Annotated in this window: 54 protein-coding genes and 1 tRNA gene (2 of these 55 cut by a window edge); 33 read left to right on the forward strand and 22 right to left on the reverse strand. The window is 65.3% G+C overall.

The genetic code is table 11. The features are described 5' to 3' along the window. Positions 1-1,865, forward strand: partial view of a bifunctional transcriptional regulator/glucokinase gene (locus QCE64_RS03765; RefSeq protein WP_310002715.1) — the 3' portion only. Its footprint begins 58 nt before the window's first position; only the last 1,865 of its 1,923 coding nucleotides appear in the window; the start codon falls outside the window, past its left edge; its stop codon occupies positions 1,863-1,865. 72 nt (positions 1,866-1,937) lie between these two features. On the opposite strand, the gene QCE64_RS03770 is transcribed toward QCE64_RS03765, so the two are convergent. From QCE64_RS03770 to QCE64_RS03790, 5 genes are all read right to left on the reverse strand, one after another. Next, positions 1,938-3,074, reverse strand: coding sequence for a porin (locus QCE64_RS03770; protein WP_309914625.1), 1,137 nt, complete (start codon positions 3,072-3,074; stop codon positions 1,938-1,940). Between the two features lie 274 nt (positions 3,075-3,348). After that, the gene (locus QCE64_RS03775) at positions 3,349-4,497 is read right to left on the reverse strand and encodes a porin (protein ID WP_309807653.1); all 1,149 of its coding nucleotides are present in this window, start codon (positions 4,495-4,497) and stop codon (positions 3,349-3,351) included. Between the two features lie 559 nt (positions 4,498-5,056). Next, positions 5,057-5,836, reverse strand: a complete 780-nt coding sequence (locus QCE64_RS03780) for an ABC transporter ATP-binding protein (protein WP_309914630.1) — start codon at positions 5,834-5,836, stop codon at positions 5,057-5,059. A 26-nt stretch (positions 5,837-5,862) separates the two neighbouring features. Beyond that, positions 5,863-6,576: an ABC transporter permease gene (locus QCE64_RS03785; protein ID WP_309807656.1), complete on the reverse strand. Its 714-nt coding sequence runs from the start codon at positions 6,574-6,576 to the stop codon at positions 5,863-5,865. 35 nt (positions 6,577-6,611) lie between these two features. Further along, positions 6,612-7,298: a histidine ABC transporter permease HisQ gene (locus tag QCE64_RS03790; RefSeq protein WP_309914633.1), complete on the reverse strand. Its 687-nt coding sequence runs from the start codon at positions 7,296-7,298 to the stop codon at positions 6,612-6,614. Between the two features lie 587 nt (positions 7,299-7,885). Between QCE64_RS03790 and QCE64_RS03795 the strand changes: the two genes are divergently transcribed. Further along, positions 7,886-8,584, forward strand: coding sequence for a pirin family protein (locus QCE64_RS03795; RefSeq protein ID WP_310002717.1), 699 nt, complete (start codon positions 7,886-7,888; stop codon positions 8,582-8,584). 90 nt (positions 8,585-8,674) lie between these two features. On the opposite strand, the gene QCE64_RS03800 is transcribed toward QCE64_RS03795, so the two are convergent. Further along, positions 8,675-9,286, reverse strand: coding sequence for a periplasmic heavy metal sensor (locus QCE64_RS03800; RefSeq protein ID WP_310002719.1), 612 nt, complete (start codon positions 9,284-9,286; stop codon positions 8,675-8,677). Positions 9,287-9,528: 242 nt separating this feature from the next. Between QCE64_RS03800 and QCE64_RS03805 the strand changes: the two genes are divergently transcribed. Both QCE64_RS03805 and QCE64_RS03810 read left to right on the forward strand, forming a co-directional pair. After that, positions 9,529-10,251: a response regulator gene (locus QCE64_RS03805; RefSeq protein ID WP_310002721.1), complete on the forward strand. Its 723-nt coding sequence runs from the start codon at positions 9,529-9,531 to the stop codon at positions 10,249-10,251. Then, complete coding sequence (locus tag QCE64_RS03810) at positions 10,235-11,575, forward strand: ATP-binding protein (protein WP_310002723.1); 1,341 nt, start codon at positions 10,235-10,237, stop codon at positions 11,573-11,575. The genes QCE64_RS03805 and QCE64_RS03810 overlap by 17 nt, the downstream gene beginning before the upstream one ends. A 39-nt stretch (positions 11,576-11,614) precedes the next feature. Here the strand turns inward: QCE64_RS03810 and QCE64_RS03815 are convergent, their stop codons facing one another. Beyond that, positions 11,615-11,878, reverse strand: coding sequence for a hypothetical protein (locus tag QCE64_RS03815; RefSeq protein ID WP_309807664.1), 264 nt, complete (start codon positions 11,876-11,878; stop codon positions 11,615-11,617). Positions 11,879-11,999: 121 nt separating this feature from the next. Further along, entirely contained in the window at positions 12,000-13,685 is a 1,686-nt protein-coding gene (locus QCE64_RS03820) for a diguanylate cyclase (RefSeq protein ID WP_309914646.1), read from the reverse strand. 758 nt (positions 13,686-14,443) lie between these two features. On the opposite strand from QCE64_RS03820, the gene QCE64_RS03825 reads away from it, so the two are divergent. Both QCE64_RS03825 and QCE64_RS03830 read left to right on the forward strand, forming a co-directional pair. Beyond that, entirely contained in the window at positions 14,444-16,207 is a 1,764-nt protein-coding gene (locus tag QCE64_RS03825; RefSeq protein WP_309914649.1) for an ABC transporter permease subunit, read from the forward strand. Between the two features lie 12 nt (positions 16,208-16,219). After that, complete coding sequence (locus QCE64_RS03830; RefSeq protein ID WP_404987289.1) at positions 16,220-17,575, forward strand: AAA-associated domain-containing protein; 1,356 nt, start codon at positions 16,220-16,222, stop codon at positions 17,573-17,575. Between the two features lie 85 nt (positions 17,576-17,660). Here QCE64_RS03830 and QCE64_RS03835 read toward each other — a convergent pair whose 3' ends face one another. The 3 genes from QCE64_RS03835 to QCE64_RS03845 form a co-directional block, all read right to left on the reverse strand. After that, positions 17,661-18,185 carry a hypothetical protein gene (locus QCE64_RS03835; protein WP_310004139.1) on the reverse strand — a complete coding sequence of 175 codons (525 nt, stop codon included), beginning with the start codon at positions 18,183-18,185 and terminating at the stop codon, positions 17,661-17,663. Continuing rightward, a complete protein-coding gene (locus QCE64_RS03840) occupies positions 18,182-18,736 on the reverse strand; it encodes a hypothetical protein (protein WP_309914655.1) in 555 nt (184 codons plus the stop codon). Before QCE64_RS03840 ends, QCE64_RS03835 begins: the two co-directional genes overlap by 4 nt. A 305-nt stretch (positions 18,737-19,041) precedes the next feature. Continuing rightward, positions 19,042-20,109: a sigma-54 dependent transcriptional regulator gene (locus tag QCE64_RS03845; protein ID WP_309929516.1), complete on the reverse strand. Its 1,068-nt coding sequence runs from the start codon at positions 20,107-20,109 to the stop codon at positions 19,042-19,044. Positions 20,110-20,710: 601 nt separating this feature from the next. On the opposite strand from QCE64_RS03845, the gene QCE64_RS03850 reads away from it, so the two are divergent. The 9 genes from QCE64_RS03850 (at position 20,711) to QCE64_RS03890 (ending at position 27,654) form a co-directional block, all read left to right on the forward strand. Continuing rightward, positions 20,711-21,040: a hypothetical protein gene (locus QCE64_RS03850; protein WP_309914661.1), complete on the forward strand. Its 330-nt coding sequence runs from the start codon at positions 20,711-20,713 to the stop codon at positions 21,038-21,040. A gap of 94 nt (positions 21,041-21,134) precedes the next feature. Then, positions 21,135-21,452 (forward strand): DUF883 family protein, encoded by a 318-nt coding sequence (locus QCE64_RS03855; RefSeq protein ID WP_309807673.1) that lies wholly within the window; start codon positions 21,135-21,137, stop codon positions 21,450-21,452. Between the two features lie 91 nt (positions 21,453-21,543). Beyond that, positions 21,544-21,768, forward strand: a complete 225-nt coding sequence (locus tag QCE64_RS03860) for a hypothetical protein (RefSeq protein WP_309831260.1) — start codon at positions 21,544-21,546, stop codon at positions 21,766-21,768. A gap of 354 nt (positions 21,769-22,122) precedes the next feature. Next, positions 22,123-23,526, forward strand: a complete 1,404-nt coding sequence (locus QCE64_RS03865; protein WP_310002725.1) for a sigma-54 dependent transcriptional regulator — start codon at positions 22,123-22,125, stop codon at positions 23,524-23,526. 226 nt (positions 23,527-23,752) lie between these two features. Next, positions 23,753-23,971 (forward strand): hypothetical protein, encoded by a 219-nt coding sequence (locus QCE64_RS03870; RefSeq protein WP_310002728.1) that lies wholly within the window; start codon positions 23,753-23,755, stop codon positions 23,969-23,971. A gap of 237 nt (positions 23,972-24,208) precedes the next feature. Further along, positions 24,209-24,445 (forward strand): hypothetical protein, encoded by a 237-nt coding sequence (locus QCE64_RS03875; protein ID WP_309811440.1) that lies wholly within the window; start codon positions 24,209-24,211, stop codon positions 24,443-24,445. 192 nt (positions 24,446-24,637) lie between these two features. After that, entirely contained in the window at positions 24,638-26,116 is a 1,479-nt protein-coding gene (gene otsA, locus QCE64_RS03880) for an alpha,alpha-trehalose-phosphate synthase (UDP-forming) (RefSeq protein WP_309914669.1), read from the forward strand. A 136-nt stretch (positions 26,117-26,252) separates the two neighbouring features. Next, entirely contained in the window at positions 26,253-26,597 is a 345-nt protein-coding gene (locus QCE64_RS03885) for a chemotaxis protein (RefSeq protein ID WP_309807681.1), read from the forward strand. 139 nt (positions 26,598-26,736) lie between these two features. Beyond that, positions 26,737-27,654, forward strand: coding sequence for a YihY/virulence factor BrkB family protein (locus tag QCE64_RS03890; protein WP_309914671.1), 918 nt, complete (start codon positions 26,737-26,739; stop codon positions 27,652-27,654). 176 nt (positions 27,655-27,830) lie between these two features. On the opposite strand, the gene QCE64_RS03895 is transcribed toward QCE64_RS03890, so the two are convergent. Next, positions 27,831-29,318, reverse strand: a complete 1,488-nt coding sequence (locus tag QCE64_RS03895) for an RNA polymerase factor sigma-54 (protein WP_309914673.1) — start codon at positions 29,316-29,318, stop codon at positions 27,831-27,833. A 456-nt stretch (positions 29,319-29,774) separates the two neighbouring features. Here QCE64_RS03895 and QCE64_RS03900 point away from each other — a divergent pair, with 456 nt between their 5' ends. Both QCE64_RS03900 and QCE64_RS03905 read left to right on the forward strand, forming a co-directional pair. Next, positions 29,775-30,125: a BON domain-containing protein gene (locus QCE64_RS03900; RefSeq protein ID WP_309914674.1), complete on the forward strand. Its 351-nt coding sequence runs from the start codon at positions 29,775-29,777 to the stop codon at positions 30,123-30,125. 320 nt (positions 30,126-30,445) lie between these two features. Continuing rightward, entirely contained in the window at positions 30,446-30,667 is a 222-nt protein-coding gene (locus tag QCE64_RS03905) for a hypothetical protein (protein ID WP_309807685.1), read from the forward strand. A gap of 74 nt (positions 30,668-30,741) precedes the next feature. On the opposite strand, the gene QCE64_RS03910 is transcribed toward QCE64_RS03905, so the two are convergent. Further along, entirely contained in the window at positions 30,742-31,194 is a 453-nt protein-coding gene (locus QCE64_RS03910; protein ID WP_309914677.1) for a PA2169 family four-helix-bundle protein, read from the reverse strand. A 223-nt stretch (positions 31,195-31,417) separates the two neighbouring features. On the opposite strand from QCE64_RS03910, the gene QCE64_RS03915 reads away from it, so the two are divergent. Next, positions 31,418-31,669 carry a hypothetical protein gene (locus QCE64_RS03915; RefSeq protein ID WP_310002731.1) on the forward strand — a complete coding sequence of 84 codons (252 nt, stop codon included), beginning with the start codon at positions 31,418-31,420 and terminating at the stop codon, positions 31,667-31,669. Positions 31,670-31,741: 72 nt separating this feature from the next. On the opposite strand, the gene QCE64_RS03920 is transcribed toward QCE64_RS03915, so the two are convergent. From QCE64_RS03920 to QCE64_RS03940, 5 genes are all read right to left on the reverse strand, one after another. Next, a complete protein-coding gene (locus QCE64_RS03920; protein ID WP_310002733.1) occupies positions 31,742-32,314 on the reverse strand; it encodes a glycine zipper domain-containing protein in 573 nt (190 codons plus the stop codon). Positions 32,315-32,369: 55 nt separating this feature from the next. Beyond that, positions 32,370-32,657, reverse strand: coding sequence for a DUF1488 domain-containing protein (locus tag QCE64_RS03925; RefSeq protein WP_310002735.1), 288 nt, complete (start codon positions 32,655-32,657; stop codon positions 32,370-32,372). 220 nt (positions 32,658-32,877) lie between these two features. Continuing rightward, the gene (locus QCE64_RS03930; protein WP_309914689.1) at positions 32,878-33,429 is read right to left on the reverse strand and encodes a type 1 glutamine amidotransferase domain-containing protein; all 552 of its coding nucleotides are present in this window, start codon (positions 33,427-33,429) and stop codon (positions 32,878-32,880) included. 112 nt (positions 33,430-33,541) lie between these two features. Continuing rightward, positions 33,542-34,909: an MFS transporter gene (locus QCE64_RS03935; RefSeq protein ID WP_309929520.1), complete on the reverse strand. Its 1,368-nt coding sequence runs from the start codon at positions 34,907-34,909 to the stop codon at positions 33,542-33,544. 117 nt (positions 34,910-35,026) lie between these two features. Beyond that, entirely contained in the window at positions 35,027-35,530 is a 504-nt protein-coding gene (locus QCE64_RS03940) for a YbhB/YbcL family Raf kinase inhibitor-like protein (protein WP_309929521.1), read from the reverse strand. Positions 35,531-35,860: 330 nt separating this feature from the next. On the opposite strand from QCE64_RS03940, the gene QCE64_RS03945 reads away from it, so the two are divergent. Continuing rightward, positions 35,861-37,348, forward strand: coding sequence for a sensor domain-containing diguanylate cyclase (locus tag QCE64_RS03945; RefSeq protein WP_309914694.1), 1,488 nt, complete (start codon positions 35,861-35,863; stop codon positions 37,346-37,348). Positions 37,349-37,363: 15 nt separating this feature from the next. Here the strand turns inward: QCE64_RS03945 and QCE64_RS03950 are convergent, their stop codons facing one another. Next, entirely contained in the window at positions 37,364-37,774 is a 411-nt protein-coding gene (locus QCE64_RS03950) for a hypothetical protein (RefSeq protein ID WP_309914696.1), read from the reverse strand. A 135-nt stretch (positions 37,775-37,909) separates the two neighbouring features. Between QCE64_RS03950 and QCE64_RS03955 the strand changes: the two genes are divergently transcribed. Then, positions 37,910-38,590 (forward strand): TetR/AcrR family transcriptional regulator, encoded by a 681-nt coding sequence (locus QCE64_RS03955; RefSeq protein ID WP_309807699.1) that lies wholly within the window; start codon positions 37,910-37,912, stop codon positions 38,588-38,590. 79 nt (positions 38,591-38,669) lie between these two features. On the opposite strand, the gene QCE64_RS03960 is transcribed toward QCE64_RS03955, so the two are convergent. After that, the gene (locus QCE64_RS03960; RefSeq protein WP_310002737.1) at positions 38,670-39,527 is read right to left on the reverse strand and encodes a shikimate dehydrogenase; all 858 of its coding nucleotides are present in this window, start codon (positions 39,525-39,527) and stop codon (positions 38,670-38,672) included. 283 nt (positions 39,528-39,810) lie between these two features. Here QCE64_RS03960 and QCE64_RS03965 point away from each other — a divergent pair, with 283 nt between their 5' ends. Next, positions 39,811-41,709, forward strand: a complete 1,899-nt coding sequence (locus QCE64_RS03965) for a TIM barrel protein (protein ID WP_310004141.1) — start codon at positions 39,811-39,813, stop codon at positions 41,707-41,709. Between the two features lie 23 nt (positions 41,710-41,732). Here the strand turns inward: QCE64_RS03965 and QCE64_RS03970 are convergent, their stop codons facing one another. Next, positions 41,733-42,056, reverse strand: coding sequence for a hypothetical protein (locus QCE64_RS03970; RefSeq protein ID WP_309914702.1), 324 nt, complete (start codon positions 42,054-42,056; stop codon positions 41,733-41,735). A 174-nt stretch (positions 42,057-42,230) separates the two neighbouring features. Here QCE64_RS03970 and QCE64_RS03975 point away from each other — a divergent pair. From QCE64_RS03975 to QCE64_RS04010, 8 genes are all read left to right on the forward strand, one after another. Further along, a tRNA-Arg gene (locus QCE64_RS03975) sits at positions 42,231-42,305 on the forward strand. A 340-nt stretch (positions 42,306-42,645) separates the two neighbouring features. Next, positions 42,646-43,182 carry a fimbrial protein gene (locus tag QCE64_RS03980; RefSeq protein WP_310002739.1) on the forward strand — a complete coding sequence of 179 codons (537 nt, stop codon included), beginning with the start codon at positions 42,646-42,648 and terminating at the stop codon, positions 43,180-43,182. Between the two features lie 34 nt (positions 43,183-43,216). Beyond that, positions 43,217-43,972, forward strand: a complete 756-nt coding sequence (locus tag QCE64_RS03985; RefSeq protein ID WP_310002741.1) for a fimbria/pilus periplasmic chaperone — start codon at positions 43,217-43,219, stop codon at positions 43,970-43,972. 146 nt (positions 43,973-44,118) lie between these two features. Continuing rightward, positions 44,119-46,752 carry a fimbria/pilus outer membrane usher protein gene (locus QCE64_RS03990; RefSeq protein ID WP_310002743.1) on the forward strand — a complete coding sequence of 878 codons (2,634 nt, stop codon included), beginning with the start codon at positions 44,119-44,121 and terminating at the stop codon, positions 46,750-46,752. Positions 46,753-46,793: 41 nt separating this feature from the next. Next, the gene (locus QCE64_RS03995; RefSeq protein WP_309914716.1) at positions 46,794-47,894 is read left to right on the forward strand and encodes a fimbrial protein; all 1,101 of its coding nucleotides are present in this window, start codon (positions 46,794-46,796) and stop codon (positions 47,892-47,894) included. 61 nt (positions 47,895-47,955) lie between these two features. After that, on the forward strand, positions 47,956-48,459 hold the full coding sequence (locus QCE64_RS04000) for a fimbrial protein (RefSeq protein WP_309914719.1): 504 nt from the start codon (positions 47,956-47,958) through the stop codon (positions 48,457-48,459). Positions 48,460-48,551: 92 nt separating this feature from the next. Next, a complete protein-coding gene (locus QCE64_RS04005) occupies positions 48,552-49,361 on the forward strand; it encodes a hypothetical protein (protein ID WP_309914723.1) in 810 nt (269 codons plus the stop codon). Further along, entirely contained in the window at positions 49,361-50,116 is a 756-nt protein-coding gene (locus QCE64_RS04010; RefSeq protein WP_310002745.1) for a class I SAM-dependent methyltransferase, read from the forward strand. The genes QCE64_RS04005 and QCE64_RS04010 overlap by 1 nt, the downstream gene beginning before the upstream one ends. A 37-nt stretch (positions 50,117-50,153) precedes the next feature. Here the strand turns inward: QCE64_RS04010 and QCE64_RS04015 are convergent, their stop codons facing one another. Beyond that, complete coding sequence (locus tag QCE64_RS04015) at positions 50,154-50,336, reverse strand: rubredoxin (RefSeq protein ID WP_309914728.1); 183 nt, start codon at positions 50,334-50,336, stop codon at positions 50,154-50,156. A gap of 271 nt (positions 50,337-50,607) precedes the next feature. Between QCE64_RS04015 and QCE64_RS04020 the strand changes: the two genes are divergently transcribed. The 4 genes from QCE64_RS04020 to parC all read left to right on the forward strand — a co-directional run. Then, positions 50,608-51,015 (forward strand): DUF4399 domain-containing protein, encoded by a 408-nt coding sequence (locus QCE64_RS04020; protein ID WP_309807774.1) that lies wholly within the window; start codon positions 50,608-50,610, stop codon positions 51,013-51,015. A 149-nt stretch (positions 51,016-51,164) separates the two neighbouring features. Further along, positions 51,165-53,099, forward strand: coding sequence for an ATP-binding cassette domain-containing protein (locus QCE64_RS04025; RefSeq protein WP_310002747.1), 1,935 nt, complete (start codon positions 51,165-51,167; stop codon positions 53,097-53,099). Between the two features lie 321 nt (positions 53,100-53,420). Continuing rightward, positions 53,421-55,400, forward strand: coding sequence for a DNA topoisomerase IV subunit B (locus tag QCE64_RS04030; RefSeq protein WP_310002749.1), 1,980 nt, complete (start codon positions 53,421-53,423; stop codon positions 55,398-55,400). A gap of 54 nt (positions 55,401-55,454) precedes the next feature. Beyond that, positions 55,455-56,301: the start of a DNA topoisomerase IV subunit A gene (gene parC / locus QCE64_RS04035; RefSeq protein WP_309929533.1), read on the forward strand. It continues 1,472 nt past the right edge of the window; 847 of the gene's 2,319 nt are visible here — the first part of the coding sequence; its start codon is at positions 55,455-55,457; its stop codon lies off the right edge, out of view.

Below are 56,301 nucleotides of genomic sequence, written 5' to 3' on the forward strand. Positions count from 1 at the left end.
CGAGACTCCTGGCCGATGTCGGCGGCACCAATGCGCGCTTCGCGCTGGAGACGGCGCCGGGCGAGATCGGCCAGATCCGCGTCTATCCGGGCGCGGATTATCCCGGCATCGCCGAGGTGATGCAGCAGTATCTGAAGGACACGCAGGTCAGCCGCGTGAATCACGCGGCGATCGCCATTGCCAATCCGGTCGACGGCGATCACGTCAAGATGACCAATCACGACTGGAGCTTTTCCATCGAGGCGACGCGCCGCGCGCTCGGCTTCGACACGCTCCTGGTCGTGAACGACTTCACCGCGCTGGCCATGGCCGTGCCCGGCCTGACCGACGCGCAGCGCGTCCAGGTGGGCGGCGGCGCGCGCCGGCAGAACAGCGTGATCGGCCTGCTCGGGCCGGGTACGGGTCTGGGCGTGTCGGGCCTGATTCCCGCCGATGACCGCTGGATCGCGCTCGGCAGCGAAGGCGGTCACGCCACCTTCTCGCCGTTCGACGAACGCGAAGATCTCGTCATGCGCTTCGCGCGCCGCAGGTTTCCGCACGTATCGTTCGAGCGGGTCTGCGCGGGGCAGGGGCTGGAGCTGATCTACCGGGCGCTGGCTGAACGGGATGCCGTGAACGTCGCGGACTCCTTCAGCGCCGCCGACGTCACGCATCGCGCGCTGGACGGCGAAGCGCTCGCGCTGGAAACGGTCAACTGCTTCTGTGCCATTCTCGGCACCTTCGCGGGCAATATCGCGGTGACGCTCGGCGCGCTGGGCGGGATTTTCATCGGCGGCGGCATCGTGCTGAAGCTCGGCGAACTGTTCCACAAGTCGCCGTTCCGCGAGCGCTTCGAGGCCAAGGGACGCTTCCAGCAATATCTCGCTGGCATTCCCACCTTCATCATCACGGCCGAGTATCCGGCGTTCCTCGGCGTTTCGGCGATCCTGTCCGAGCAGTTGTCGAATCGCGCGAACAGCGGGTCATCGGCGGTGTTCGAGCGCATCCGCCAGATGCGCGATGCGTTGACGCCCGCCGAGCGGCGCGTGGCCGACCTCGCGCTGAACCATCCGCGCTCGATCATCAACGATCCGATCATCGACATCGCGCGCAAGGCCGACGTGAGCCAGCCCACCGTGATCCGCTTCTGCCGCTCGCTTGGCTGCCAGGGTCTGTCCGACTTCAAGCTGAAGCTCGCGACCGGGCTGACCGGCACGATTCCGGTGAGTCACAGCCAGGTGCATCTCGGCGACACGGCCACCGACTTCGGCGCGAAGGTGCTCGACAACACGGTGTCGGCCATCCTGCAACTGCGCGAGCATCTGAACTTCGACAACGTCGAGCGCGCGATCGACATCCTCAACGGTGCGCGGCGCATCGAGTTCTACGGGCTGGGGAATTCGAACATCGTCGCGCAGGACGCGCACTACAAGTTCTTCCGCTTCGGCATTCCGACCATCGCGTACGGCGACCTGTACATGCAGGCCGCGTCCGCCGCGCTGCTGGGCAAGGGCGATGTGATCGTCGCGGTATCGAAGTCGGGCAGGGCGCCGGAACTGCTGCGCGTGCTGGAAGTGGCGATGCAGCAGGGCGCGACGGTCATCGCCATCACGTCGAGCAACACGCCGCTCGCCAAGCGGGCCACGGTCGCGCTGGAAACCGATCACATCGAGATCCGCGAGTCGCAGTTGTCGATGATTTCGCGCATCCTGCACCTGCTGATCATCGACATCCTTGCGGTCGGCGTGGCGATCCGTCGCGCGGCGCCGCAGCCGGGCGCCAAGCTCACCGAGACGGTCGAGAAGGCGCGCGCATCCGGCGACGATGACGCGGCCGCGGTGCTCGACTGGTTGAGTCATGGCGCGTCGGGGTCGGCGCGGGAATAACGCCGACTTTGTTTCTGACGCGAAAGCCGCCGGCCTACACCGGCGGCTTTTTCACATGAGCCGAATGGCCGTTCAGAACGAGTGCTGGATGCCGGCGTATACGCCGGTCTGGCTTTGGCCGGGCAGCGGGTTGTCCGTCGCGGCCGTGTTGCCCACGTTGTTCGCATTCAGGCCGTAGTTCGCGCTGCCGCTGTTCTGCACTGTCGCCACCTGAAAATCCAGCAGGGTGCGCTTGGACAGCTTGTAGGTGCCGCCGACGGAATACAGGGTGGCGTTGCCCGCGCCGTTGTTGCCGTTGACGTGGTACACCGCGGCGATCAGCGCGGCGGCGGGTGTTGCCTGCCAGGTCACGCCGCCCCATTCCTGATCGAGCGCGGAAGGCTGGCCGGGTTGCAAACCGGTCATGCCCGAACTGCGGATGGCCTGGTAGCCGCCCTGAAGCTTGAACGCACCCAGGAACACGTTGAGCAGCGCCGTGTATTCGCGCGAATAAGCGTAGACGCCATTGCCGCCGTTGGCGTAAGCGCCGCCGAGCGAGCCGTTGGCCGGGTTGCGGATCTCGTCGTAGATGCCGCGCACCTGGAAGAGCGGTGCGGTGTAGGTGATCTGCGCGCCGGCTTCACGGCCTTGCGGGCTCGTGCCGTTGCCATTCCAGCTGCTGGCGTTCGAGAAGGCGTACTGGCCGTAGAAGTCGAAGCCCGCGACGTTCGGCGATTGCCAGGAGACGTTGTTGCTCGACTGCGGCCAGTTGCGCCCGCGCACCAGCGACGCCGACGACCATGCCGACTGGCCGAACGGATCGAAGTCCCACAGGCCGTTCGAGATGAACAGCTCGCGCCCGATCCGCAGCGTGCCGTAGCGGTCGTTGCTCAGGCCGACCGTGGCCCAGCGGTTGAAGATGCCGTTGTTGCCCGGGCCCTGGCCGTTCATCGTGTTGAAGCTGCCTTCCAGCTGGAACACGACGTGGTTGCCGTTGCCGACATCCTCGACGCCCTTCAGTCCCCACAGGCTCGTGCCCCAGTCGCCGCTCTCGGCGCGAAAGCGGTGCGAGCTGCCGGTGGCCGCGCCGTTCGGCGCGACGCCGGTGGGCACGCCCGTCATGTACTCGAGGCCGGCGTCCAGGCGTCCATACAACGTGATGCTGCCTTGAGCCTGCGCGAGCGCGCTGAACGTCCATAGCGCCGCCGACGCGAGCAAAGCCTTCTTCATGGTCTCCTCCACTATCCTTGATCGACGGCGATTCGATCGGACGCGACGCGCGCCCGGATGAACCGCCGACTCGAATTTTGGAGGAGAAAAGATGCTATTCGGCAGGATGCTTTTGTCGAATTTTGTCCGGCGGCATGGGACTGTCATGCCGGATGATGCAGACGCGGCGCTCCAATAAAAAACGGTGCGATACCCTTTCGGGCACCGCACCGATACGCGCCTCTCGCAGCAGCGTGAAAACCTGTTGAAGCTCTGTTCTTGTCCGCCTCGTGTTTTAGAACGAGTGCTGGATGCCTGCGTACACGCCGGTCTGGCTGTGGCCCGGGAACGGGTTGTCCGTCGAGGCCGCCGAACCGTAGTTGTTGGCGTTCAGACCGTAGTTGGCGGTCTTGCTGTTCTGCACGGTCGCAACCTGCAGATCGAGCAACGTGCGCTTGGACAGGTTGTACGAACCGCCGACCGTGTAGATGGTCGCGTTGCCCGCGCCGTTGTTGCCGTTCACGTGATACACCGCCGCGATCAGCGCCGCTGCCGGGGTGGCTTGCCACGTCACGCCGCCCCACTCGTGATCGAGTGCGGTCGGCTGGCCGGGCAGCTGGCCGGTCATGCCGGAACTGCGGATCGCCTGATAGGCGCCCTGGACCTTGAACTGGCCGAGGAACACGTTGAACATCGCCGTGTACTCACGCGAATAGCCGTACACGCCGTTGCCGCCGGAGCCGCCGTCGATCGGGTTGTACACGCCGCCGAGCGTACCGTTGGCCGGGTTGCGGATTTCATCGTACATGCCGCGAATCTGGAACAGCGGCGAGGTGTACGTGACATACGCGCCCGCTTCGCGGCCTTGCGGCGTCGTGCCGTTACCGTTCCAGTTGGTGGCGTTCGAGAGCGAGTACTGACCGTAGAAGTCGAAGCCCGCGATTTTCGGCGACTGGTACGAAATGTTGTTGCTCGATTGCGGCCAGTTGCGGCCACGCACCAGCGAAGCGGACGACCAGTTCGACTGGCCGAACGGATCGAAGTCCCACACGCCGTTGGCGATGAAGAGCTCACGACCCAGCAACAGGGTACCGAACTGGTTGTTCGCCATACCGACCGTCGCCCAGCGATTGAAGAGACCGCCGCCGCCCGGGCCCGCGCCCGTCATGGTGTTGAAGCTGCCTTCCAACTGGAACACGGCGCGATAGCCGCCGCCCAGATCTTCGACACCCTTCATGCCCCACAAGCTCGTGCCCCAGTCGCCGCTTTCCGCCTTGAAGCGGTGCGAGCTGCCGGTGGCGGGTGCGCCGGCCGGACCGGTCGGGACACCGTTCATATATTCGAGCCCCGCGTCCAGGCGGCCATACAACGTCACGCTGCTCTGAGCGTGCGCCACCGCGCTGAACGTCAGCAGTGCTGCCGACGCGAGCAAAGCTTTCTTCATCATCTCCTCCAACCCTGTCAAGAAATAGAACCCAAGTGCTGCGGTGTGGTTCGATGCAGGCGCACCCAACCGAAAATTGTTTTTCAGAGGAAGGACACGCGGGCTTGTAGTGCTTGCAGCGATTCGCGCGGGGTGGGCGCGAATCTGACGCCGATTCGTTGATCGGTGTCGTTCCTCAGTTTCTTTTGGACTTTTTGAAGTAAAACTACTTTTTGGGTACTTCGTTTTGGTACTTTCGTTACCAATTTAACAAATTACGTTATGCGCGCCAAAGAAAAATGATGAAGGCCGTTCGTTTGTGTCAAAAACGCAATGGTGATGTGTTATGGCGATGACCCACAGCATGGGAAACACCCCGCAAAGCCTTATGCCGTCAAGGCTTCAGCGCAATGTAAGTTTCGGGGTCAGGTTTGTCTCCTATTGACGCGGGCTTGGCGTGGCGCTAGTTCGAATTGCGACACGAAACGGTCGGACGCGACGGCGCGAAGACGCAAAAAAAGCGCCTCGCGGGCGCTCTTTCTGGAGTGGGTGGTTGCTGCGACGCAGCCGGACAAGCCGCTTACTTGAGGCTGCCCGACAGGAACTGCTTCAGGCGCTCGCTCTTCGGGTTGCCGAAGACGGCATCGGGATGACCTTCTTCCTCGATGCGCCCCTGATGCAGAAACACCACGTGGTTCGAGACATTGCGGGCGAACGCCATCTCATGGGTCACGACGATCATCGTCCGGCCTTCCTCGGCGAGCGTCTGCATCACCTTCAGGACTTCGCCGACCAGTTCCGGATCGAGTGCGGAGGTCGGTTCGTCGAACAGCATGACGTCCGGATGCATCGCGAGCGCGCGGGCGATCGCCACCCGCTGCTGCTGTCCGCCCGACAGATGCGACGGATACTGCTTCTCCAGCCGCGGTGCGAGGCCTACCTTCTCCAGATACATGCGCGCGCGGTCCTCGGCTTCCTTCTTCGGCAGCCCGAGCACGTTGATGGGCGCCTCGGTCACGTTTTCCAGCACGTTCATGTGCGACCACAGGTTGAAGTGCTGGAACACCATCGACAGCTTCGAGCGCATCTGGCGCAGCTGCTTCGGGTCGGCGACCTTGAGCGCGCCGGCCTTGTCCTTCATCGTGCGGACTTCGTCGCCATCGACGAAGATGCGCCCCTGGTTCGGCTGCTCGAGGAAGTTGATACAGCGCAGCATCGTGCTCTTGCCCGAACCCGACGAGCCGATGACGCTGATCACATCGCCGGCCTTCGCCTTGAGGGAGACGCCCTTGAGGACCTCGTTGCTGCCGTACTGCTTGTGGATGTCGTCGACGAAAAGCTTGTGCATCTGGGAGTTCATGAACGGTCCTTGACTGACTCGACTACTTATTTGCCTTGCGGCCGCAAATAAGCGAGCCAGCGATGCTCGGCACGGCGGAACAGCCACACGAGCGCGAACGAAATGCAGAGATAGAGCAGGGCAGCGATGCCGAACGCCTCGAACGACTGATAGGTCGCCGAGTTCACGTCGCGCGCGATCTTGAGGATGTCGGGCACGGTGGCGGTGAACGCCACCGTGGTGGCGTGCAGCATCAGGATCACTTCGTTGCTGTAGTAGGGCAGCGCGCGGCGCAGCGCCGACGGCAGGATCACCCGCCGATACAGCGTGAAGCCCGACATGCCGTAGGCGCGCGCCGCCTCGATCTCGCCGTAGGGCGTCGCCTTGATCGCGCCGGCGAAGATTTCGGTGGTGTACGCGCAAGTGTTCAGCGTGAACGCGAGCAGTGTGCAGTTCATGCCGCTGCGGAAGAATTCGGCGAGCAGCATGTGATCGCGCACGACCTGCAGGCTGTACAGGCCTGTGTAGCACAGCAGTAGCTGCACATACAGCGGCGTGCCGCGGAACACGTAGGTGTAGAGCCAGACGGCGCGCGACAGCAGCTTGTTCTTCGAGACCCGCGCCACCGCGAGCGGCACCGAGAGACAGAAGCCCAGGCCGATGGAAATGACCAGCAGCCACATCGTGATCGCGAGACCGGTGATGCGGTAGCCGTCGGTGAAGAGGTAGTTCTTCCAGTATTCCTGGATGATTTCGATCATGATCCCAGACGCTCGTGATTAGACCAGTACCAGTATTAGAGGTCGGCGCGGCGCACGCCGATGGAATAGCGCCGCTCGAGCCAGATCAGCACCAGATTCGAGATCGTGGTGATCGCGAGATAGATCGCGCCCGCGAGAAGCGTGAAGAAGAAGAACCGCAGCGTGCCCTTGCCCGCGTCCTGCGAGGCCTTGACGACGTCGGCGAGACCGATGATCGACACCAGCGCCGTCGCCTTGACCATCACCTGCCAGTTGTTGCCGATGCCCGGCAGCGCGAAGCGCATCATCTGCGGAAACATGATGCGCGAGAAGGTCTGCCAGGGCGTCATGCCGTAGGCCGCGCCGGCTTCGAGCTGGCCGCGCGGCACCGAGAGGAACGCGCCGCGGAAGGTTTCGGTGAAGTACGCCCCGTAGATGAAGCCGAGCACGAGAATGCCGGCGAGGAACGGGTCGATGTCGATCTGGTCCCAGCCGACCAGGTCGGTCAGCTGGTTCAGCCAGATCTGGATGCTGTAGAACAGCAGGAGCATCAGCACGAGGTCGGGCACGCCGCGGATCAGCGTCGTATAGATCGTGCCGACCCCGGACGCCAGGCGGTTCTTCGACAGTTTCGCCGCCGCGCCGATGAGACCGATCACGAAGGCGAACGCTAGCGACAGCACCGCCAGCTTGACGGTTTGCCAGGTGCCCGCGAGGATCAGCGGACCGTAGCCTTGCAACATGGTGATTCCTTGGTAAGGTGCCTGACGTGCATGCAGTGGGACGAGTCCGCCGCACGACGGTTCGCGCGAGGGCTTCGGACGGCGGCGGCCGTGGATGACGGCGCCGCGCGCATGGCGAATGGTCTCATCTTTCTCCCCGGCCGCCCGCGCCTTGTCCCGCGCGTTGCAGCTGTATTTCCCTGGCCCGCCTTGTTCCGCGCTTTTCGTCTCTCAACGAACAGGCCAGCGGTCGGTATTCTAGATGGTCAAAAATGCGCATTGCCTCGGGTTGCCCTTCTCGCTAACCCTTGCCGGCCAGCAACTCTTGAGCCGCCATCGTTTATCGTTGCGTGAAACGCCCGGGCGCGGTGTCCGGTTCACCTGTCAATTCGCGCCAGAGATGTCCCGCGCCGGGTTGCAAACCCTCGCCACCCCGGAAAAGCGCGGTATTTTACCCGAACCCGGCCCGCGCGCGGCCACGAAGCCGGAAGCGTCCGATTACCTGCATCAGCGGAACGATGTAGTGCCGTTGCACGCGTTGTTCGGCGGGGGCGGCGCCCTTACATTCTCTCCATCGCAAATCAACGCCTTGGGCGGGAGCAAACATCATGTTCGAGATTCGCCGCAGCAACGAACGGGGTCACGCCAACCACGGCTGGCTCGACTCGTATCACAGCTTCTCCTTCGCCGACTACTACGACACGCAGCACATGCACTTCGGCGCACTGCGCGTGATCAACGAAGACCGCGTGGCCGGCGGCCAGGGATTCGGCGCGCATGGTCATCGCGACATGGAGATCATCAGCTATGTGCTGGACGGCGCGCTGGCGCACAAGGACAGCATGGGCAACGGTTCGACCATCCGTCCCGGCGACGTCCAGCGCATGAGCGCCGGGACCGGCGTGCGGCACAGCGAGTTCAACGGCTCGCCGACCGAGACCGCGCACTTCCTGCAGATCTGGATCATTCCGGATGCGCCGGGCGGCGCGCCGGGCTACGAGGAAAAGCGTTTCGCCGATGAGGACAAGCGCGGCCGGCTGCGCGTGATCGCGTCGCCGGAAGGCGAGGACGGCTCGGTGCGCCTCGGGGCGGACGCGCGTATCTTCGCGGGGCTGTTCGACGGCGCCGAGCGCGCGGACTTCGACGTGCCGGCGGGCCGCCGTGTCTACGTGCACGTGGCGCGCGGCGCGGTGACGCTGAACGGCGAGGCGCTCGGCGCAGGCGATGCCGCGATGATCGAGGATATCGAGAAGGTCTCGGTGGAGCAGGGCGAGAACGCGGAAGTGCTGCTGTTCGATCTCGCGTAAGTCGGGCTCCGTTCATCTCGAAAAAAAGGCCGCGGAGCGTGATGCTCCGCGGCCTTTCTGCTTCAGGACTTCAGCACTTCGGGAACACGCTTACTGCGCCGCAGGAGCCGATGCGCCGGGCGCCGCGCCCGGCGTGGGACGTGCGCCGTCCGCGCGTTCGCGGTTCTTGTTCCAGCGCTCATGCATGCGCTGCTCGTGCGCGTGCATCCGGGCGAAATGCTTCTTGAGCGCCGTGCTGACGGTGGTCTTCTGCTGGTCGTTCAGCGCGTTGTAGAAGTTCAGCCACGTGGCGGCGGTCTGCTCGCGCAGCTGCGCATTCTGTTCATCCACCTTCTGATGCGCGGCGTGCATGGCGTTCAGGTCGAGGATCGGCTGGTTTTCCATCGACTTGAACTGCTCGCCCATCTGCTTGAAGTTCGCACGCATCGCCTGATGGTTCTGCTTCATCGTGGTGAGCGCCGTTTGCCAGAGCTTCTCCTGGTCCGCGTTCAGCTTCAGCTGGCCGTGCAGTTCATCCAGCTGCTTCTGCATGCGCTGTTCCATGTGATGCCCGCCATGACCGCCGGGGCCGCCAGGGCCGCCCATCATCGCCGCGCCGGCCGGAGGCGGCGGGGGCGCGTCAGTCGTGGCGGCATGCGCGGCGCCGAACGTCAGCGCGATGGCTGCTGCTGCTGCGGTCAGAATGCGATATTGCTTGCTCATCTCGATACTCCCTGGATTGTTTTGAAGCCGAGGCAGCAATGCCTGCATGACACGTCGGTCAGCGGTTGCGGCGTTGCCCTTGTCGGTGAGACACAGCGTAGGGGTTGATGGCGCGGGCCGTGTTACGGCAAGGTTCAGGCTTGTTACGCAGGTTTACGCCCTGCTTTCGTGGTAACACCCCGTAACCCTTATGGCGTGCCTGTCATCGATGGCCGCCTGACTCACGCGCTAAACTTCGAGCCATGACTACGCAAATACTTGTCGTCGACGACGACGCCGAACTGCGCGACCTTCTGCGCGACTATCTGGTCCGGCAGGGCATCGAGGTATCGGTGCTGCATGATGCCGGTGGCCTCGAACGCCGTATTGAACGCGAGCGGCCCGACCTGATCGTGCTCGACCTGATGATGCCGGGCGTCGACGGCCTGACCGCGCTCAAGTCACTGCGCGCGTCCGGCGACGACATCCCGGTCATCATGCTGACCGCGCGCGCCGACGACGTGGACCGCATCGTCGGTCTGGAACTCGGCGCGGACGATTACCTCGGCAAGCCGTTCAATCCACGCGAACTGCTCGCGCGCGTGCAGGCGGTGCTGCGCCGCCGCCGCACGGTGCCCTCCGCGGCGCCGGAGCAGCGCGAGCCGTATTCGTTCGGCCGCTTCAAACTGGACTTCCAGTCGCGTACGCTGCAGCAGGACGACAAGCCGCTCACGCTGTCCGGCAGCGAATACGCGCTGCTCAAGATCTTCGTCAACAACCCGATGCGCACGCTCACCCGCGAGCGCCTGCTCGAACTGCTGCACGGACCGGAATACGACGGCACCGACCGCGGCATCGACGTGCAGGTGTGGCGCCTGCGGCGCATCCTCGAAACCGATCCGTCGGCGCCGCGCTTCATCCAGACGGTGCGCGGACGCGGCTACGTGTTCGTGCCCGACGGCGAGCAAAATGCGCAGGGCAATTGACACGCTGTTCGGACGGCTGGTCGTCATCGTCATCGGCATGCTGGTGTTGTCGCATGTCGCGTGGTTCGCGATCATCCGCTTCGAGCGCGACAACGTGCAGACGCGCTTCGCGGTCGAGGAAGCCGTGTTTCTCGTCGAGGCGGTGCGTCAGCACATCACCAACACGCCGGACCAGCCGCTGCCGCCGCGCGTGCGCGTGGTCCCGCTGGGCAATGCCGAAGTGCCGAGGCCGCCCGATGAAGACCTGCCGCCGCCTTTGCAGCGCTTCATCGAGGATCTGAGAGACCGTCTGCCGGAGGGCACCGAAGTGCGCCTGAACGAGCCCGGCGGGCCGCCGAGCGTCTGGGTACACGGCGCCAAGGATGCCGGCTGGATCGTCGTGCCGGTGCAGCCGCTGCGGCCGCCGCGCTCGCGCGACCGCATGGTCGTGTGGCTCCTGATCATTTTCTCGGCGGCGGTGCTCGCGGCCTTGTTCGGCGCATGGCAGCTGCAGCATCCGCTGCGTGGACTGGCGCAGGCCGTGCAGCGTTTCGGCCGGGGCCAGCCGACGCCGGTCGTGCCCGAGCGCGGGCCGCGTGAACTGCGCCAGCTGACGCACGGCTTCAACCAGATGGTGCGCGAGGTGTCGCAGGCCGAAAACGACCGCGCGGTGATGCTGGCAGGCGTCGCGCACGATCTCAAGACGCCGCTTGCGCGCCTGCGTCTGCGTGCCGAGATGATGGACGACGAGAAGATGCGCGACGGCGTGGTGCGCGACGTGGATTCCATGGCGCATATCGTCGACCAGTTCCTGGTGTTCGCGCACGACCGTCCGGACGGCAGCGAGCCGGTTCCGGTGGACCAGCAGTGCGAGCGCATCGTGCGGGCGTACCGCGCGGTCTCCCCGGGCGCCGAGCCGGTGCAACTGAGTCTGGAGGCGGGTCCGACCTTCGCGCTGCCGGCGGCCACGCTCGACCGGCTGCTGTCGAACCTGCTCGACAACGCTCATGCCTACGGCGCGCCGCCGGTCGTCATCGGGACGCAGCGCGGCGCGCGCGGCTGGATTCTGCAGGTCAAGGATCACGGCAAGGGCATTGCGCCCGACGATCTCATCAATGCCAGCCGGCCGTTCGTGCGGCTCGATCCGGCGCGCGGCGGCAGCGGCCATAGCGGGCTGGGACTGGCGATCGTCGAGCGGCTGGTGCGGCGCGCGGGCGGCGAATGTGAAGTCGCCAATTGCGCGGAAGGCGGCTTGCAAGTCCGGATAACGTTCCCGTTCGATCTTGCGACCCTGCCGGCCGACGAGCGCCGCACGGGTTCGCAACCGGAAGAGCGCGTGCTGTAGAAAGCGGCGGGTGCGGCGTGAGGGTCGCGCCGGCGGCGCTCAGTCGAACAGCGTTTCGAGCGCCGAGGCCGCCTCGCTGTCCACCGTGTTATAGGTCACCGTGGACGCCTCGAAGATGTAGTGCGTCGTGTACTTGCCGAGCCGCGACAGGATCTCGTCCTGGATCGCTTCCGGGGCGAGGTCGATCTTCAGGAACCAGGCCGTCGACGAGAGCCGCGTCTGATACGAACCGTATTCGGCGAGCAGGTGGTCGAACGTTTCCGCGTCCTGATCCCGGCACACGATCACCAGATTTCCCTTCATGCAATCCTCCGATTGAGGCCAGCGTCATTCGATATCGAATGACGATGATACCTGCGCGCTGCCCGGGCGTCGCGCCGGGCGCATGACCGTGCCATGACCGGACATTACCGCGGCGCGCGGCTCACTTGCCCGCGAGCGAGTCTTCGGGATGGCGGGCGGGCGGCGCGGCGTCGGCGGGCCGCACTTCACTGCGGTCGCGGCCACGCGACTTGGCCTCGTAGAGCGCCAGGTCGGCGCGGGAGAGAATCCATTCGAGCGCGTCGTCGGGCGCCAGTTCGGTGATGCCGATGGACACCGACAGCACCGCGTCGTCCGGCAAGTGGGCGCAATGCTCGTGATGGAAGCGCTTGCGCAGCCGTTCGAGCACGGCCTGGGCGTCGGCCAGCGCGGTCTGCGGCAGCAGGATGCCGAATTCCTCGCCGCCCAGACGTCCGATTGCGTCGCTCGGCCGCAGCTGGGTCCGGCATACCTCGACGAAATGCTCGAGCGCCCGGTCGCCGGACGCATGGCCGAAGCGGTCGTTGATCTGCTTGAAGTGATCCAGATCCGCGATTGCCACCGAGAGCGGCGTGCCGACCGAACGCGCCAGTTCCACTTCGTGCCGCAGCGTGTCGAGGAAGTAGCGCCGCGACAGCGCGCCGGTGAGCGCGTCGTGCCGCGCTTCAGCGGAGAGCAGGGTATTGGCGGCCTGCAACTGCTCGGCGAGATCGCGCGTGGCGCGGTGCAGGCGGCGCTCGCGCGAGTACGACGTGGCGATCACGATGGCGAGCGTCACCACGCCGAGCATCGTCAGGAAGACGAGAAAGCGGTCGCGGCTGTGATTGCGGCTGATTTCCGGCCAGCTCGTCAGCGGATGCACGATATGCGCCGAAAGTCCGGAGTTCAGGCCGGTGCGCTCGTCGTACAGCGAGGGCACGTTGCTGCCGTTGGCGGCATAGAAGGTCTCTGCGAGCGCGGGCGCGAGCCAGTGTTCGGAGGTGCGCATCTGCTCGCCGACGTGTGTCAGGCGCAGTTCGGCAAAGGCGTCGCGCCGGTAATGCTCGATCCGCTCGCGCGCGGTCATGCGGCTGACGGGCGCCTGGGGCATGGCTTCGTATTCGAGCCGGCCGTCGTGCGCCATCACGATGACGCCGTTTTCGTCGGTGACGAAGGTGCCCGCGCGCGACACCCAGTGGCGCAACCGGTCGATGCTCACCTTCGCGATCACCGCGCCGACCAGGATGCCGTCCTGATAGGACGGCGCCGCGATGAAGATGCCCGGCTCGCCGGACAGCCGGCCCACGCCGTACATCTCGACGAAGCCGCCGAGCAGCGCCCGCGCGACATAGCCGCGCGCGCTCATGTCGAAGCCGATGAAGCTGTTCTCGTCGCCGGCATTGCTGGAGGCGATGCAGTAGCCGTGTTCGTTGACGAGCCAGATCGTATCGAGTCCGGAGAAGCCCTGGGCGTCGTGCAGGAACAGATTGACCTTCTCGAGCCCGGGACGCGCGGCCCATTTGTTGCGCCGCTCGAGTTCCGTCTCGCCCGGGTTCGAGGCATAATTCCGCGACTCCGCCAGGGCGCGCTGGGTCAGGTCCATTTGGGCGAGCGTCGCGGGAATGGCGCGCGACAGCGCGAGATCGCTCGCGATGATCTGCGCCATGTTGTCGACGATCGACGCCGCCATGTTGCGCTCGGTGCGCACTGTCGACGTCATCTCCTGCTGTACCATGCGGTCCGACAGCAAGCCCGCGGCAATCCAGCATGCGAACGCCAGCACGGCCAGGCCGAGCGTCGCGATCACACGGTGCAGGATGAGCTTGTTCATCGAAGTGGTGCGCAAGGGTGGTTCACGCGGCCTGCATGCGTGGCGCGCCGCCCGGCCGATGCGTATCCGCCAGCCTGGAGTGCGTGCGTCCTGCAAACCGGGCGCGCGGCTTGCAAGGCGCCTCGTTCGCAGCAGCGTGAATCAGGCTCACGCCGTGACGGCGGGCAGGGGACAGGCGGGCTTTCGGCTCGGATCGGGCGTCTCGCATCGCATCGGCGCTCATTTTATTCTTTGTAACCAGCCCAGATTGGACGATGTTTTTTGCCGCCTATCAAGCGCCTCGTGACGGTCTGCGACGTGCGCCCAACACAGGCATCGCGCAGGGGTTCGCCCACTTGACCACGCCGCTCTCCGCGTGGTCCGGCGCGCCGCTCGCCGCACTGCCCGGCCGGGACGGATTGCAGCCCGTCTGAAAGGAAGCAAAAGCACGCGGGAGGCGTTCACGGAACGCCCGCCGACCCCATCATTGTGCCCTTGCCGCGCCGAAGAGCAACAGAAACATCGCATGAATGACGGGTGCGGGCGTGGTTACGGTTGTGTGTGTCATGTTGCTTGGTGTAGTGTCGCTCGGTTCGGCTCGGGCGATCCTTGCAACGATGGGCAGCGCGCAGGGCGTTGATGTCGTCCATTTCGCCGCGGCGTGCGTTGAGCATGGGACTGCCGGCAACCGCTTCGCCTGCAGAACGATCGATGGGCCGTCTCAAGTACTATCCCGCGCCTCGCGCGGTCGCATCACAGCCTTACGGGGAGGGCCTTGCATGGAATTTGGTTTCAATCTGAAGCGCACGGCGAATGCATCGGCCTGGCGGATCCTGCCCAACCGCTGGGATTTCGTCGCCTTCCCGATGATCATCTGCCTGATCGCGCTGGCCGCCGTCGGCTTTCACGAAACCCTGGCGCCGATCTCGACGCTGCAATCGCAGGCCATTTCGCTCGATCCCGCGAATCTCCCCGAATACGCGCTGCGCACGACCCTGCGCATGCTGATCGCGATGGTCGCCTCGCTCATCTTCACGCTGGTCTACGGCACGCTCGCGGCCAAGAGCCGGCGCGCGTCCATCGTGCTGGTGCCGATCCTCGACATTCTCCAGTCGGTGCCCGTGCTGGGCTACATCTCGTTTACGGTCACCTTCTTTCTCGCGCTGTTCCCCGGGCGCGTGATCGGCGCCGAATGCGCGGCGATCTTCGCCATCTTCACGAGCCAGGCGTGGAACATGACCTTCAGCTTCTACCAGTCGCTGCGCACGGTGCCGCGCGATCTGGACGAAGTCTCGCGCGGCTTCCATCTCACCAACTGGCAGCGCTTCTGGAAGCTCGAAGTGCCGTTCTCGATGCCCGGCCTCATCTGGAACATGATGATGTCGATGTCGGGCGGCTGGTTCTTCGTGGTGGCGTCGGAGGCGATTACCGTCGGCAACCGGACGATCGTGCTGCCGGGCATCGGCGCCTATCTGGCGGCGGCCATCGGCGAGCGCAATCTCGCCGCCATCGGCTGGGTCATCCTCGCGATGACGGTCGTGATCCTTGCCTATGATCAGCTGATGTTCCGCCCGCTGGTGGCATGGGCCGACAAGTTCCGCATGGAGAACACCAGTTCCGGCGACGAGCCCAGTTCCTGGCTGCTCGACCTGATCCGCCGCACGCGCCTGATCCACCGTCTGCTCGTGCCGGCAGGCTGGATTCTCGCCAAGGTCGCCCGGGTGCCGATCAAGCTGCCGTCGCTGCAGGGCGCGCTCGAGAACGTCGGGCTGCCGCTGCGCGCGAAGGTGCCGTCCACGCGCACGGGCGACATCGCATGGGGCGCGGCGGTGCTGCTGATCACCGTGTTCGTCGTGTGGAAGGTGGTGTCGTTCGTCTCGACGGGCGTCACCTGGGGCGAAGTGGGCCACGTGTTCGTGCTCGGCTTCATCACGCTGCTGCGTGTGGTCGTGCTGATCGCGCTGGCGTCGGTGGTGTGGGTGCCTATCGGCGTATTGATCGGACTGCGTCCAGCGCTCGCCGAAAAGGTCCAGCCGCTCGCGCAGTTCCTCGCGGCGTTCCCGGCCAACCTGCTGTTCCCGGTGTTCGTCGTCGTGATCGTGCGCTGGCACCTGAACCCGGACATCTGGCTGTCGCCGCTGATCGTGCTCGGCACGCAGTGGTATATCCTCTTCAACGTGGTCGCGGGGGCGTCGTCCTATCCGAACGACTATCGCGAAGCCGCGACCAACTTTCAGATTCGCGGCTGGCAGTGGTGGAAGAAGTGCATGCTGCCGGGCATCTTCCCGTACTACATCACCGGCGCGATCACCGCGTCGGGCGGCGCGTGGAACGCGAGCATCGTCGCGGAAGCGGTGTCGTGGGGCAAGACCGAGGTCGTTGCGCACGGCCTGGGTGCCTATATCGCACAGACCACCGCCGCCGGCGACTACCCGAAGATCATTCTCGGCATCGCCGTGATGTCGCTGTTCGTCACGCTGTTCAACCGCCTGTTGTGGCGCCCGCTATACGCCTACGCCGAAGCACGGCTCCGGCTGGATTAAGGACGACTTCCGATGCAGAACCCAAAAAACCCGCAGACGTCCGCTGCACCGGGCTTCCAGCGCCCGCAAGGCACGCCGCCGCGGCTCGGCGCGGAAATCATGCGCGTGCAGAACGTCAGCCGCGGCTTCAACAAGACCCAGGGCGAGCTCCTGGTGCTCGACGATGCGAACCTCGCGCTGCGGGAGGGCGAGATCGTCGGGCTGCTCGGGCGCTCGGGCTCCGGCAAGTCCACGCTGTTGCGCATCATCGCCGGGCTGATCGAGCCGACGGCCGGCGAAGTCACCTATCTGAACGAGCCGTTGCGCGGTCCGGCGAAGGGCGTTGCGATGGTGTTCCAGACCTTCGCGCTGTTCCCGTGGCTGACCGTGCTGCAGAACGTGGAAGCGGGGCTGGAGGCGCAGGGCGTCGGCGCGCGCGAGCGGCGCGAGCGCGCACTGGCCGCGATCGATCTGATCGGTCTCGACGGCTTCGAGAACGCTTATCCGCGCGAGTTGTCGGGCGGCATGCGGCAGCGGGTCGGCTTCGCGCGGGCGCTGGTCGTCGACCCGACCTTGCTGCTGATGGACGAGCCGTTCTCCGCGCTCGACGTGCTCACCGCCGAGAACCTGCGTACCGACCTGCTGGACCTGTGGACGCAGGGCCGCATGCCGATCAAGTCGGTGCTGATCGTCACGCACAACATCGAGGAAGCGGTGTTCATGTGCGACCGGATCCTGGTGCTGTCCTCGAATCCGGGGCGCGTGATGGCCGAGATCAAGGTGCCGTTCAAGCATCCGCGTAACCGGCTGGATCCGGCGTTCCGGCGGCTCGTCGACGACATCTACGCGAAGATGACCGCGCGGCCGATGGACGAGGCGAAGAAGAAGGGGCTGGAGCTGGGCACCTGGCTGCCGTCGGTGTCGACCAACCTGATGGCGGGTCTCATCGAAACGCTCGCGGCCGCGCCGTATCACGGCCGCGCGGACATGCCGGAGATCGCGCGTACGCTGCATCTGGAAGTGGACGACCTGTTCCCGGTCGCGGAAGTGCTGCAGCATCTGGGGTTCGCGGACGTCCGCGAGGGCGATATTTTCCTGACGCCGCAGGCGCGCGTGTTCGCGGAATTCGGCACGCAGGAGCGCAAGATGATGTTTGCCGAGCATCTGCTGCGGCACGTGCCGCTGGCGGCGCGGATCAAGAAGGTGCTGAATGAGCGGCCGGGGCACCGGGCGCCGCGCGTGCGCTTCGAGCAGGAACTGGAGGACTTCCTCTCCGACAAGGCCGCGCAGGAATCGCTCGATGCGGTGATCGACTGGGGACGTTACGGCGAAATCTTCTCGTACAACGACCAGACCGAGATGCTGAGTCTGGAAGACGTGGAAGCCTGAACGTCTTGCTGCGCAGTGCGCGCGGCTCAGGATAAGAAAGCGCGGCGCGCCGGTGACGGCGGCCGCGCTTTTGCATGAAAAGGCCTTATTGCAGGTTGCCCCAGCGTTCCACCGCCGGTTCCGCCGACGCCCACTTCCAGCCGCTCGACTGCTGGCAGGCGGTAGCGACGAACCACTCGGCGGGCGCTTTGGCATCGTCGCCGTCGACGACCGAGAAGGCGAACTCCTTGCAGGTCGCGAGCGCGCTGCCGAATTCGCGCAGCACGCGCACTTCGCCGTGGCCGTTCTCGACCGGCAGCGTGTGCTTGACCTTCCACGGCCGCGTCTCGCCGACCGACGCCGTGCCCGCGGTCACCGCGATCATGACCTGCTGATCCTGATGCAGCGACTTCATCGTGCGCTTGACGAGCTCGTCGGTGGCGCTCTGCACCGCGACGCCCACGCCGAAGCCAATCGCCGGATTGGTCGTGAAGGCGCCCGTCGCAATGCCGGCCGCGGCGCCGGTGGCCGCGCCGATCGACGCACAGCCGTTCAGGCTCAGGCAGGCCGCGGCGCTGGCGGCGAGCAGGCCGACGCGCAAGGCAATCGGCAAGCTGATGGGACGCGTCATTGCAGCGAGCCCCAGCGCGGCGTCGCCGGTTCGGCGGACGCCCATTTCCACTTGTTGCCGTCGCGGCAGACCGAGGCGACGTAGAAGGCGCTGTCGGCGGGACGGTCTTGCGTGGCGTCGCGATCGACGGAGAACACCACTTCCTTGCACTCCAGCGCACCGCTGCTGATGATGCGGCTCACGGTGACGCGGCCTTTTTCGTCGTCCTCGATCGGCACCGAATGCACGATCTTCCACGGCGCCACCGCGCCGACGTCGAGCGGCCCGGCTACCGACGCGATCTGATCCTGGGTGTTCGTGTGCACCACGCGCTGGGTGTACTGCACGCCCGTCTTGGCCGCGGCGACCGCGCCCAGGCCAATGCCGGTGGCCACGGCCGCGTTGTTGGTCACGCTGCTGGCGATGGCCGCACCGCCGATGCCGGCGCCGGCCGTCGCGCCTTCGCTGTAGAGGGAATTGCATCCTGTCAGGCTCGCGCAGGCCATGACCCCCGTGATGAGCGCAGCCAGTGCGGCCGCGTGCCGGCTATGCCGGTCTACCCTGTTTTGCATGTTGCTTTCCTTCTTTCTCCGATGTCCGGCAAGGCTGACCGGGTGCTCGAATCAACTTGAACTTTCGCCGCCGGAGCGAGGTCCGGCAAAGCGGGGCGGCTCTCGTGAAAAGCACGACGCTGAGGTTTCACGAGCTTCGCGCATTCTGAAGCAAGCCTCTAATTACCGGGCTGTGAAAATTGCAAGCAAATGCAAACGGGCGGAACACGGTCCGCGCGATGTCCTGCTTGCGGGCAAAAAAAAGCGAACGCTGGAGGGCGTTCGCTTCGTCTCGATTGCGTCCCGGCAAGGAGGTCAAGCGCGCGTCAACCTTCGTGTTTCGAGGCGGACTCGCTGGAATCGGAGTCTTCGTTCTCGTAAGCGCCGAGCCGGTTGTACAAGGTCTTCAGGCTGACCCCGAGCGCCTTGGCCGCACGCCGCTTGTCGCCGCCGCAGTGCTTGAGCGTGCCGAGGATGATCTGCTTCTGCGCGTCGGCGAGCGGCGTTCCGACCCAGACGTTCATCGCATCGCCCTGCGTCACCGGCTTCTTCACCCGCGACGCAAGATGCGGATGCGCGATTTCCACCGTCTTCTCGGCGAGGATGAACGCGCGATATACCGTGTTCTTCAGCTCCCGCACGTTGCCGGGCCAGGAATAGGTGCGCAGGACATCGAGCGCGCGCTTGCTGAAGGCCTTGCTGGTGCCTTCCTGGGCGTTCATTTCGGCCAGGAAATGCTGGGCGAGCAATTCGCGGTCGGCGTCGCGTTCGCGCAGCGGCGGCGCGCGCAGCGGAAACACGGCGAGGCGATACATCAGGTCTTCGCGCAAGCCGTTTTCCTTGACGGCCGCGACGGGATCGCGGTTGGTCGCGGCGATCACGCGCACGTCCGAACTGATCAGGTCGTTGCCGCCGACCCGAAAGAACGTGCCGGTCTCGAGCGCACGCAACAGCTTGACTTGCCGCACGGGCGACATCTCGGTGACTTCGTCGAGGAACAGCGTGCCGCCGTTGGCGTGCTCGAAGTAACCGATGCGACCCTGAACCGCGCCGGTGAAACTGCCCTTCTCGTGACCGAACAGCTCGGCTTCGATGAGATTGTCGGGAATCGCGCCGCAGTTCACCGCGATGAACGGCGCATCCTTGCGGGCGCTGTGGTCGTGGATGGTTCGCGCGACGAGCTCCTTGCCGGTGCCCGACTCGCCGATGATGAGCGCGGTCGCGTCGGTGGCGGCGACGCGCTCGATCTGCGCATACAGCTCCTGCATCACGGGCGACGAGCCGAACATCAGTCCATAGGACTTCAGGCCGGGCACTTCTCCCGCGCTGCGCTTCTTTTGCGCTGGTGTATCGCCGACTGCAAGGGGCGGCTGATCGAGATCGGTTGACGCCATGTGTCCTGATGTGTCCTGAGTGCGTGCGAATAGGGTTGTCCGGGCGGCGTCCGGCGGCGCGCCTGCGCTGGGTCCGGAGCGGCCGGCGCGCGAGCAACGCGGGAGTGGAGTGCCGCGCGCGTCGGAAGGCGACGCGCGACGTCCGTTGCCAGATACGTCCCCGCGCTGCGCGGGCGTCGATTCTGGCCGTGCGTCGGTCGAGGAGCGTCTGTACAGCGAAGCGGCCTGGATTGCTCCAAGGCCGCCTGAACGCGGACGTTCCTGTCTCATAAACGCTATTTAACCATTCGCGACGACATTGCGGCAATGCGCGCTCGGGCCGATGCGGTGTTTTGTCCGAAGGCTTGGAGCGCGGACGCTCAATTCCGGAAAGGTTCGCCGGACGCGTCGCGAATTTACAAAGCCACGGCGTAATTGTTACCCGCTGCTGTCGCTTGCCTGTTCATGACAGCGTGGCCTGCGTACGCACGGCCTTTTGCTTTTGACGAAAACCGCTGCTGGCACGAAAGCTGCAACATCGCTATCGAACTTATTCGAAAGTGCCGCGATGACTCGATTCGGCGGCACAGATACGAGGATGGGCGAGAGAGGCAACCGCATCATGGACAACATTCAGCATTTCGACAGCATCGCGCACGAGCCCGTCCGGCCCGTGAAGATGCGCGGCACGCGCGGGAGCCGGCCGGAACTCGCGGCAAGCGAACCGATCGACATTTATCACTGGGCCGCGGTTGCGCTGGTTACCGCGCTCATGTGCGCGGTGTTAGGGTATGCGGCAGGAACGCCGGCGCTGGCGCGGGCGGCTAACGTGACGAGTTTCGTGTTCGGCACGATGGGCGGCGCGCTGGTGGCGAGCGGCCTGGTGCGGAGCCTGCGCGCGCGCGGCGCCGCCGGTCAGCGTCTCGGCGTTACCGTCGCCGAGACCCATTAGACGCCGCATCGATAAACGCAAGCACGCCCGCCCGCAGCAACGGCGATGCGTGCATGACCCCACTTGGGCCCCACTTGGGCAAGGACTTCATTCCATGAGTCAGACGACTGTCCAGCTTGCGTTGGGCAAGCAAAAGATCATCGAAGACATCAAGGTGCTGCTCAACGACTCGGAAGAGTTGCTGCGCCTTTCGGCGACGCTGCCGGGAGAAGGCGTGGACGCGCTGCGCTCGCGCTTGCGCGAGCATGTCGATTCGGCCCGCAGCGCCCTCGAGGACGCGCAGGCGAGCGCTCAGACGCGTTATCGCGCAGGCGTGGACTGCACGGAGAAATACGTGAAGGACAACCCCTGGCAGTCGCTCGGCATCGCGGCCGGCGTCGGCTTCCTGGTGGGGCTGCTCGTCTCGCGCTGACCGCTTGCGTCGAACGCCGGACGCGTGATCCCGTCAACCGTGATCCCGTCCACGATTCGGCGAATTTTCATGACATTGGGAGAGAACACTCATGGCACGTCCTTCGATCGGAATCTTCGGCGCGTTGTTCGCAGTGGGCAGCGTGCTCGCATGGAAATGGGTGCAATCGCAAGACGCCAGCAGGCGCACCGCGCGCGACGTCAGCCGCTGGGAAGACGAAGGCGGCAAGGTGCTGACGCCGGCTTCGGGCGGTGCGGTGAATGGCCACGGCGTGGTCGGCGGTACCGCTGACGCGTGGCATTTCCCGCGCAGCTAAGCCCGCGCGGACGAAGCGCGCCGCGCCCGGCGGGTTCGCCGGCGCGGAACGCGCAGCCGCCTCGGTCGATGAAACGCACGTCTGATCAGCGTGCGTTTTTGACTTGATAAACGCTTATAATCAGTGAAACTCTTTCATAAGTTGCGTAAATGGAAAAACTTACGATGAGTTGATTCCAAGCGTGCTGAATATCGGAAATTATTCTACTTTTGCGGGATCACACGGAGCGCGAATCGCTTGCAGATTCGGCGCCTTTGCTCCCCGCACCGGCCCGCGCGGCGCTGTCCGCACGGAGAAGACCACGCCGCATCGAGGCGTGTGACCTGAAAACGCTTTGGAAACATTCGAGACGCAATGCCACACGTATTGATTGTCGATGACGATCCCAGTACCCGCGAGGCGCTAGCCGCGATCATCGGCGAAGACGGACTGACAACGGCCGTTGCCAGCGATTTGCGCGAGGCGCGCATCCAGCTCGTGCGTCAGACGCCGGACGTCGTCTTTACGGATTTGAAGCTGCCCGACGGCACCGGTGTCGATCTCTTCGAAGATCTGGACCCGCGCTCGGGTGTCGAGGTGATCGTGATCACCGGGCATGCCACGGTCGAGTCCGCCGTCAGCGCGCTGAAGATGGGCGCCGCAGACTACCTCGTCAAGCCGATCAACATGCAGCGCGTGAAGGCGATCCTCGCGCGCCTGCCGCGTGCCGGTGACCTCAAGGCGGAAATCGGCACTTTGCGCGGCGAATTGCGCCGCATGGGCCGCTTCGGCCTGATGCTCGGCAATTCCCCGGCCATGCAGACCGTGTACGACCAGATTGGCCGCGTCGCGCCTACGGCCGCCTCGGTGCTGCTGATCGGTGAATCGGGCACGGGCAAGGAAGTGGCCGCGCAGACGCTGCACGAACTCTCGCTGCGGCGCAAGCATGCGTTCATCGCGGTGAACTGCGGCGCGATCTCGCCGAACCTGATCGAATCGGAGATGTTCGGCCACGAACGCGGCTCGTTCACCGGCGCGGACCGTCAGCACAAGGGCTATTTCGAGCGCGCGAACGGTGGCACGCTGTTCCTCGACGAAATCACCGAAATGCCCATCGAGCTCCAGGTCAAACTGCTGCGCGTGCTCGAAACCGGCATGTTCATGCGCGTGGGCACGACCAAGGAAATCGAGACGGACGTGCGCCTGATCGCCGCGACCAACCGCGATCCGGAACAGGCAGTGCTCGAAGGCAAGCTGCGCCTCGACCTCTATCACCGGCTGAACGTATTCCCGATCAACCTGCCGCCGTTGCGCGAGCGCGGCAAGGACGTCGAGTTGCTCGGACAGGCATTCCTCGACGAGCTCAACAACCGCTACAGCACGAAGAAGGATTTCCCGGTTGCCGTGCGCGAGATGCTGGACTCGTACAACTGGCCAGGCAACGTGCGCGAGCTGAAGAACTACGTGCAGCGCGCGTACATCATGTCCTCGTCGGATTCCGACAGCACCGCCACCGTGCCGCTGCAGATTTCGCTGTCGAAGCCCTCGGCGGGGACGTCGGTGACTATTCCGTTCGGCACGTCGCTGGCGCAGGCGGACCGGCAGCTGATTCTCGCCACGCTCGAACAGTGCGGCGGCGTGAAGACCCGGGCCGCGGAGATCCTCGGCATCAGCCTCAAGACGCTCTATAACCGGCTGGTCGAGTACGGCGAGGATGCCAGCAAGGCCACGGTCGGCGAGGGTGGCGAATCCGGCGAGTCGGATAGCGAAAATCCTTGAACGTCGGCTATCTTTAGACGAATCAGACGCCTGCTGCTGTTAAAAGCGCAGGCGTTTTTCATTGGCAGGCGGCTTTTCTACGCCGATAATGAGTCACTGGAGTGCGTGAAAACAGTATCTCGAAGGGCATGGCCCTTGCTGTCTTCTGATTGACATCCGCGCGCTGCGCAAAGGCGTCGGCGCCCGGATAGGGGAAGTACGATCACAAGACCGCAAGGAGCCCGTCATGTCACAGAGCGTTGCAACTCACGTCTTCCACGCTGTGGGTATCGAGGCGCAGACCCCGCAGCCGCCGGATCCGCCGGTGACGCCGCCCGATCAGCCGCCCCCGACTCCGATGCCGCCCGACACCAATCCGGATCCGACGCGCGAGCCGCCCGAGCCGCCGTCGCAGCCGATCGGCGACCCGCCGCCCGGGCCGAATGAAACGCCGCACGTGTGTTGATAGCTTGAAAAGGCGGTTGGACCGTTCGCAGGACCGCCGACGTTGGACCATGCCCAGACTTCGTGCACGGTTTGAATAAGTTTCCATCCCGTACGTAGGGATTACAAGCAAAGACGCAATAATGACCGGCGATCCGCTTTTTGCCGGTCGTTTTTTCTGAAGCTGCGCTCGTCCAAGGGCGCATCGGTCCGACGCCGCCGAGGTCCTATCGCGACGGCCTTCTACTCTGGAGGCATCATGAGGCATCCCGCACTTCGACGCTCCGCGCGTCATTCATCCAAGCGCGAAGCGCGCGCCGAAGCCGCCAAGGCGGCCGGCACGCAAGCCGGCCCGGCGTCCGCGACAGAGCACGATCCCGCCAGCCAGAACCGCGCCGCGCCTGGCGTTCCGCCCGATGGCGAGCACAATCAGGGTGGCGTTCGGCGCGAGGGAATAGACTATCAACGCGACCTTGGTTCCGAGCAGGATTCGTGATTCCAGGCGAGCCGCCCCGCTCGTTCCAAGAACAAAAATTTCTACGCGGCGCGTCGTCGCCGCGTGTTTTTGTTCGTCCGTAACATCTGCCTACAAATATTTGTTCACCAATAGCAACAAAAAGGCACAGTTTTTGCATCTTCATTGATCGCCAATTCGAGCATGCAACGACAACTGAGAGGTGAAGCTGTAATGAGCAGATTGATCGTGGTATCGAATCGCGTCGCCCCGATTCAGGAAGGCAAGCCCAGCGCGGGCGGCCTCGCTATCGGCGTGCTGGATGCGCTCAAGGAGACAGGGGGCGTGTGGTTCGGCTGGAGTGGCGAGATCGTCGGAGAAGCGGCGGCGCCGGTGGTCGAGAAGGGCGGCAAGGTGACCTATGCGACCGTCGGGCTCACGCGCCGTGACTATGACCAGTACTACCGTGGCTTCTCGAACGCCACGCTGTGGCCGACGTTCCACTATCGCAATGACCTGTCGCGCTTCGACCGCGAGGAATTTGCCGGCTACATGCGCGTCAATGCAAGCCTCGCGGCCAAGCTGAAGACGATGCTGAAGCCCGACGACATCATCTGGGTGCATGACTATCACATGCTTCCCTTCGCGCAGGAGCTGCGCAAGCTGGGCGTCAACAACCCGATCGGCTTCTTCCTGCATATCCCGTTTCCGGTGCCGGAAGTGATGCGCACCATTCCGCCGCACGAGGAACTGATGGCGGCGATGTGCCAGTACGACGTCGTCGGTTTCCAGACGGATAACGACAAGCAGTCGTTCATCGATTACATCGAGCGCACCGGGCGCGGTCACTACAGCGACGACGGCATGCTGCAGGCGTTCGGCCGGATGATGAAGGTCGGCGCCTATCCGATCGGCATCTATCCGGATGCCATCGCCAAGTCTGCCGAGCAATTCGCCAATCGCAAGCAGGTGAACAGCCTGCGCGACAGCATGCGCGGCCGCAAGCTCATCATGAGCGTGGACCGGCTCGATTATTCGAAAGGGCTGGTGGAACGCTTCCAGGCCTTCGAGCGCCTGCTGCTCAATGCGCCGGGCTGGCATGGCCGCGTGTCGCTGGTGCAGATCGCGCCGCCGACCCGCTCCGACGTGCAGACCTATCAGCGCATTCGCCAGAACCTGGAAGGCGAGGCGGGCCGCATCAACGGTCGCTTTGCGCAGCTCGACTGGACGCCCATTCAGTACCTGAACCGCAAGTACGAACGCAATCTGCTGATGGCCTTGTTCCGCCTCTCGCAGGTCGGCTATGTGACGCCGTTGCGCGACGGCATGAACCTGGTCGCGAAGGAATATGTCGCGTCGCAGGATCCGGCGGATCCGGGCGCGCTGGTGCTGTCGCAATTCGCGGGCGCGGCGGATCAGTTGCCGGGCGCACTGGTCGTCAATCCGTTCGATCTGTCGCAGATGTCGGAAGCGCTTGAGCGTGCATTGTCGATGCCGCTCGCCGAACGTCAGGCGCGCCACGCCGACATGATGGCGCCGTTGCGCGAGAACAATCTGTCGGTCTGGCGCGACTCGTTCCTGTCGGACCTGCGCAGTGTGGCGACCGCCGCCTCGGTGACGGAGAAGACCGTCAAGACGGTCAAGCAGAGCGCGACGTCCGCCGCCGGTTCCGCCGGCGCGGCCGCGAAGCCCTCGGCGGCGGCGAAGGCCTGAAGCCTGGACCCTTGCTGCAGCCGTGTTGCACACAACCCCGCGTTTCGCAAGAAGCGCGGGGTTTTTCTATGGGCGCGCGGAACGGCTTTTGCGGATCTCCATGGAACACGAACAGGAACCGACCATGGAGGTCACGATGAGTGGAAGCACATTGAACCCGCCTGAAGACGACGGCGCGGAATACGGCAAGGGTCACGGCACGGGCGCGCTGGGTCCCAGCGATTCATCGGACAGCGGCTCGGATGTGCAGGGCGAAAAGCGCTATCCGGGCGAGATCGAGGACGAGCTCGATGCCCACGCGCTCGGCCAGTCCGAAGCCGAGTTGAACAGCGATACCGATCGTTACGGCACAGGAGAAGCGGCATCCGCGGACGGCGACAATCATCTGACGCCGGACGGCGACATCCTGCCCGATGAAGTAGAGGACGAGACGCGCGGCATCGCCGAGGACGAAGCCGATCCGGACGCGGAACGCCCCTGAGCGCACCCAGGCGTGCATGTAGGCAAGCGGCACATTCCAGCCGGAACGTGCCGCTTTTCATTTGCGCCCCCGCTGTGCGCTTCGTCCGGCCGGGCTAACATCAGCGCTGGCAACCTTCGCCGCGCTCCGCTTCCTCTCGATGGATCAGAACCTTCGCCCGACCACCTCGCAAGCTCCAACCGTCGCAGCCGGCCGCACGTCGCGGGTCGGCTGGCTGTCGTGGCTGGTCGATCCGGTCTCGCAATGGGTGCAGGACCACTGCCTGATGTTCTCGGCATCGATCGCCTTCTTCGCGGCGTTCTCGATCGCGCCGACGCTGGTCATTGTCATCGCGGTAGCGAGCGTCTTCTTCGGCGCCGACGCCGTGCAGGGCCGTCTGTTCGACGAGATCAGCGGCGTCGTCGGCGCCGACGCGGCTCACGCGCTGGAGGCGATCGTCGCCAACGCGTGGCACGCGGATATCGCACGCAGCACGGCGCTGCTGTCGCTTGCGGGCGTGCTGGTCGGGGCGTCGGCCACGTTTTCGACCTTGCACAGCGCGCTCAACGTGATCTGGCCGACGCCCGCGGTCAGCGCGCGCGAGAGCATCGTCTCGCTGCTGCGCGTGCGGCTGATGTCGTTCGGGCTCGTGATCGGCGCGGGCCTGCTCGTCGCGGCGCTGCTGGTGCTGGATGCGCTCGTCGAGATTCTCGGGCACTGGGTGCTCGGCGACGGCAGTCCGTTCATCGTGCTGTCAGGGCTCACCCAGCGAGCGATATCGCTGTGCGTGCTGATGCTGGCCTTCACCGTGCTGCTGAAATTCCTGCCGACGACCCGCATGCTCTGGCGCGACGCGGCGCTGGGCGCGGCTGCAGCGGCGCTCCTGTTCGAGGGCGGCAAGCGGCTGTTCGCGTTCTATCTCGCGCACGCCGGCACGGCGAACATGTTCGGCGCGGCCGGGTCGCTGGCGATCATCCTGATGTGGCTGTATTACTCGGCGGCGGTCTTCCTGCTGGGCGCCGAACTCGCGGCCACGGCGGCACGCAAGCGCACGCACCGGGCTTCCGGATGGCGCTGAACGGCCGGCGCTTAACCACGGTGCGATGACAAAAAAAGGCCGTCCGCGAACGGACGGCCTGTCGGCTACGCTCCCTGTCGCTCAGGCGCCTCGCTTGACCGGGTCGTCGCCGAGCGCTTGAGAGCGTGACAAGCAGTGTGTCCGCGCGCGTTGCCTCTATGCGCGGACGATGCACTTCACGCCTGACGGCGCAATTCTGCGGGCGGCACCTTCATCAGATGGCGATACTTCGCCACCGTGCGGCGCGCCACGATCACGCCCTGGTCCGCCAGCATCTTCGCGAGACTGACATCGGACAGCGGATCGCGCGTGTTCTCCTGCGAGATCATTTCCTTCAGCAACGCCCGCACGGCCGCGGCCGAGCAGGTGCCGCCGCTTTCCGTCGACAGCTCGCGCGGGAAGAAATGCTTGAACTCGAAAATGCCGCGCGGCGTGGACATGTACTTGTTGCCCGTGGCGCGCGAGATGGTGGACTCATGCAGGCCGAGTTCGTCGGCGACGTCGCGCAACACCAGCGGCTTCAGTGCGATTTCGCCATAGTCGAAGAATGCCTTCTGATGCGACACGATGCATTCCGCCACGCGCTGGATGGTCGTGAAGCGCTGCTGGGCATTGCGGATCAGCCAGCGTGCTTCCTGCAACTGCTGCGCGAGCGGCGAACGGCTGGCGCCGGCCGACTGCGCGAACAGTTCGGCATACATGCGGTGGATGCGCGCGCGCGGCAACACGGCGGGATTGATCGTCACGAGCCACTGCTTTTTGACCTGACGCACAATCACGTCCGGCACGACGTAGTTGTCCTCGCTCTGGCCGTAGTTCTCGCCCGGTTTCGGATCGAGGCGGCGGATGAGCGCACAGGCGATGCGCAGTTCATCGGCGCTGCAGCCGATCTTCTTCTGCAGTTCGGCTTGCTCACGGCGTGCGAGACGTTCGAGGTGATGCGCGACGATTTCGAGCGCGACCGCGCGGCCCGGCGTCTCTTCGTCGAGTGCTTGGAGTTGCAGGGTCAGGCATTCGGACAGATTGCGCGCGCCCACGCCCGGCTTGTCGAGCGACTGGACCAGCTTGAGAGCGATCGTGAGTTCGTCTTCGCCGAGCGCCGGTTCGATCTCGACCACGTTGGCCAGATCGCTCAGTTCCTGCCGCAGGTAACCGTCGTCGTCCAGGGCTTCGATGATGAGCTGGGCAATGGCGCGATCGCGCTCGTTCAGCTGATACAGACGAAGCGAATCGTGCAGGGTTTCGTGCAGCGACGGCTCGATGCGGACCCAGTCCGCAGGGTCGGAGCCTTCGCCGTCGCCGTTATTGCGCGACGCGCTGCGCCCGAACGGGTCCGAGGAAAATTCGTTCATGGAGTCGTCGCGGCTGCCTGAATCCATGCTGGATTCGCCTTCGTTCGACGCCTCGGTGCTACTGGGTACTTCGCTTGCGCTGTCGGTGGTGGGGGAGAGCGTCGAATCGCTCATCGAGCTGCCGTTGTCGGCACCGAGCGCGTTGTCTTCGGTCTGCGTTTCGTCGTACTCGAGAAACGGGTTGGTGTCGAGCGCATTGCGCAGTTCCTGCTGGAACTCGAGCGATGACAATTGCAAAAGGCGAACGGACTGCTGGAGACGCGGTGTAAGCGCGAGACTTTGCTTCGCGCGGAGTTCGAGTATGGGCGGCATTGCGTGCTGATCCTCGATTGTTCTAGACGTGACGGGCTGATGTGCAAGTGGATAAAAGCACAGACCGTGCCAGCGATCGTCAAGCTCGTGCTGCGACTAGCTTTTTTGCGTCAGCAGCGATTATTCGATGGGTGGCCGAGGCCACATTCACGCACTTTTTTACACGCACTCAGACAAAAGCGCCGCGCGTTTCGCCGATTCGCACGGACTCGCCGTCATGTCCGCCGGACGCGCCCGGAGAGATTCTCGTAGGGGCAACAAGCCTTTGATTCTTCACAGGGATCCCGTGTCGCGCGACGACTTGAACACGCCGGACACAAGGCTTCGGCACGCAAGTTGCGGTAGGGATGGCACGTTTCGCGTGCTACGGCGCGACGTAAATCGAAGAGCGCGGCCCCTCGCCTGAAGAAGCGAGTCGGCGCGCCAGACCAAAATCGACAAAATGGGAGTATTGCCATGAAGACGACTCAAATCCTGAAGGCTGCCGGTGGTATCGCTTGTGTGATGTTCGCGCTGAACGCCAGCGCCCAGAACGCGACTGTGACGCCGGCATCGTCCACCACCGGTTCCGGCACGACGATGGGCCAGAAGGTCGATGACAGCGCGGTCACGACCAAGGTCAAGGCCGAACTGCTCGGCGCGAAGAACGTCAAGTCCACGCACATCCACGTGAAGACGCGCTCGGGCGTGGTGTCGCTGACCGGTACGGTGCCGTCGGCGGAAGACAAGACCGCCGCCGAGGAAGTCGTCTCGAACGTGTCCGGTGTTGCATCGGTGAAGAACCACCTTAAAATTGCGGCCAAGTAATGGCATAGTGCGTATGCCCGGCTTCGCCACGGCGGGCCGCGGTTGAGTGCCAGCAGCAAGGAACCCGCGCAGGGTCCGATGGTTCGCCGGAAGGCGGACGGCCGGATCGGGCGCGGGTTCTCGCATCAGGGCGTCGTGATTCGTGTCGCAACGGATCCGGCGCCGCAGTCGCAACATGGTTCCGCTTAAGCAGTGCGCATTACCTCGCAGCACTTCGAAACCTATAAACGAAGTACGGCCGTTCAGGACGTTACTTACACAGGCGGTTGACGGGCGTGCAGAACAGCGCCGTTCCGAAACCCCGGCAAAAGGAGCTCTTCATGAAGACGAAAAAGATGGCATTGATCGGCGCGCTGGCACTGGCGTTCTCCACGGGCGCCTTCGCACAGGCTGCATCGGATGCGGCGGCAACCGGCTCGCACGCTAAGAAGTCGAAGGGCACCTATCTGCATCAGCAGGACAAGGCGCACAAGCTGAAGGGCGCTTCGGCAGCCGCAGCGGCATCGTCGCTGGGCACCAACGACAAGGGCCAGCCGCAGTAAGCTGCGCTTCCTTGATCGCCATGAAAAACGGCCGCGCGAGCGGCCGTTTTTTTCGTCAGCGGACCTGACGCGTATCAGGACTTCGCAGCCGCATACTGATCGCGCAAGTCGCGAATGCGGTCGTGATTCTCCAGCACGCCTTGATATTGACGCTCGACGATCGCGCGGATATCGGCGGGCAGTTCCTTGTCCAGCGCCTCGCGATAATTCTTCTTGGCGGCATCTTCGCCACGCTCGCATTCGGCGAGGATCGCATGGTCGCTGTGACCGCTCACGGCCGACTTCACGTCCACCCAACCACGATGCAAGGCGCCGGCCACCGAGCCGCCGGTTTCCGGCTTGCCGCCGAGTCGCTGAACCACGTCCTGCAATTCGCGCGCGCCTTCGGCGCACTTCTGCGCGCGATTCTGGAACAGCAGCTTGAGGCTGGGATCGCGCGTGTCCTCGGCAGCCTTGAGGAAGCCCTTCTCACCATCCTTCGAGGTTTCGACCAGATCGTTGAGTACCGATACGACGTTCGTGCTCATGAGAGTCCTCCGTTATTGAGTTGAGACCTTGCTACGCCGCGGCCTCCCTGCGAGTTGCGGCTTGCCAGTTCATAGCGCATGCGGCGTGCCCGCAAGGCGCGGGGTTCGGGCGGGTCTCAAAGCTCGACGACGGGGAAGGGCGGCACACGCTTTGCTAACTCCACGCCACTACAAGCGCGAATCCTTCGGAGAGTCGCGCACGACGGCAACTGGAGAGAACACCATGAATTTCCTGCACCGGCTCGCCAAGCGCGAGTCCCTCGTACTTGTGGCCATCGTGGCTTCGGCGGTCACCATTCAAGTGCGACAGCATGTCAACGCTATTCAGGAAGCAGCTGCACAGGTTCAACCGTCGCAGGCCGCACCGGTTTGCGAGCCTTCGTCGATGCAGACGGATGCGCCACGCATGCAGCCGGCCGAGTGCAGCATCCGCGGGCATGTGCGTCCCACACATCCAACGGGTCTCTGGGTCTGACAACGCGCAGTGGCGCATGCGCGCAAACGCCCGCGTTCGCGGGCGTTTTTGCATGAGAAGCGGAGCAAACCCTCAGGCACGCGTCTCCGCGAATTCGCCTACCGGATGCGGCGGTTGCAGCGGGTCGAAGTCGCTCCAGCGGCCTTGCTTCCAGCGTCCCGACGCCCGTTCGATATCCACGCCGCCGGCCGCGCGCAACGCATCGGCGGCCTGGCCCTGGGTCTCGGGAGAGACATGCACGGCCACCACGACGCCCGCATGACGCATCGGCTCCTCGGCCTGCGCGGACGTCTTCGGCTTGCGCGTATGCGACATCGCGCCGACCAGCGATCCCACATACGCACCGACGCCCGCCGCGATCACCGACACCAGCAGCGGCGCGTGGAACACGGCGAAGATCGCCGCGCCGACCACCGCGCCCGCCACCGCGCCGATCGTCACACCCTTGCCGGCGCCCTTGGGCGCGGCGCTCGCACCGGCATCGGTGCCGACGTCGCCGCCGATCGGATGGCGCGCATGCTGCCCGCTCGGATTGACGAAGAACAGCGTCACGTCCTCCTCGACGAAACCGTTATTGAACAAGCGCTGGGCCGCCGCTTCGGCCGCGGGGAAAGTTTGAAATCGGCCCGCAATGATCAGGGACATGTTCCCTCCTTATCGACTGGGTGAATGGATTCGACGCGCGGCATGCCGGCCCGGGTCATTCCGGTTCCAGGCCCGCGACGCGGAACAGCCCGCTTCTCAGCACGACGGGCTGGCCGCCGTTGTCATCGAGTGCTTCGGCGCAGACCGCGCGGATGCGTGCGGCGCCGTTTTCAAAAGCGGCAAGCAGATCTTCTTCGCGCGGCGATGGCGCGCCGAAGTGATCTTCGAGTGCCTCTGCGGAGATCGAACAGACGACCGGCTCGCCATCCACGAGCGCCGCGAAGTGGATGGCAAGGTCGTCGCCGTCATAGACAGGGGATTCGTCGGCAAAGGTGATGTGCATGGTCGAGTCCTCATAAGCGGGACGAGGGTGGGCGACGCGCCGCATGTCGTGCGCGAGGATCATGACGCCGTGTCTCCAATATAGGCCGCGCCGAAAGCACAGCTGCGCGGATTTTCCACGGCGCTCGCCGGGAGGCGAAAGCCGCGCCCTTGCGCATGCATATGCTCGTGACGGCTGAACGGTTTCGACATCGGCATGACTCCGTGACGAGGCTTGCCGCTCAGGCCGCGCGCGACTTGCCGAGCGCGTCGATGAGCGCACGGTTGAAAGCGGGCAGGTCGTCCGGCTTGCGGCTCGTGATGAGATTGCCGTCCACCTGCACTTCCTGATCCACCCACGTGCCGCCGGCGTTGCGCACGTCGTCCTGCAAGCTCGGCCAGCTGGTCATCGTGCGGCCCGCGACGATGCCCGCCGAAATCGGCAGCCAGCCGCCGTGGCAGATCACCGCAATCGGCTTCTTCGCGCGATCGGCTTCCTTGACGAAGCTTTGCGCCTTCGCATCCAGCCGGATGGCGTCGCCGTTGACCACGCCGCCCGGCAACACCACGGCGTCGTAATCGCCGGCGTTGGCGGCATCGAGGGTGACATCGACGTCGACCTTGTCGCCCTTGTCGACATGCTTGAAACCCTGGATCTGTCCGGCCTTCTGCGAGATGACGTGCACCTGCGCACCGGCTTCCTCGAGCGCACGTTGCGGCTCGACGAGCTCGGCCTGCTCGAAGCCGTCGACGGCGAGAATGGCAACCTTGCAACCGTTGAGCGATGAGCCCATGAACACACTCCTGTTAGCGATTTTGGGGTGATTCGCATGTGCGGAATCCATGCCCGACGTTCAGCAAGGGGTGTGCCCAAAGGGCGGAGACAGACGGTGCGGGGCGCGTCCCTCAGGCCGTCTCGACGCGGCGTCCGCCGGTCAGCCGCAGCAGGCTGACGACGGCAGCCACGGCCGCGAATGCCGCACCGAGGCCGAGCGCGAGCGTGGGGCCGTTTCTGGACGCGATGCCGAAGCACAGCGCGACGAGCGCCGCGCCGAGGGTCTGGCCGGTGAGGCGGGCGGTGCCGAGCATGCCGCTCGCGCCGCCGCTGCGATGACGCGGCGCCGCGGAGATGATCTGGCGATTGTTGGGCGACTGGAACAGGCCGAAGCCGAGGCCGCAGACGGCCATGCGCCACGCGATGTCGAACGCATCCGGATGCGCGCCGAGCGTGGCGAGCGCGACCAGTCCGAGCGACAGGATCGCGAGTCCGATGCCGCCCAGCAAGCCTGCCGAATAACGGTCCGCGAGAATGCCCGAGAGCGGCGCGACGAACACAATGACGAGCGGCCAGGGTGTCATCAGGAAGCCGGTTTCGACCTGGCTCATGCCGAACGTGTCCTGCAGCAGGAATGGCAGCGACACGAAGGCCAGCATCTGCGCGCAGAACGAACAGACCGAGGTGCCGATCGACAGCGCGAAGACCGGAATGCGCAGCAGGTCGACCGGCAGGAGCGGCTGGCTGCGGGTCAGTTGCCGCCTGACGAAGAAGTAGCCGATCACCACCACTGCCGCCAACTCGGCGATGACCCACGGCCGGTGCGCGCCGTGTCCGAAGCCGTCCACCGCAACGATCGCGAGGCCGAAGAACAGCGCGTTCATGATCGCGCTGATGTAGTCGTAGGGCTGGCGATGCCCCGGCGTGCGCGGCAGCGCGCGGATGCCGATGGCGAAGGCGGCGAGGCCGATCGGCACGTTGATCGCGAAGAGCCACGGCCAGGTGGCGACCGCGAGCACGCCCGAGGCGACGGTCGGGCCGACGACCGAGGACACGGCGACGACGGTCGTGTTGATCGCGACGCCGCGTCCGAGCTGCTGGTGCGGATAGATCATGCGCACCAGCGCCGTGTTGACGCTCATGATGCCGGCCGCGCCGAAGCCCTGCACGATGCGCGCGGCGGTCAGCCCGACGAGCGAGCCCGACAGCGCGCAGGCCAGCGACGACACCGTGAACAGCGCCAGTCCGCCGACATACACGTGCCGATAGCCGATACGGTCGCCGAGCGAGGCGAGCGGCAGCAGCGAGATGGTGATGGTCAGCTGGTAGGCGTTGACGACCCAGATGGAATCGGCGGGCGACGCGTTCAGATTGCGCGCGATGGTCGGCAGCGCGACGTTGGCGATGGCGCCGTCGAGCACGGCGAGCGTGACGCCCAGCGCAACGACGAGAATGGCCCAGTAACGTTGGGGGAGCGGCAGACCTTGATCGGAGTCCATCGATGGGCAGGGAGTGGCGGCGGCGCATTGTATGTCACGCCGTTTTCAAATGGATTGTGCGCGGGCGCTGCAAGGCGGGACGCGGACCTCGAAGGCCGCGCCCCGGTCATGCCTTCTTCACTTCAGTTCGTACAGGCCGGTGTAGGTCGCCGAATCGATTTCGTTCAGGTGCGTCATGAAACGCGCCACGGCGTTGGTGGCGTTGATGTCGAGCGGCAGGCTCTCGGCGGACAGCGCGTGGATGCGGAAGATGTAGCGATGCGGCTTGTCGCCGCGCGGCGGCGCCGCGCCGCCGAAGCCCACGGTGCCGTAGTCGTTGCGCAGTTGCAGCGCGCCGGCGGGCAGCAGGCTGCCGTCGGCCTTGCCGGCGTTGCGCGGCAGGGAGCGCGTGTCGGGCGGAATGTTGACGACGATCCAGTGCCAGAAGCCGCTGCCGGTCGGCGCATCCGGATCGTAGACGGTGAGCGCGAGACTGCGCGTCTCGGCGGGCGGGGCGTCCCACTGCAGCGCCGGGGAAACATTCTCACCCGCGCCGCCGAAGGCTTGCTGGTCGAATTCGTGGGCGCGCGCCATGAAGCCATTCGCCGGAAATTCATCCGACCAGATACGGAAGTCAGCCATGAGAGTCATGCCTCCTGGTGGTTGCGTGTCGATGAAGGCGGCATCGCGCCGTGTATCGTGCCGCGTTGTTGCGCGCGGATCAGGCGGCGTGCCGTTGACCTGCCGGAAGTGCAGCAAACGTGCCCGAGCCTGTGCCAGGAACGCGACGCCCGGGTCCATGCCTGTCAATCGAGTTTAGCATCTGCCCCCGATACACATCGGCGCCTCCTTCAACGCGGAGCGCCGTCAGCTTCCCGCAAAATATGGCGCGCTACAATAATGAGATGATTCGGGAGCGATCCCGCATGCATCAGCCATGACCGAGAGCCGGCGCAAGCCGAAAGGAACACCATGCCAAACGACCCGCGCCGCGCTGCCGGTCAATTTACGCCGGCGAGCATGCCGGAGGACGATGCCGACATGTTCGACCTCGCGCCGGTCTCGCTCTGGCTCGAGGACTTCAGCGCGGTGCGCGATCAGTTCGAGCGCTGGCGGGCGGCGGGCGTCACGGACCTGCGCGCGTTTCTCGCCGACGAACCCCAGCGCGTGGCCGAATGCTCGTCGCGCATCCGGGTGGTGAAGGTCAATCAGCGCACGCTGTCCCTGTTCCAGGCGAAGGACGCCGATCATCTGGTGCAGAACCTCGACCGCGTGTTCCGCGACGACATGCTGAAGACGCACGTCGACGAACTCGAGCAGCTCTGGTCCGGCAAGGCGCGTTTCGTGAGCCAGACGGTCAACTACACGCTCGACGGCAAGCGTCTCGACGTGCTGCTCAAGGCAGTCGTCCTGCCGGGACACGAGGACACGTGGAGCCGCGTGCTCGTGACGATCGAGGACATCACCGAACTCGAAGCGATGCGGCGCAGCGCCGCCGCCAGCGAACTCTATGCGCGCGGCCTGTTCGAGCATTCGCCGGTGTCGCTGTGGGTGGAGGATTTCAGCTCCGTGAAGGCGTTGCTGGACGATGTGCGCGAGCGCGGCATCGTCGATTTCCGCACCTTCACCAATGTGCATCCGGAGTTCGTCGAGCGCTGCATGCAGGAGATCCATGTCCTCGACGTGAACCAGCACACGCTGCGCATGTTCGCCGCACCCGACAAGGCGACGCTGCTGTCGCGCCTGCCCGACGTGTTTCGCGACGACATGCATGCGCACTTCCAGGAGCAGCTGGTCGAGCTGTGGGAGCACAAGCTCTTTCATCAGCGCGAGGTGGTCAACTATTCGCTGGAAGGCAACGAGGTGCATGTGCATCTGCAGTTCTCGGTGTTTCCGGGGCACGAGGCGCGCTGGGATCTGGTGCTCGTCGCGCTGACGGACATCACCGCGCGCAAGAAGGCCGAGGCCTACCTCGAATTCCTCGGCAAGCACGACGTGCTGACGAAGCTCAAGAACCGCTCGTTCTACGTCGATGAAATCAACCGGCTTGAACGCAAGGGGCCGTTCCCGGTGACGGCCATCGCGATCGACGTCAACGGCCTGAAGGCGGTGAACGATCAGCTCGGCCACGCCGCCGGCGATGCGCTGCTGCGGCGCGCGGGCGAAGTGCTCGGCAAGGCGGTGGAGAAGCCGTTCCAGGCGGCGCGCATCGGCGGTGACGAATTCATGGTGCTGCTGCCCGGCACCGACGAACGCGGCGGCGAGGCGGTGATCGACAGCATCCGGCAGTTGCTCGAAGTGAACAACCAGTTCTATTCGGGCATGCCGCTGTCGTTTGCGATGGGCGCCGCCACCGCCCAGGACGGCGAACGGCTCGAGTCGATGCTGCAGCGCGCGGATGCCGTCATGTACACGGAAAAGCGCGCGCACTACGAGGAAAGCCAGCGCAGGGACGACTGAGCGCCGTCCCGCTGCTTACTGCGGCGGCTGGGCCGTGACTTCGTCGATGCCGCGCGCAAGCGCCGGACACGCCTCGCCAATCTCTTTCTTGTATTCCGCGGGCTGACTCGCCTTGAGCCGCGCGAAACGATCGACGGTGGACTGCGCCTGAGCCAGCCCGAGCTTCCATTCGCCGTCGAAGTCGGGCGCGTCGGGATAGCTGGTATGGACCACGTCCTTGAAGCGCGCGATTTTCGCGGCATCGATATGACAGACGTCGGCGGCGCCGCGCGCGAGACTCGCGCTGGTCATCACGCCTTCGGCGGCCATCAGTTGCTTGGCATCGGGATGACCCGGCGGCAGGGCGGTCTGGGCGAAAAGATGCGTGCTTCCCATCAGGCTGCATGCGGCCAGCGCGCACGCTGTCAGCGTTTTAGAGTGCTTCATGCGTAATGATTTTCTTGATTGCATGCGGGGAAGAAAATTATAGGCGAAGCACCCGGAATGGATGGGCCCGTAAGGCAAGGATGCCTATATAGCCCGTGCTAGAATCGATTTTCCATGCCGTTCTCAGACAGAAAAATGAAAAAAGGAAGCAAGGCCGCCAGTACTGCGCCCTCGTCGACCACAGCAGAAGGACGGCGCAAGTACGACCCTGAGGAGACCAAGCGGAACATTCTCGACATCGCCACGCAGGAGTTCTCGGCGATGGGCCTCACCGGCGCACGCGTGGACGCCATCGCGGAACGCACCAACACCACCAAGCGCATGCTGTACTACTACTTCGGCAGCAAGGAAGGGCTGTATGAAGCGGTGCTGGAGCAGGTCTACGGCGACATCCGGGCGCTCGAGCAGGAACTGCAGCTCGCGGAGATGGAACCGGAAGAAGCGCTGCGGGAATTCGTCGGCTTTACCTTCGACTATCACGACAAGCATCGCGATTTCGTGCGGCTCGTGACGATCGAAAACATTCACTCGGCCAAGTACATCGAGCAGTCGAAGACCTTCAAGGCGCGCAATTCGAGCGTCGTGAAAACCATCGAGGATCTGATCGCGCGCGGAGTGGCGGCGGGCAAGTTCCGTGGCGACGTCGATCCCATCGACCTGCATCTGATGATCAGCTCGTTCTGTTTTCACCGCGTGGGCAATCGCCATACGTGGAGCGCCGCGTTCGGACGCGATCCGTCGGGCGTGCGTTCGCGGGCACGGCATCGCGAGATGATCGTCGACGCCGTGCTGTGTTTCATGCGGCGCGACGACTGACCTCAACTCATGCAACGCTGAAACGCCGAACGGCGGCTCTCTCGCGAGGCCGCCGTTTTGTTTGATGCCGGATAAACGTTCAGCCTTCCAGCAGACTCTGGAAGTGCGCGAACATGCGTTCGGCATCCGGCTCGCGGCCGGTGAAGATGCGCAGCGCATCGACTGCCTGGCACACCGCCATGCCGCCGCCGCTGACCGTGCGGCAGCCGAGCGCGCGCGCCGCCTTCAACAGTTCCGTTTCCAGCGGGAAGTACACGATCTCCGCGACCCACAGTTCCTTGTGCAGATAGTCCGCCGGCAACGGCAGGCCGGGCAGCTTGGCCATGCCGGTCGGCGTCGCGTGGATGAGCCCGCTTGCGGCGCCCAGCGTCTCGCGCAGATCGCCGCCGCTCGTGACCGTACGGTCCGCAAAACGCGCGCCGAGATCGGCCGCGAGGGCGGCGGCGCGGGTGGCATCGGAGTCGAACAGCGTCAGCGTGCGCGCACCCATCGCCAGGGCCGCGTGCGCGACGGCCGCGCCCGCGCCGCCGGCGCCAAGCTGCACGACGCGTTCGAGCGGCGCGCCCGGCAGGCCGCGCTGGAACGCGCGCGCGAAGCCCGATCCGTCCGTGTTGTAACCGATGCGCCGGCCGTCCTTCAGCACCACCGTATTGACCGCGCCCAATGCGCGGGCGTCGGGATGGAGTTCGTCGAGCAGGGGAATCACGGCCTGCTTGCACGGATAGGTGATGTTCAGGCCGTCATAGCCCATGCGCTCGGCCGCGACCAGCAAGTCCGGAAGGGCAGCCGGTTCGAGTTGCAGCGCCTGCAGATCGATGCGCCGGTACACGTAGTTGAGGCCGAGCGTGCGGCCTTCCTGTTCGTGCATGGCGGGTGTGAGCGAGCCGCCGATGCCCGAGCCGATCAGGCCGATGAGATACGAAGTCTTCTGAGTCATGCATGCGCTCCAACAAGGTGTGGCACTGCGCGAGGTTTCGATGCTGCAGTGCGAAATCGGGTACGGCGCAGTGTGAACTGCCGCACGGGACGTGTCGTTCGGTGTTTTCACGTATTTGTACGTTCTAGTTAGTTTGCTATCATGCCGCAGACTGACATGGATTGCGCATGGCGTTCTGCCGCCTTCAGCGCGAACGGGCACGAACGGCCTACACTGACACGAGACGCGCCCAGTCGATTCCGCATCCACCGAATGCATCAAGGAGGCAGCGATGCTGCGTTCAATCCGGACATCCATCGCGACCGTTTCCATCAGCGGCACGCTCGCCGAGAAACTGCAGGCCATCAAGGCGGCCGGTTTCGACGGCGTCGAGATCTTCGAGAACGATCTTCTCTACTTCGACGGCGCGCCCGCCGACGTGCGCCGCATGTGCGAAGACCTGGGCCTCGCCATCTATCTGTTCCAGCCTTTCCGTGATTTCGAGGGCGTGAGCGCGGAGCGTCTCGCACGCAATGCCGAGCGCGCGAAACGCAAGTTCGAACTGATGCATGAGCTCGGCACGGATCGCATGCTGGCGTGTTCCAACGTGTCGCCCGACATGATTCGCGACGATGCGTTGATCGTCGATCAGCTTGGCGTGCTCGCGCGTCTGGCGGAGGAAGCGGGCGTGGTCGTCGCGTATGAGGCGCTGGCGTGGGGCCGGCACGTGAATTCGTACAAGCACGCGTGGCGGCTCGTCGATGCCGTGAACATCCCGAACCTCGGACTGGCGCTCGACACATTCCATACGCTGTCCATCGGCGACTCGGTGGACGAGATCGCGTCGATTCCAGGCGAGCGCATCGCGTTCGTGCAGATCGCCGATGCGCCCGTCCTCGCCATGGACGTGCTCGAATGGAGCCGCCACTATCGCTGTTTCCCGGGGCAGGGCGCATTCGATGTCGCGGGCTTCACGGCGCGCGTGCTCGAGGCGGGCTACACGGGCCCGCTGTCGCTGGAAATCTTCAACGATGGTTTCCGCGCCGCGCCCACCGCGATCACGGCGGCGGACGGCTATCGCTCGCTGCGCTTTCTCGAGGAACAGACGCGCGCGCTGATGGGCGACAAGGCGCCGCCTGAACTGTTCGATCCGCCCGCGCCGCCGGAGCATATCGGCTTCCAGTTTCTGGAATTCGCCGTGGATCAGGCGACGCGCGAGCACCTCGCGCAATGGCTCGGCAGACTCGGTTTCAGGCGTGCGGGCCAGCATCGCTCGAAGGACGTGCAGCTGTACCGGCACGGCGCGGGTTCGATCGTGCTCAACGCCGAGGCCGATTCGTTCGCCAGCGCGTTCTTCCAGCAGCATGGCCTGTCGCTGTGCGCGTCGGCGTTTCATGTCGACGATGCCCGGCTCGCGTTCGAGCGCGCCGCCGCCTATGGCTCGAAGCCGTTTTCGGGACGTATCGGGCCGAACGAACGGCATGTGCCGGGCGTGCAGTCGCCCGATGGCAGCCTCGACTACTTCGTCGACGAAGCGCCCGGCGGCCCGACGCTCTGGGAATCGGACTTCGTGCTCACGGACATCGACGGGCCGTACGAGGTGGGACCGTTGTCGCGTATCGATCACGTGTGCCTGTCGCTGCCCGCCGACGCGCTCGACACCTGGGTGCTGTTCTTCCGCAGCGCGTTCGGCTTCGAGACGGAAGCGGCCGTGCTCGTGCCCGATCCCTACGGCCTGGTGCGCAGCCGGGCCGTGCGCAGTCGCGACGGGTCGGTGCGCATTGCGTTGAATGCGTCGGTGGACCGTTATACGGCGGTATCGGAATCGCTCTCGGCGTACCGCGGCTCGGGCCTGAATCACGTGGCCTTCAGCACCCCCGACATCTTCGACGCGATTCCCCGTCTGGAGGCGGACGGCGTCAAGTTCCTGCGCATTCCGCGCAACTACTACGACGATCTGGTGGCGCGCTTCGGCTTGCCCGGCGAGCAGATCGAGACGATGCACGAGCACAACATCCTCTACGATCGCGACGAACGCGGCGGCGAGTTCTTTCACGCTTATACGGAGCAGCTCGACCAGCGCTTCTTCCTGGAAGTGATCGAGCGGCGCGGCGGCTACGACGGGTATGGTGCGGCCAACGCGGCGGTGCGGCTCGCGGCGCATGCGCAGCAGCGGGCGCGCAAGGCGGGTCAGGCGGGTTAGGCGGGGATCAGCGAGGGGGCTGCTCAGGCGCTGCGCGGCTTGGCGCTGGCGGCGAGGACGGAAGCATCGGCTTCGGCGGCGCGCTCGCTTTCACGCTTGCGGACGTCGGCCTCGAAGGCGTCGATGTGCAGATACAGCCGATGCACGGTCTGAATCTGGGTATGAGAGAGATGCGATTGTCGCGTGATCGATGCGAGCCGTTCGCGCCAGTAGGCGGGCGGCAGCAACGGACCGCCGAGATCGCATGACAATGAGCGCCGCAACACCTTCTCGAGGTGCGTCAGGTCTTGGTCTGCCAGCAACGCCGAAAACGCGCCCTGCGGCTTGGAATCGGGAATGGGGTCCATTAAAGCGATGGCGGCGCGGCCCGGCGATTCTTGATAGGCATAAACCCTGATTCATCAGAATATTTCGCATCCTGGGTCGCCGCCGGATTTTTCCCGCAGTGCGCCCGATGACCGCCAATCCCGTTTGCTATACTCTGCGCTCGCTCGCCGATGCCCTCGGCGCGCGGCGGTCCGCTCCCCGTAGTTCAATGGATAGAACGAGTGCCTCCTAAGCGCTAGATGCAGGTTCGATTCCTGCCGGGGGGACCACGCCCTCTGACGAATGCCGGATGAATTCGCCATCCGCGTCGCCCATCTCCCGCCGTTCGAGCGGGACGACATTCGCCATTCCAGCATTTCTCCCTCATTACCAGGCGCGCTTCAGCACTCTCCCGCGTTGTTCTCCCTTCGTTGTGGCAACGATCTCCACGCTCGTGCTCCGCGCCTGAATGATGCGAGCGTTTAAGAATCGTCCTAGGTTCATCTCAAGAAAATTCTTATAAAGTCCTACAAATTCCTGACGAACGCTGTCAGATGAATTTCAAAAACACACGTTGATCCCGGTGCCCAACGCTGGCGATCGCTTAGTCAAGATCAATCAGGACAAAGAATGAAAAAGAATGTGCTAACACTCGTCGTCATGCTGAGCGGTGCCGCTTGCGGTGCGGCTCATGCCTCCGGCGGCACGTTGACGATCAACGGCCAGCTCACGGCGAGCACCTGCCAGATCAGCGGCAACGGCGGAACCGGTGACTTCACCGTCACGCTGCCGACCCTCGCGGCATCGGACTTCACCGAGGCCGGGCGTTCCGGCGGCAACACCTCGTTCAACCTCGCGTTGACCAATTGCACGCCCGACACAGGCAGCGTGCATGCCTTCTGGGAGAGCGGCGTCAACACGCTGCCCAACGGCAATCTCAAGAACACCGGAACGGCGACCAACGTCGAAGTCCAGCTGGTCGACGTCAACAACGGCACACAGGTGATCGACGTGAGCAAGACCGACGGCGCGCAGAACGCCCAGAACGTCGCGATTGCAGGCGGGCGGGCCACGCTCCGGTACGCCGCCCAGTACGTCACGCCCGCGGGCGGTGCGACGGCCGGCACGGTGAGCACGGTGGTGACGTACTCGATGTCGTATCAGTGACCGGCTCCAGCCGGGCGTCACGGAGGCAAGCCAGATGACATTCCGACGACGAGCCCGCGAGCCCGCGCTCATCGGCCTGCTTCTCACGGTCTGGCTGGTGCTGACGCTGGCGGCGTTTCCGGCCTGCGCGTCCGTCGTCATCGCGGGAACGCGGGTGATCTATCCGGCCGCGGAGCAGGAAGTGACGCTCAGGCTGTCGAATGTCGGCAAGTCGCCGGCGCTTGCCCAGGTGTGGCTCGACGAGGGTGATCCCAAAGTCGATCCGAGCCTGCTCAATCTGCCATTCATGCTGACGCCGGCGCTTGCGCGCCTCGATCCGGGCAAGGCGCAGACGGTCCGCATCGTCTACACCGGTGAGCCGATGCCGCCGGATCGCGAGAGCCTGCTGTGGTTCAACCTGCTCGAAGTGCCGCCCAGTCCGGCCGAAGCCGTGACCGGCCCCAACTACGTGCAGCTCGCCTTCCGCACCCGGCTCAAGTTCTTCTTCCGCCCGGCCGGCCTGGCGGGCCGGGTCGAGGACGCGCCGGACACGCTCGAGTGGCGCATCGTCACGGAAGGCGGCAAGGCTGCGCTACGGGTTTCGAATCCGTCGAGCTACTACGTGACGATCATTTCGGCCCGCGTCGGCGGGAGCGATCCGGCCGCGCGCTTCGATGCCGGCGACATGGTCGCACCGGGCGGCGCGGTCTCGCTGCCGCTCTCGGCCACGCCCGCGCGGGCCGGCAACGTGTCCTTCACCACGCTCGATGACTACGGCGCGCCAGTGAAGCACGAAGCGTCGCTCAAGTAGCACGCGGCCGGCGGCGCCGCATGGCCTCCCGTCCGCCGTCGCGCCGGTCTTCGCATTACCGCATCCGGTTCCATCAACCCTCGCATCCCGATGCCGACGCGTCCCCGCGCCGGCAGGGGGCGCTTTCGCCTGTTCGCCGGGCATCCATGAAGAAGAATCGCTGCTCGAGGCCGCGTGCGTCCAACCCCGACTTCCTGTCGCTGAACCCGGCCGGCGTCGCGGTGTTGCTGGCGGTCGTCGCCACGCATGCCGATGCGGACAGCACGGCCCTCCCGTCTGCGCATCCGCGGCCGGACGCCGCTGCGCCGACCGATGCCGCCGCCACGCTCGCGCCGCCCCCTGCGACGGTGCGCTTCAACGCACGCTTTCTGAGCGGCAGCGCGGCGGCGCAACTCGATATCAGCCGCTTCGATCGCGGCAATCTCGTCGCGGCGGGCACGTATCGCGCGGAACTGAACGTGAACCAGACCTGGATCGGCACGACCGATGTCACCTTGCGCGAAGTGAACGGCCCCGGCACGGCCGCGCAGCCGCTCTTCGACCGCCCGCTGTTGACGCGTATCGGCGTGGATCTGACGAAGCTGGGCGAGGCCGCGCACGCGACGCTCGACACCGCGCAGGCCGCCGTGCTGCCCAAACTGATACCCGGCGCGAGCGCCGTGTTCGACATGGGCGAACAGCGCCTCGACGTCAGCGTTCCGCAGGCGTGGATGAATCGCACCGCGCGCGGCTGGATCGATCCGAAGTTCTGGGACGACGGCGTCCCGGCCGCGCTCGTGCAGTACAGCGGCAATGTGTATCGCTCGAACGGCAACGGCGTGTCGAACACGCAGAGCTATCTCGGCGTGAACGCCGGTGTGAATCTGGGTGCGTGGCGCTTTCGCTATGGCGGCAACCTCACCAGTGCGACCGGCGCGGGCGTGCGCGGCCAGAGCATCCAGAGCAACGCGCAGCGCTCCATCGTGCGGCTGAAGAGTCAGTTCACGCTCGGCGACACCTACACCGACGGCTCGGTCTTCGATTCGTTCGGCCTGCGCGGCGTGCAGATCGGCACCGACGATCGCATGTATCCCGAGTCGCAGCGCGGCTATGCGCCGACTGTTCGCGGCATTGCCAACACGAACGCCCGGGTGCAGGTCACGCAGCGCGGCAACCTGATCTACGAGACCACGGTGGCGCCGGGTCCGTTCGAGATCGACGATCTCTACGCGACGGGCTACGGCGGCGATCTGCAAGTCACGGTGACCGAAGCGGACGGCAGCCGGCACACGTCGCTGCTGCCCTATGCCGCGCCCGTCAACGCGCTGCGCGAAGGACGCTGGCGCTACAGCGTTGCTGCGGGCCAGTACCGCAACACCAGCGGGAGCAATGCGCCGTTCGTGCTGCAGGGCAATGTCCAGCACGGCCTGAATCGTTTCATGACGCTCTACGGCGGGACGATCATGTCTTCGGGCTACTGGTCGGCGGCGGCGGGCGTGGCGCTCGACACGCCGGTCGGCGCATTCGGCTTCGACGTGACCCAGGCGAACACGTCTCTGCCGAATGTGCCGCCGCGCGGCGGCCAGAGCCTGCGCGTGTCCTATTCGCGCAGCTTCACACCGCTGCAAACCGATGTGACGCTCGCCGCGTACCGCTATTCGACGCAAGGCTTCCTGAGTTTCGCGGACGCGATGACCCTGCGCGATGCCGCGGCGTCGGGCAATGCGTCCGCGCTGACGGGCAGGCAGAAGGGACGTCTGCTGCTGACCGTGAACCAGAGCCTGTGGGACTACGGTTCGATGTACCTGTCGGGCTCGACGCAGATCTACTGGAACCGTTCCAGCCGCGACACCTCGTTCCAGGCCGGCTACAACACGTCGATCCGTCGCGTGGGGGTGAACGTCTCGGTGTCGCGGGAACTGGATTCGAACACGGCCCGCTGGGGCACGCGCTTCATGGTCAGTCTCTCCGTGCCGCTGAGTCTCGGCGCGAGCCACGCTCACTCGGTGACGAGTTTCACGCGCGATTCCCGCGACGGCAGCAGCCAGCTCCAGGCGTCGTTCACGGGCGCGGCGGGCACGAATCATCGCCTGAACTATGGCGTCACGACGGGGCGGCAGTGGCGCGGCGCGCAGACGGACGACAGCATCAACGCGAATCTCGGCTTCCTGTCGCCGGCTGCGCAGATGCAGCTGAATGCCGGTCGCGCCAACGGCTATACGCAGGTGGGCGGCGGGCTGTCGGGTTCGATCGTCGCGTATGGCGACGGCGTCGTGTTTTCGCCGCAGAGCGGCGACACCTTCGCCGTGATCGAGGCTGACGACGCCACGGGCGCAAACCTGTCGGGCTCGCCGGGCGTGCGCATCGACGGAAGCGGGCATGCGCTGATCGCGGGCTTGCAGCCGTACGCGCTCAATCAGGTCGGCATCGACGTGAAGGGCCTGCCGATCGGTCTGCGCCTGAAGAGCACGGAACAGCGCTTTGCGCCGACCGCCGGCTCGGTCGTGCGCGTGCAATTCGACACGGAAGATCGCGGACCGGCGCTGGTCGTGCGCCTCAGGCGCCCGGACGGGCAGCCGCTGCCGTTCGGCGCGGAAATGCTGAATCCGCAGGGCGACGTCGTCGGCACGGTGGGTCAGGGCAGCCGCGCGCTGGTCTACGGCGGAACGGACGGCGACGAATGGACGGTGAAGTGGGGTGAGGGCGCCGGGGGACAGTGCCGGGTGCGCGTCGCATGGCCGGCTGCATCGAACGCACCGGCCCGGGCGATCGGGGCGTTTACGGAAGCGAGTTGCCGATGAGGTTGGCAGTCCCCACACGAGCAAGCAACAGGGAGATGGACATGAACACGAAGCGTTTCAGCTTCAGACCGGCTGCATGGTTACGGCTCATCGCACTGATGGCGGCGGGGATCGCCCGGACCGCGTCCGCGTGCGACCAGGACCCTTCCGCGACCTGCTACACCTGCTGGCCCCCGCAGACGCTCACGCTGCCCTCGAGCGTTTCAGTGGCGGCCGACCTGGCGCCCGGCACGCTCCTGACGCAATGGGTGACAAGCGGGCTGGTGGAGTTCGACTGCAGGCCGAAAAACAGCACGGTCGGAATCGGCATGTATCTGCGCGGCGATGCGACCACCCGCACCGGCGTCTTAGTCTTTTACAACGGCGCGAACATTCCCGTGCTGGCCACCGGCGTGCCGGGCGTGGGTATCGCCATAGCCATGCAGTTCGAATCGGCCGATGGCTCCAGGACCGCATGGCAGGGTGTACAGAGAGGCGGGCCGATGAATTACGACGCGTGGAGCCCGATGCTCGCCGGCCAGTCCGGGTCGAAGACGGTTGGCGCCCAGACGGCGATCGCCCTGGTCAAGACCGGCCCCCTCATGAGCAGCGCCTGGCTGAGGGGCAACCGGATCATGCTGTTGCAGCCGTACGTGGACGCCGTGGTCCCGCCGACCGTCGACATCTCGACGACCTCCAGCATGTTCATACCGATGACCTGCACGACGCCGGACCAGAGTGTCGACGTCGGCACGTTCATGGCCTCGGATTTCCCGGCGGTCGGCTCGCTGTCGCCGCCGCAGCCGGGCAAGGGCATGTTGAACGTGCAATTCCTCAACTGTCCCGGAGGGTCCGACGACCCGGGCACGGTGACGGGCTTGATTCACGCTGTCTCCTACACGATTTCTCCGCAATACGGCGAGGCGGCGCACAACGTCGCCGCCTTGCAACCCAACGCCGGCTCGGCGGGCGGGATCGGCGTGCAGTTGTTTGACTCGGCGGGCAAGGTCGTACGGTTGAACACGTCTCAGCGCCTTTACGGGTACAGCAGTCTCTTCGGCGGCAGCTATCAAGTGCCGCTGACTGCGCGCTTCTACCGGACAGGCCCGGTCACGCCGGGCAATGCGAGCACGATCATGACGATGACCGTGCTCTATCAATGACGGGCTCGGGCCCATAACCTTTGCGAAAAGAAGAGCGTACCGAATGCGCGGCATCCGCCTCATGACGGCAGTCTCGATGCTGCTCGGCGCCCAAGCGGCGCTCGCCAGCTCGCAGGCCACGTTCAGTTTCTACGGCACGATCCTCCCGCCGTCCTGCATCCCCAACCCTGCAACGCTGCCGCAGGTCGTCACGCTTTCCACCGTGGCTGTCACGGATTTCACGGGCGCCACGAGCGGCGCGAAGGCGTTCGTCATCGAACTGTCCGGTTGTCAGCCGCAAACGTCGTTGGCCATGTCCGTGAGCGGCACGACCGATACGCTTCCAACCGTGCTCAAGAACCTCAACGGCAGCGCCGCGCAAGTTGGCGTGCAGCTGCTGCTTGCAAGCAGGCCGGGCGCGACCACCGGCACACCCATCCCGATCAACGGCGACGCCGTAGCGCTGGGCACCAGCGGCCCGACCGGCACGATGATCATCCCGCTGGTTGCGCAGTACTACCGGCTCGGGGCGTTATCGGCGGGGACGGTCGGCGTGACCGCAACCGTGACCTTCACTTACGACTGAAGCCGCCCGACTTTTTGCGGAATCGAAACGAACGGCGCCATTTCGACCCATAATGCGCATGTTCCGGCCACGCCCATCCGGCTCAACCGCTCATGACGGAAATCCAGACCGCGGTGCTCGTCTTCGTGCTTCTGCTGGCCAGCACGGGGCTGGGCGCCATCGTGCGGCCGCTGTTGCCCGAGGAACACAAGGCGCAGGAAACGGTGCAGCTGCTCCAGTTGCTGGTCGGCATGCTGGTGACGTTCGCGGCGCTCGTGCTCGGCTTGCTGACTGCCTCGGCGAAGACCGGCTTCGACACCACCAACAACGACATGCGCACCTACGCCACCGTGCTCATCGAGCTCGACCGCACGATGCGCGACTACGGTCAGGATCTCGACGAAGCCCGCGCGCTGCTGCGCGCCTACACGGCGGCGGCGATCGCCAGCACCTGGCCCGACGAGCCGCATCCGCCGGGCGACTATCCGGCCATTGCGCCGACCCCCAAGAACGGCGATCTCGCGAGCCCCGAACTCGGCACGCTGCTGGGCCAGTCTCAGCACCGCGTGCGTCTGCTGCAGCCCGCCGACGCCTACCACCACGCGCTCGCCAACGAAAGCGCCGATCGTTTCGAGCAGCTCATTGCGCTGCGCTGGAAGCTGATCGAGGAGGCGCACGGCACGCTGTCCTATCCGTTCGACCGCATCCTGGTGGGGTGGCTGCTCATCATCTTCCTGTGCTTCGGCCTGATCGCGCCGCGCAACGCGCTTTCGCTGGTGACGATCATGCTCGGCGCGCTGTCGATCGCGTCCGCCGTGCTCGTGATCGTCGACCTCGACACGCCCTTCACCGGTCCGATCATGATCGCCAGCCAACCGTTGCGCGACGCACTCGCGTATCAAAGCACCAAGCAAAGCCACTGATGCTCTACACCGATCCGCGCCTGGTCGCGCTCTACGACATCCTCAATCCGTTCGCCGCCGATACGGCGTTCTACCTGTCACTGGCCGATGGAGCCGCGCATGTCGTGGACCTCGGCTGCGGCACCGGGCTGCTCGCCTGCGAAATGGCGAAGCGCGGTGTGCGCGTGACCGGCATCGATCCGTCGCCGGAGATGCTGCGCGTGGCGCGGGCGCGTCCGGAAGGCGACCAGGTGACGTGGATCGAAGGCGATGCCGGGGCGCTGCCGTTCGTCGGCGGGCGGGCGGACTTGCTGGTGATGACGGGGCACGTCGTGCAGGCGCTGCTCGATGACGCTGCGTTGCTCACTGCGCTGCAGGCCGCGCGGCGCGCGCTGCGTCCCGGCGGGCGCATCGCGTTCGAGAGCCGCCATCCAGCGGCGCGGGCATGGGAGGACTGGACGCCTGAGCGTTCGATGAAACGCATCGAGGCGCCCGGCGGCGGCACAGTTGAAGTCTGGCAGGAGCGGCATGCGCAACCCGATCCCGCGACGACGGGCCGCGTCGCGTTCACGACGCATTACCGGTTCCCATCGACAACGGGTGGGGCGGATGGCGCGGAAACGCTCAGCGCCGAAAGCGAGTTGCGCTTCCGGACGGCTGACGCGTTGACGGACTTGCTGAAGCGCGCGGGTTTTGCGCACATCGACTGGTATGGCGACTGGACGCGCGCGCCGCTGGACGAGACGAGCCGCGAGTTGATCGCGGTGGCGCGCTGACGGAAAGTTCGCCGCGCAGGGTGCGCGGCGGCATCGATCAGAATTCGACGGCGACGAAATCCGCCTTGCCGACGTCGCACAGCGGGCAGCGCCAGTCGTCGGGAATGTCTTCGAAACGGGTTCCGGCCACGATGCCTTCGTCGGGCAGGCCTTCTTCCTCGTTGTAGACCCAGCCACAGATCAGGCAGACCCAGCTCTTGAATTCGATGACTTCGCTCACGGCAGACTCTTGATTCCAGAAAGAATGAACGGGCTGTGCTGTACACGCCCGGCCGCCCGGACGCTCGACTGCACACCCGTGCGGCGAGCCGCATCTTACAGGAATCCGCGCTTCGCCCGTGCGGGCGCGGCGGCTTGCCGCGGCGCTCAAGCTTTACAGCGGTGCTTCGCAGTGGTCCCGATGTGAGGCCCGGAACGCCCGGTGTATGCTGCTGCGAGTTCCGGGCGCCGAGGGCGCGCCATCGACCGGTTTACCTTGCATGGAGAAAACGATGTTGAAGAAGACACTGTTGGGTGCGGTGCTGTCGGGCGCGATGCTGATGTCCTTCACGAGCGCCGCGCAGGCGCAGGCGCGGGTCTATTTCGTCCAGCCGAAGGACGGCGCGACGGTCACGAGCCCGGTACATGTGCAATTCGGCGTCGACGGCATGTCGATCGCGCCCGCCGGCACGATGACCGAGGGCACCGGCCACCACCACGTGCTGGTCGACGGCAAGCCGCTGCCGAAAGGCACCGTGATTCCGGCGAACGATACCTCGCTGCATTACGGCAAGGGCCAGACCGAGGCCGACATCAAGCTGCCTCCCGGCGATCACACGCTGACGCTGCAGTTCGGCGACGGTGCGCATCGCTCGTACGGACCGGAAATGAGCCAGACCATCAAGATCCACGTGCAGTAACTTGCTCAACGGCCGGCCGCACCGTTGCGGTCGGCCGTTCGGCCAGCAGGAAGGCGCGCGGCCCTTGCGCCCGGCACGCCCGGTACAATGGACGCTTCCCTTGATTGCCGGGCACGCCGGCAATCCTTCGCCATTCATCCGGTTTTCCCATGTCGCTCTATTCCATTTCGGACGCGCAGCTCGCGTTCGGCCACGTTGCATTGCTGGACCACGCCGACTTCTCGCTCGAAGCGGGCGAGCGCGTCGGGCTGATCGGCCGCAATGGCGCGGGCAAGTCGTCGCTGCTCAAGATCGTCGCAGGCCTCGCCGCGCCCGATGACGGGCTCATCACGCGTCAGGGAGAGCTTTCCACGGTCTACGTGCCGCAGGAGCCCGAATTCGATCTCGAGGCCACCGTGTTCGACGTGGTGGCCTCGGGTCTCACCGAGGCGCGCGCGCTGCTGGACAAGTTCGACGCCGTCACGCACGCGCTCGCCGACACGCCCGAAGGCGCGGAGCACGACACGCTGCTGTCGCGCATGAACGTGCTGCAGGCGGCGCTCGACACGCGCGACGCCTGGAACTGGCGCACTCGCGTGGCCACCACGCTGGCGCAGATCGGCCTGGATGGCGAGGCCCGCACCGGCGCGCTGTCCGGCGGCATGAAGAAGCGCGTGGCGCTGGCGCGCGCGCTGGTGGTCCAGCCGGACGTGCTGCTGCTCGACGAACCCACCAACCATCTCGACTTCGAAGGCATCCGCTGGCTGGAGGAACTGCTCGTCACGCTGCGCTCGGGCCTGTTGTTCATCACCCACGACCGCGCGTTCCTCGACCGCGTGGCCACGCGCATCGTCGAGCTGGATCGCGGGCGCCTGCTGTCGTATCCGGGCAATTTCAGCGGGTACCAGACGCGCAAGGCGCAACAGCTCGAAGTCGAGCAGGTCGAACAGGCAAAGTTCGACAAGCTGCTCGCGCAGGAAGAAGTGTGGATCCGCAAGGGCGTCGAGGCGCGCCGCACGCGCAGCGTCGGGCGCATTGCGCGGCTGGTCGAGATGCGCAACGAGCGCGCCGAGCGCCGCAACGTGCAGGGCAACGTCAGGCTGGACGTCGGCCAGGGCGAGAAGTCGGGCAAGATCGTGGCCGAACTGACCGAGGTGACCAAGCGCTATGGCGCGCGCACCATCGTCGATCAGTTCACGGCTACCGTCATGCGTGGCGACAAGATCGGCTTCGTCGGTCCGAACGGCGCGGGCAAGACCACGCTGCTCAAGCTGATCCTGGGCGAACTGCAGCCCGACGAAGGCCACGTGCGCACCGGCACCAACATCCAGGCGGCGTACTTCGACCAGATGCGCGCGCAGCTCGACCTCGACAAGTCGCTCGCCGACACGATCAGTCCGGGCAGCGAATGGGTCGAGGTGAACGGCGTGAAGAAGCACGTGATGAGCTATCTCGGCGACTTCCTGTTCGCGCCGGAGCGCGCGCGTTCGCCGGTGCGTTCGCTGTCGGGCGGCGAGCGCAACCGCCTGCTGCTGGCGCGGCTGTTCGCGCGGCCCGCCAACGTGCTGGTGCTCGACGAACCCACCAACGACCTCGACATCCCCACGCTCGAACTGCTCGAGGAACTGCTCGCCGACTACGACGGCACCGTCCTGCTCGTGAGCCATGACCGCGCGTTCCTCGACAACGTCGTGACCTCGGTGTTCGCGGCGGAGGGCGGCGGTTTGTGGCGCGAATACGTCGGCGGTTTTTCCGATTGGCAGGTTCAGCGCGAACGTTCGGAGCGCATCGCGGAAGAGGCGGCGCGTCAGACCGCGAAGGAAGCGCCGAAGGACGAAGCGCCGAAAGACAGCGCGGCAGGCCGCAATGCGCAGCGCACCGTGAAGCTGTCGTTCAAGGAGCAACGCGAGCTGGAAGGGCTGCCGGCGCGCATCGCCGCACTGGAAGAGGAGCAGAAGTCGATCGGCGCGCAGCTCGAGGACGGCTCGATCTTCGCGCGCGACGCGAAGGAAGGCGCGCGTTTGTCGGAGCGGCACGCGGCGATCGAAGACGAATTGCTGGTGGCGCTGGAGCGTTGGGAGGAACTGGAAGCAAAACGGAAGTGACGCGCGTGCCGGGCGTCCGCATCCGGCCTGAGCCCGTTTCACAGACCGCTTGACTGCCCCGCCAGCCGGGTGTTTTACGCTCCCGAGGTGGGCGCGGCGAGCGAAAACCGCTATTCTCCTAGCGCGGCACGGAGCGCCGGGCGGGTCGATACCCTGCCGCAGGCCGTTCCGGCCAGGCAATTTCATCAGCATTCGCCGGCATGCCGGGCGTCACGTTGCAGCAATTCCGCGCGCGCCCGAGTGCCGGATCAACGTTCAACTATGTCCACGAAAAAATCCAGCGCAATGGCGACAGGAACCGACCGAGGCAAGCGGCCTGTCATGCATGCCAAGGCAGCCGGTTACAGCGAAGCATCGATCAAGGTGCTCAAGGGCCTGGAACCGGTCAAGCAGCGGCCCGGCATGTACACGCGGACCGAGAATCCGCTGCACATCATTCAGGAAGTGATCGACAACGCCTCTGACGAGGCCTTGGGCGGCTACGGCAAGCAGATCACCGTCACCGTGCACAATGACAATTCCGTGTCCGTCGAAGACGATGGCCGCGGCATTCCATTTGGCCTGCATCCGGAAGAAGGCGTGCCGGTCGTCGAGATCGTGTTCACGCGGCTGCACGCGGGCGGCAAGTTCGACAAGGCCGCGGGAGGCGCCTATACGTTCTCGGGCGGTCTGCACGGCGTTGGCGTGTCGGTGACGAATGCGCTCGCCACGCGTCTCGAAGTCACCGTCTGGCGCGACAACAAGATCGCGCAACTGGCGTTTTCGAACGGCGACGTCATCGAGGAACTCACGACGCGGCCGGGCGAACGCGGCGCGAAGAAGAACGGCACACGCGTGCGCGCGTGGCCGAACCCGAAATATTTCGACTCGGCGAACCTGCCGCTCGGCGAACTGCAACGTCTGCTGCGCTCGAAGGCCGTGCTGTTGCCGGGCGTCGAAGTCGTGCTCGTCATCGAGAAGACCGGCGAGCGCCAGACCTGGAAGTACGAAGACGGCCTGCGCGGCTATCTGCTCGAAGGCATGGGCGGCAGCGAACTGCTGATTCCGCTTTTTGAAGGCGAACGCTTCGCCGAAAGCTCGAAGAACACCGAGGAAACCTTCGCGGAAGGCGAGGGCGCGTCGTGGGTCGTCGCGTGGAGCGAGGAAGGGCCGCTGCTGCGCGAATCCTATGTGAACCTGATTCCGACGCCCGCCGGCGGCACGCACGAATCCGGCCTGCGCGACGGTCTCTTTCAGGCCGTGAAGAACTTCGTCGAGATCCACAACCTCCAGCCGAAGGGCGTCAAGCTGCTCGCCGAAGACGTGTTCGCGCGCGTGTCCTTCGTGCTGTCGGCCAAGGTGCTCGACCCGCAGTTTCAAGGCCAGATCAAGGAACGGCTCAACAGCCGCGATGCCGTCAAGCTCGTGTCGTCGTTCTCGCGGCCCGCGCTCGAGTTGTGGCTCAACCAGCACGTCGAATTCGGCAAGAAGCTCGCGGAACTCGTGATCCGCCAGGCGCAGGCGCGCACCCGCGCCGGCCAGAAGGTCGAGAAGAAGAAGAGCTCGGGCGTCGCGGTGCTGCCCGGCAAGCTGACCGACTGCGAGTCCACGGATATCAGCCGCAACGAGATCTTCCTGGTCGAGGGCGATTCGGCGGGCGGCTCCGCGAAGATGGGCCGCGACAAGGAATTCCAGGCCATCCTGCCGTTGCGCGGCAAGGTGCTGAACACCTGGGAAACCGAGCGCGACCGGCTCTTCGCGAACAACGAAGTGCATGACATCGCGGTGGCCATCGGCGTGGATCCGCACGGTCCGGACGAACAGGTCGACTTGTCGAATTTGCGCTACGGCAAGATCTGCATTCTGTCGGACGCGGATGTGGACGGCGCGCACATTCAGGTGCTCCTGCTCACGCTGTTCTTCAAGCATTTTCCGCAGCTGATCGAACGCGGCAATGTGTGCGTCGCGCGTCCGCCGCTGTTCCGTGTCGACGCCCCCGCGCGCGGCAAGAAGCCGGCGCAGAAGCTCTACGCGCTCGATGAAGGCGAACTCGAAGCGATTCTCGACAAGCTGCGCAAGGACGGCGTGCGCGAGACGGCGTGGACCATCAGCCGCTTCAAGGGCCTGGGCGAGATGAGCGCCGAGCAGCTCTGGGACACGACCATGAACCCCGACACGCGCCGCCTGCTGCCGATCGCGCTGGGCGATCTCGGCTTCGACCTCACGGTATCGCGCATGACGATGCTGATGGGCAAGGGCGAAGCGGCATCGCGGCGCAGCTGGCTCGAAGAGAAGGGCAACGAGGTCGAAGCGGACATCTGACTTCGACCTGAGCCTGACCTGAGCAGGACCTGAGATACGCACAACGGAAATTCGATGGGAACCACAGACGATCTCTTCGCCGCCCAGACCGCACCGGACGGCGAACAACTGATGCTCGGCGAGTACGCCGAACGCGCTTACCTCTCCTACGCGGTGAGCGTGGTGAAGGGCCGCGCGCTGCCGGACGTGTGCGACGGCCAGAAGCCCGTGCAGCGCCGCATCCTGTTCGCGATGAACGAGATGGGCTTGTCGAACAACGCGAAGCCGGTGAAGTCGGCGCGCGTGGTCGGCGACGTGCTCGGCAAGTATCACCCGCACGGCGACCAGTCGGCATACGACGCGCTGGTGCGGCTCGCGCAGGACTTCTCGATGCGCTATCCGCTCATCGACGGGCAGGGCAACTTCGGCTCGCGCGACGGCGACGGCGCCGCGGCCATGCGCTATACGGAAGCGCGCCTGACGCCCATCGCGCATTTGCTGCTCGATGAAATCGACCAGGGCACGGTCGACTTCATGCCGAACTACGACGGCTCCTTTGAAGAGCCGAAGCTGCTGCCCGCACGCCTGCCGTTCCTGTTGCTGAACGGCGCGTCGGGCATTGCGGTGGGTCTCGCGACGGAAGTGCCGTCGCACAATCTGCGCGAAGTCGCGCAGGCGGCCGTCGCGATGATCCGCGATCCGAAGATCGGTCACGCCGGCCTGATGGAAAAGCTGCCCGGACCGGACTTTCCGGGCGGCGGGCAGATCATCTCGTCGCAGGCCGAGATTTCGGCGGCCTACGAAAGCGGACGCGGCAGCCTCAAGGTGCGCGCGCGCTGGAAGATCGAGGACCTCGCGCGCGGACAATGGCAGGTGGTGATCACCGAACTGCCGCCGGGCGTGTCGAGCCAGAAGGTGCTCG

The organism is Caballeronia sp. LZ043 (assembly GCF_031451075.1).
In the GTDB taxonomy this organism is placed as follows: Bacteria; Pseudomonadota; Gammaproteobacteria; order Burkholderiales; family Burkholderiaceae; genus Caballeronia.

Bases quoted from the DNA above. Each gene is read 5' to 3' on its own strand.
- QCE64_RS03770 (WP_309914625.1), bottom strand. From the start codon at position 3,074: ATGAAGAAGGCTTTGCTCGCGTCGGCGGCGCTATGGACGTTCAGCGCG.
- QCE64_RS03775 (WP_309807653.1), bottom strand. From the start codon at position 4,497: ATGAAGAAAGCTTTGCTCGCGTCGGCAGCACTGCTGACGTTCAGCGCG.
- QCE64_RS03780 (WP_309914630.1), bottom strand. From the start codon at position 5,836: ATGAACTCCCAGATGCACAAGCTTTTCGTCGACGACATCCACAAGCAG.
- QCE64_RS03785 (WP_309807656.1), bottom strand. From the start codon at position 6,576: ATGATCGAAATCATCCAGGAATACTGGAAGAACTACCTCTTCACCGAC.
- QCE64_RS03790 (WP_309914633.1), bottom strand. From the start codon at position 7,298: ATGTTGCAAGGCTACGGTCCGCTGATCCTCGCGGGCACCTGGCAAACC.
- QCE64_RS03795 (WP_310002717.1), top strand. From the start codon at position 7,886: ATGTTCGAGATTCGCCGCAGCAACGAACGGGGTCACGCCAACCACGGC.
- QCE64_RS03800 (WP_310002719.1), bottom strand. From the start codon at position 9,286: ATGAGCAAGCAATATCGCATTCTGACCGCAGCAGCAGCAGCCATCGCG.
- QCE64_RS03805 (WP_310002721.1), top strand. From the start codon at position 9,529: ATGACTACGCAAATACTTGTCGTCGACGACGACGCCGAACTGCGCGAC.
- QCE64_RS03810 (WP_310002723.1), top strand. From the start codon at position 10,235: ATGCGCAGGGCAATTGACACGCTGTTCGGACGGCTGGTCGTCATCGTC.
- QCE64_RS03815 (WP_309807664.1), bottom strand. From the start codon at position 11,878: ATGAAGGGAAATCTGGTGATCGTGTGCCGGGATCAGGACGCGGAAACG.
- QCE64_RS03820 (WP_309914646.1), bottom strand. From the start codon at position 13,685: ATGAACAAGCTCATCCTGCACCGTGTGATCGCGACGCTCGGCCTGGCC.
- QCE64_RS03825 (WP_309914649.1), top strand. From the start codon at position 14,444: ATGGAATTTGGTTTCAATCTGAAGCGCACGGCGAATGCATCGGCCTGG.
- QCE64_RS03830 (WP_404987289.1), top strand. From the start codon at position 16,220: ATGCAGAACCCAAAAAACCCGCAGACGTCCGCTGCACCGGGCTTCCAG.
- QCE64_RS03835 (WP_310004139.1), bottom strand. From the start codon at position 18,185: ATGACGCGTCCCATCAGCTTGCCGATTGCCTTGCGCGTCGGCCTGCTC.
- QCE64_RS03840 (WP_309914655.1), bottom strand. From the start codon at position 18,736: ATGCAAAACAGGGTAGACCGGCATAGCCGGCACGCGGCCGCACTGGCT.
- QCE64_RS03845 (WP_309929516.1), bottom strand. From the start codon at position 20,109: ATGGCGTCAACCGATCTCGATCAGCCGCCCCTTGCAGTCGGCGATACA.
- QCE64_RS03850 (WP_309914661.1), top strand. From the start codon at position 20,711: ATGGACAACATTCAGCATTTCGACAGCATCGCGCACGAGCCCGTCCGG.
- QCE64_RS03855 (WP_309807673.1), top strand. From the start codon at position 21,135: ATGAGTCAGACGACTGTCCAGCTTGCGTTGGGCAAGCAAAAGATCATC.
- QCE64_RS03860 (WP_309831260.1), top strand. From the start codon at position 21,544: ATGGCACGTCCTTCGATCGGAATCTTCGGCGCGTTGTTCGCAGTGGGC.
- QCE64_RS03865 (WP_310002725.1), top strand. From the start codon at position 22,123: ATGCCACACGTATTGATTGTCGATGACGATCCCAGTACCCGCGAGGCG.
- QCE64_RS03870 (WP_310002728.1), top strand. From the start codon at position 23,753: ATGTCACAGAGCGTTGCAACTCACGTCTTCCACGCTGTGGGTATCGAG.
- QCE64_RS03875 (WP_309811440.1), top strand. From the start codon at position 24,209: ATGAGGCATCCCGCACTTCGACGCTCCGCGCGTCATTCATCCAAGCGC.
- otsA (WP_309914669.1), top strand. From the start codon at position 24,638: ATGAGCAGATTGATCGTGGTATCGAATCGCGTCGCCCCGATTCAGGAA.
- QCE64_RS03885 (WP_309807681.1), top strand. From the start codon at position 26,253: ATGAGTGGAAGCACATTGAACCCGCCTGAAGACGACGGCGCGGAATAC.
- QCE64_RS03890 (WP_309914671.1), top strand. From the start codon at position 26,737: ATGGATCAGAACCTTCGCCCGACCACCTCGCAAGCTCCAACCGTCGCA.
- QCE64_RS03895 (WP_309914673.1), bottom strand. From the start codon at position 29,318: ATGCCGCCCATACTCGAACTCCGCGCGAAGCAAAGTCTCGCGCTTACA.
- QCE64_RS03900 (WP_309914674.1), top strand. From the start codon at position 29,775: ATGAAGACGACTCAAATCCTGAAGGCTGCCGGTGGTATCGCTTGTGTG.
- QCE64_RS03905 (WP_309807685.1), top strand. From the start codon at position 30,446: ATGAAGACGAAAAAGATGGCATTGATCGGCGCGCTGGCACTGGCGTTC.
- QCE64_RS03910 (WP_309914677.1), bottom strand. From the start codon at position 31,194: ATGAGCACGAACGTCGTATCGGTACTCAACGATCTGGTCGAAACCTCG.
- QCE64_RS03915 (WP_310002731.1), top strand. From the start codon at position 31,418: ATGAATTTCCTGCACCGGCTCGCCAAGCGCGAGTCCCTCGTACTTGTG.
- QCE64_RS03920 (WP_310002733.1), bottom strand. From the start codon at position 32,314: ATGTCCCTGATCATTGCGGGCCGATTTCAAACTTTCCCCGCGGCCGAA.
- QCE64_RS03925 (WP_310002735.1), bottom strand. From the start codon at position 32,657: ATGCACATCACCTTTGCCGACGAATCCCCTGTCTATGACGGCGACGAC.
- QCE64_RS03930 (WP_309914689.1), bottom strand. From the start codon at position 33,429: ATGGGCTCATCGCTCAACGGTTGCAAGGTTGCCATTCTCGCCGTCGAC.
- QCE64_RS03935 (WP_309929520.1), bottom strand. From the start codon at position 34,909: ATGGACTCCGATCAAGGTCTGCCGCTCCCCCAACGTTACTGGGCCATT.
- QCE64_RS03940 (WP_309929521.1), bottom strand. From the start codon at position 35,530: ATGGCTGACTTCCGTATCTGGTCGGATGAATTTCCGGCGAATGGCTTC.
- QCE64_RS03945 (WP_309914694.1), top strand. From the start codon at position 35,861: ATGCCAAACGACCCGCGCCGCGCTGCCGGTCAATTTACGCCGGCGAGC.
- QCE64_RS03950 (WP_309914696.1), bottom strand. From the start codon at position 37,774: ATGAAGCACTCTAAAACGCTGACAGCGTGCGCGCTGGCCGCATGCAGC.
- QCE64_RS03955 (WP_309807699.1), top strand. From the start codon at position 37,910: ATGAAAAAAGGAAGCAAGGCCGCCAGTACTGCGCCCTCGTCGACCACA.
- QCE64_RS03960 (WP_310002737.1), bottom strand. From the start codon at position 39,527: ATGACTCAGAAGACTTCGTATCTCATCGGCCTGATCGGCTCGGGCATC.
- QCE64_RS03970 (WP_309914702.1), bottom strand. From the start codon at position 42,056: ATGGACCCCATTCCCGATTCCAAGCCGCAGGGCGCGTTTTCGGCGTTG.
- QCE64_RS03980 (WP_310002739.1), top strand. From the start codon at position 42,646: ATGAAAAAGAATGTGCTAACACTCGTCGTCATGCTGAGCGGTGCCGCT.
- QCE64_RS03985 (WP_310002741.1), top strand. From the start codon at position 43,217: ATGACATTCCGACGACGAGCCCGCGAGCCCGCGCTCATCGGCCTGCTT.
- QCE64_RS03990 (WP_310002743.1), top strand. From the start codon at position 44,119: ATGAAGAAGAATCGCTGCTCGAGGCCGCGTGCGTCCAACCCCGACTTC.
- QCE64_RS03995 (WP_309914716.1), top strand. From the start codon at position 46,794: ATGAACACGAAGCGTTTCAGCTTCAGACCGGCTGCATGGTTACGGCTC.
- QCE64_RS04000 (WP_309914719.1), top strand. From the start codon at position 47,956: ATGACGGCAGTCTCGATGCTGCTCGGCGCCCAAGCGGCGCTCGCCAGC.
- QCE64_RS04005 (WP_309914723.1), top strand. From the start codon at position 48,552: ATGACGGAAATCCAGACCGCGGTGCTCGTCTTCGTGCTTCTGCTGGCC.
- QCE64_RS04010 (WP_310002745.1), top strand. From the start codon at position 49,361: ATGCTCTACACCGATCCGCGCCTGGTCGCGCTCTACGACATCCTCAAT.
- QCE64_RS04020 (WP_309807774.1), top strand. From the start codon at position 50,608: ATGTTGAAGAAGACACTGTTGGGTGCGGTGCTGTCGGGCGCGATGCTG.
- QCE64_RS04025 (WP_310002747.1), top strand. From the start codon at position 51,165: ATGTCGCTCTATTCCATTTCGGACGCGCAGCTCGCGTTCGGCCACGTT.
- QCE64_RS04030 (WP_310002749.1), top strand. From the start codon at position 53,421: ATGCATGCCAAGGCAGCCGGTTACAGCGAAGCATCGATCAAGGTGCTC.